The organism is Streptomyces sulfonofaciens, assembly GCF_014656295.1.
GTDB classification, from domain to species: Bacteria; Actinomycetota; Actinomycetes; order Streptomycetales; family Streptomycetaceae; genus Streptomyces; species Streptomyces sulfonofaciens.
Genome location: NZ_BNCD01000007.1, coordinates 288,358 through 346,028 on the forward strand (window position 1 = coordinate 288,358; position 57,671 = coordinate 346,028).

37 protein-coding genes and 2 pseudogenes (2 of these 39 only partly in view) are annotated in these 57,671 nt (G+C 74.7%); 20 read left to right on the forward strand and 19 right to left on the reverse strand.

Features of this window, described 5'->3' with window-relative positions:
* From guaA to IE313_RS14585, 3 genes are all read left to right on the forward strand, one after another.
* Nucleotides 1-914, forward strand: the 3' portion of a protein-coding gene (gene guaA, locus IE313_RS14575; protein WP_189932051.1) for a glutamine-hydrolyzing GMP synthase. Its footprint begins 667 nt before the window's first position; 914 of the gene's 1,581 nt are visible here — the last part of the coding sequence; its start codon lies off the left edge, out of view; its stop codon occupies nt 912-914.
* 350 nt (nt 915-1,264) lie between these two features.
* Nucleotides 1,265-2,560 carry a helix-turn-helix domain-containing protein gene (locus IE313_RS14580; RefSeq protein WP_189932054.1) on the forward strand — a complete coding sequence of 432 codons (1,296 nt, stop codon included), beginning with the start codon at nt 1,265-1,267 and terminating at the stop codon, nt 2,558-2,560.
* A 625-nt stretch (nt 2,561-3,185) separates the two neighbouring features.
* Nucleotides 3,186-4,454: a hypothetical protein gene (locus IE313_RS14585; RefSeq protein WP_189932056.1), complete on the forward strand. Its 1,269-nt coding sequence runs from the start codon at nt 3,186-3,188 to the stop codon at nt 4,452-4,454.
* Nucleotides 4,455-4,610: 156 nt separating this feature from the next.
* Here IE313_RS14585 and IE313_RS14590 read toward each other — a convergent pair whose 3' ends face one another.
* The 3 genes from IE313_RS14590 to IE313_RS14600 form a co-directional block, all read right to left on the reverse strand.
* A complete protein-coding gene (locus IE313_RS14590) occupies nt 4,611-5,204 on the reverse strand; it encodes a TQO small subunit DoxD (protein WP_189932058.1) in 594 nt (197 codons plus the stop codon).
* A gap of 409 nt (nt 5,205-5,613) precedes the next feature.
* Complete coding sequence (locus IE313_RS14595) at nt 5,614-5,886, reverse strand: CD34/podocalyxin family protein (protein WP_229924631.1); 273 nt, start codon at nt 5,884-5,886, stop codon at nt 5,614-5,616.
* Nucleotides 5,873-7,273 (reverse strand): PspC domain-containing protein, encoded by a 1,401-nt coding sequence (locus IE313_RS14600; RefSeq protein WP_189932060.1) that lies wholly within the window; start codon nt 7,271-7,273, stop codon nt 5,873-5,875. The genes IE313_RS14595 and IE313_RS14600 overlap by 14 nt, the downstream gene beginning before the upstream one ends.
* A gap of 181 nt (nt 7,274-7,454) precedes the next feature.
* On the opposite strand from IE313_RS14600, the gene IE313_RS14605 reads away from it, so the two are divergent.
* Both IE313_RS14605 and IE313_RS14610 read left to right on the forward strand, forming a co-directional pair.
* Nucleotides 7,455-8,747, forward strand: a complete 1,293-nt coding sequence (locus tag IE313_RS14605; RefSeq protein WP_189932061.1) for an ATP-binding protein — start codon at nt 7,455-7,457, stop codon at nt 8,745-8,747.
* Nucleotides 8,744-9,574: a LuxR C-terminal-related transcriptional regulator gene (locus IE313_RS14610; protein ID WP_268256706.1), complete on the forward strand. Its 831-nt coding sequence runs from the start codon at nt 8,744-8,746 to the stop codon at nt 9,572-9,574. The genes IE313_RS14605 and IE313_RS14610 overlap by 4 nt, the downstream gene beginning before the upstream one ends.
* 103 nt (nt 9,575-9,677) lie before the next feature.
* On the opposite strand, the gene IE313_RS14615 is transcribed toward IE313_RS14610, so the two are convergent.
* Nucleotides 9,678-10,277, reverse strand: coding sequence for a GNAT family N-acetyltransferase (locus IE313_RS14615; RefSeq protein ID WP_189932063.1), 600 nt, complete (start codon nt 10,275-10,277; stop codon nt 9,678-9,680).
* 248 nt (nt 10,278-10,525) lie between these two features.
* Between IE313_RS14615 and IE313_RS14620 the strand changes: the two genes are divergently transcribed.
* On the forward strand, nt 10,526-11,026 hold the full coding sequence (locus IE313_RS14620; protein ID WP_189932065.1) for a VOC family protein: 501 nt from the start codon (nt 10,526-10,528) through the stop codon (nt 11,024-11,026).
* Here IE313_RS14620 and IE313_RS14625 read toward each other — a convergent pair.
* Nucleotides 11,004-12,053, reverse strand: coding sequence for a helix-turn-helix domain-containing protein (locus IE313_RS14625; protein ID WP_189932067.1), 1,050 nt, complete (start codon nt 12,051-12,053; stop codon nt 11,004-11,006). The two genes, IE313_RS14620 and IE313_RS14625, sit on opposite strands and share 23 nt — an antisense overlap.
* Before the next feature lie 446 nt (nt 12,054-12,499).
* On the opposite strand from IE313_RS14625, the gene IE313_RS14630 reads away from it, so the two are divergent.
* The 4 genes from IE313_RS14630 to IE313_RS14645 all read left to right on the forward strand — a co-directional run bounded on the left by IE313_RS14630 (nt 12,500) and on the right by IE313_RS14645 (nt 15,671).
* Nucleotides 12,500-13,447: an SDR family NAD(P)-dependent oxidoreductase gene (locus IE313_RS14630; protein WP_189932069.1), complete on the forward strand. Its 948-nt coding sequence runs from the start codon at nt 12,500-12,502 to the stop codon at nt 13,445-13,447.
* 198 nt (nt 13,448-13,645) lie between these two features.
* On the forward strand, nt 13,646-14,641 hold the full coding sequence (locus tag IE313_RS14635; protein WP_189932178.1) for a zinc-binding alcohol dehydrogenase family protein: 996 nt from the start codon (nt 13,646-13,648) through the stop codon (nt 14,639-14,641).
* A gap of 211 nt (nt 14,642-14,852) precedes the next feature.
* Nucleotides 14,853-15,290 (forward strand): Hsp20/alpha crystallin family protein, encoded by a 438-nt coding sequence (locus tag IE313_RS14640; protein WP_229924632.1) that lies wholly within the window; start codon nt 14,853-14,855, stop codon nt 15,288-15,290.
* 12 nt (nt 15,291-15,302) lie between these two features.
* A complete protein-coding gene (locus IE313_RS14645; RefSeq protein ID WP_189932072.1) occupies nt 15,303-15,671 on the forward strand; it encodes a hypothetical protein in 369 nt (122 codons plus the stop codon).
* A 174-nt stretch (nt 15,672-15,845) separates the two neighbouring features.
* Here the strand turns inward: IE313_RS14645 and IE313_RS14650 are convergent, their stop codons facing one another.
* The gene (locus IE313_RS14650) at nt 15,846-15,983 is read right to left on the reverse strand and encodes a hypothetical protein (protein ID WP_189932073.1); all 138 of its coding nucleotides are present in this window, start codon (nt 15,981-15,983) and stop codon (nt 15,846-15,848) included.
* Between the two features lie 205 nt (nt 15,984-16,188).
* Here IE313_RS14650 and IE313_RS14655 point away from each other — a divergent pair, with 205 nt between their 5' ends.
* Nucleotides 16,189-17,253, forward strand: coding sequence for a LacI family DNA-binding transcriptional regulator (locus tag IE313_RS14655; RefSeq protein ID WP_189932074.1), 1,065 nt, complete (start codon nt 16,189-16,191; stop codon nt 17,251-17,253).
* An 88-nt stretch (nt 17,254-17,341) separates the two neighbouring features.
* Here IE313_RS14655 and IE313_RS14660 read toward each other — a convergent pair whose 3' ends face one another.
* The gene (locus IE313_RS14660) at nt 17,342-18,091 is read right to left on the reverse strand and encodes a polysaccharide deacetylase family protein (RefSeq protein WP_189932076.1); all 750 of its coding nucleotides are present in this window, start codon (nt 18,089-18,091) and stop codon (nt 17,342-17,344) included.
* A gap of 666 nt (nt 18,092-18,757) precedes the next feature.
* Between IE313_RS14660 and IE313_RS14665 the strand changes: the two are divergent.
* The 3 genes and pseudogenes from IE313_RS14665 to IE313_RS14675 all read left to right on the forward strand — a co-directional run.
* Nucleotides 18,758-19,798, forward strand: a pseudogene (locus IE313_RS14665) (glycoside hydrolase family 10 protein); the annotation flags it as partial.
* Between the two features lie 451 nt (nt 19,799-20,249).
* Nucleotides 20,250-20,603, forward strand: a complete 354-nt coding sequence (locus IE313_RS14670) for a hypothetical protein (protein WP_189932079.1) — start codon at nt 20,250-20,252, stop codon at nt 20,601-20,603.
* Nucleotides 20,604-20,717: 114 nt separating this feature from the next.
* Entirely contained in the window at nt 20,718-25,283 is a 4,566-nt protein-coding gene (locus IE313_RS14675) for an NACHT domain-containing protein (protein ID WP_189932081.1), read from the forward strand.
* Nucleotides 25,284-25,577: 294 nt separating this feature from the next.
* Here IE313_RS14675 and IE313_RS14680 read toward each other — a convergent pair whose 3' ends face one another.
* Nucleotides 25,578-26,705, reverse strand: a complete 1,128-nt coding sequence (locus IE313_RS14680) for a C40 family peptidase (protein WP_189932083.1) — start codon at nt 26,703-26,705, stop codon at nt 25,578-25,580.
* A 527-nt stretch (nt 26,706-27,232) separates the two neighbouring features.
* Here IE313_RS14680 and pcrA point away from each other — a divergent pair.
* Nucleotides 27,233-29,761 carry a DNA helicase PcrA gene (gene pcrA / locus IE313_RS14685; protein ID WP_189932085.1) on the forward strand — a complete coding sequence of 843 codons (2,529 nt, stop codon included), beginning with the start codon at nt 27,233-27,235 and terminating at the stop codon, nt 29,759-29,761.
* A 345-nt stretch (nt 29,762-30,106) separates the two neighbouring features.
* On the opposite strand, the gene IE313_RS14690 is transcribed toward pcrA, so the two are convergent.
* Nucleotides 30,107-32,086, reverse strand: coding sequence for a M23 family metallopeptidase (locus tag IE313_RS14690; RefSeq protein WP_189932087.1), 1,980 nt, complete (start codon nt 32,084-32,086; stop codon nt 30,107-30,109).
* A 509-nt stretch (nt 32,087-32,595) separates the two neighbouring features.
* Here IE313_RS14690 and icmB point away from each other — a divergent pair.
* Entirely contained in the window at nt 32,596-33,012 is a 417-nt protein-coding gene (gene icmB, locus IE313_RS14695; RefSeq protein ID WP_189932089.1) for a coenzyme B12-dependent isobutyryl CoA mutase small subunit, read from the forward strand.
* Between the two features lie 166 nt (nt 33,013-33,178).
* Here icmB and IE313_RS14700 read toward each other — a convergent pair whose 3' ends face one another.
* The gene (locus IE313_RS14700; protein WP_189932091.1) at nt 33,179-34,819 is read right to left on the reverse strand and encodes a DUF5691 domain-containing protein; all 1,641 of its coding nucleotides are present in this window, start codon (nt 34,817-34,819) and stop codon (nt 33,179-33,181) included.
* A gap of 315 nt (nt 34,820-35,134) precedes the next feature.
* On the reverse strand, nt 35,135-36,502 hold the full coding sequence (locus IE313_RS14705; RefSeq protein WP_189932093.1) for an SWIM zinc finger family protein: 1,368 nt from the start codon (nt 36,500-36,502) through the stop codon (nt 35,135-35,137).
* 147 nt (nt 36,503-36,649) lie between these two features.
* On the opposite strand from IE313_RS14705, the gene IE313_RS14710 reads away from it, so the two are divergent.
* The 3 genes from IE313_RS14710 to IE313_RS14720 are packed head-to-tail and all read left to right on the forward strand — an operon-like array spanning nt 36,650 to nt 42,110.
* On the forward strand, nt 36,650-37,861 hold the full coding sequence (locus IE313_RS14710; protein ID WP_189932095.1) for an ATP-binding protein: 1,212 nt from the start codon (nt 36,650-36,652) through the stop codon (nt 37,859-37,861).
* Nucleotides 37,858-40,761 (forward strand): DUF5682 family protein, encoded by a 2,904-nt coding sequence (locus IE313_RS14715; protein WP_229924633.1) that lies wholly within the window; start codon nt 37,858-37,860, stop codon nt 40,759-40,761. The genes IE313_RS14710 and IE313_RS14715 overlap by 4 nt, the downstream gene beginning before the upstream one ends.
* A complete protein-coding gene (locus tag IE313_RS14720) occupies nt 40,758-42,110 on the forward strand; it encodes a VWA domain-containing protein (protein ID WP_229924634.1) in 1,353 nt (450 codons plus the stop codon). Before IE313_RS14715 ends, IE313_RS14720 begins: the two co-directional genes overlap by 4 nt.
* A gap of 130 nt (nt 42,111-42,240) precedes the next feature.
* Here IE313_RS14720 and IE313_RS14725 read toward each other — a convergent pair whose 3' ends face one another.
* The 3 genes from IE313_RS14725 to IE313_RS14735 all read right to left on the reverse strand — a co-directional run bounded on the left by IE313_RS14725 (nt 42,241) and on the right by IE313_RS14735 (nt 47,628).
* Entirely contained in the window at nt 42,241-43,347 is a 1,107-nt protein-coding gene (locus IE313_RS14725; protein WP_229924635.1) for a peptidoglycan-binding protein, read from the reverse strand.
* Complete coding sequence (locus IE313_RS14730; protein WP_229924636.1) at nt 43,340-45,133, reverse strand: DUF6519 domain-containing protein; 1,794 nt, start codon at nt 45,131-45,133, stop codon at nt 43,340-43,342. Before IE313_RS14730 ends, IE313_RS14725 begins: the two co-directional genes overlap by 8 nt.
* 227 nt (nt 45,134-45,360) lie before the next feature.
* Complete coding sequence (locus IE313_RS14735) at nt 45,361-47,628, reverse strand: hypothetical protein (RefSeq protein ID WP_189932097.1); 2,268 nt, start codon at nt 47,626-47,628, stop codon at nt 45,361-45,363.
* Nucleotides 47,629-47,780: 152 nt separating this feature from the next.
* Here IE313_RS14735 and IE313_RS14740 point away from each other — a divergent pair.
* Nucleotides 47,781-49,016: pseudogene (locus IE313_RS14740) on the forward strand (RNA-guided endonuclease InsQ/TnpB family protein).
* Here the strand turns inward: IE313_RS14740 and IE313_RS35180 are convergent.
* The 5 genes in view from IE313_RS35180 to IE313_RS14775 are tightly spaced (at most 17 nt apart) and all read right to left on the reverse strand, a layout consistent with a single transcriptional unit that may run on beyond the window.
* Nucleotides 49,009-53,172, reverse strand: coding sequence for a putative baseplate assembly protein (locus IE313_RS35180; RefSeq protein WP_229924637.1), 4,164 nt, complete (start codon nt 53,170-53,172; stop codon nt 49,009-49,011). The pseudogene IE313_RS14740 and the gene IE313_RS35180 overlap by 8 nt on opposite strands.
* Nucleotides 53,169-56,834: a baseplate J/gp47 family protein gene (locus IE313_RS35185; RefSeq protein WP_506005229.1), complete on the reverse strand. Its 3,666-nt coding sequence runs from the start codon at nt 56,832-56,834 to the stop codon at nt 53,169-53,171. The genes IE313_RS35180 and IE313_RS35185 overlap by 4 nt, the downstream gene beginning before the upstream one ends.
* On the reverse strand, nt 56,831-57,217 hold the full coding sequence (locus tag IE313_RS14765; RefSeq protein WP_189932099.1) for a GPW/gp25 family protein: 387 nt from the start codon (nt 57,215-57,217) through the stop codon (nt 56,831-56,833). Before IE313_RS14765 ends, IE313_RS35185 begins: the two co-directional genes overlap by 4 nt.
* Entirely contained in the window at nt 57,214-57,561 is a 348-nt protein-coding gene (locus tag IE313_RS14770) for a hypothetical protein (RefSeq protein ID WP_189932101.1), read from the reverse strand. Before IE313_RS14770 ends, IE313_RS14765 begins: the two co-directional genes overlap by 4 nt.
* Before the next feature lie 17 nt (nt 57,562-57,578).
* A protein-coding gene (locus tag IE313_RS14775) for a phage baseplate assembly protein V (protein ID WP_189932103.1) crosses the window boundary here: on the reverse strand, nt 57,579-57,671 show its final stretch. Its footprint extends 441 nt past the window's final position; only the last 93 of its 534 coding nucleotides appear in the window; the start codon falls outside the window, past its right edge; the stop codon is at nt 57,579-57,581.

Here is a 57,671-nt window from a genome sequence, read left to right on the forward strand (position 1 = left end):
GCCGCGCCATCTGCGGCCTGTCCGGCGGAGTGGATTCGGCGGTCGCCGCCGCTCTGGTCCAGAAGGCCATCGGCTCCCAGTTGACCTGCGTCTACGTGGACCACGGCCTGATGCGCAAGGGCGAGACCGAGCAGGTCGAGAAGGACTTCGTGGCGGCCACCGGCGTCCAGCTCAAGGTGGTGGACGCCCAGGAGCGCTTCCTCGCCGCCCTCGCGGGCGTCTCCGACCCCGAGCAGAAGCGGAAGATCATCGGGCGGGAGTTCATCCGGGTCTTCGAGCAGGCCCAGGCGGAGATCGTCGCCGAGGCGCCCGGTGACCACCCGGTCGAGTTCCTGGTCCAGGGCACCCTGTATCCGGACGTCGTCGAGTCCGGCGGCGGCACCGGTACGGCCAACATCAAGTCCCACCACAATGTCGGCGGCCTCCCGGACGACCTGGAGTTCCAACTGGTCGAGCCCCTGCGCAAGCTCTTCAAGGACGAGGTCCGGATGGTCGGCGCGGAGCTGGGCCTGCCCGACGAGATCGTCCACCGCCAGCCGTTCCCCGGTCCCGGGCTCGGCATCAGGATCGTCGGCGAGGTCACCAGGGAGCGGCTCGACCTGCTCCGCGAGGCCGACGCGATCGCCCGCGAGGAGCTGACGGCAGCCGGTCTCGACCGGGAGATCTGGCAGTGCCCGGTCGTGCTGCTCGCGGACGTCCGCAGCGTGGGCGTTCAGGGCGACGGGCGCACCTACGGCCACCCCATCGTGCTGCGCCCCGTCTCGTCCGAGGACGCCATGACGGCCGACTGGTCCCGCCTGCCCTACGACACCCTGGCCAGGATCTCGACCCGGATCACCAACGAGGTCGCCGAGGTCAACCGCGTGACCCTCGACATCACCAGCAAGCCGCCGGGGACCATCGAGTGGGAGTGAGCGGGGTTCCCCCCGCGCGGTGAGTACCGCCGGGGGCCGTCCGGCGGTGCCGGGGCGCGGGCTCGTGCACCGCCCCGGCCGTCGGGAGGCCGGGTTCGGCGGCGGCGGCCAGCGCCGCCCGTGTGCGCTGCTCCCGGCAGGTCGCGGTCCGTCTCGCCCCGGGGGCCGGGCGGGCCGGGCGGGCCGGCGGCTTCCTGCGGCCGGGGGCGTTCCGATGGCTTTCGGCCGTATGTGATCTGCGGGTGGCCCGGAGGCCAGGACGTGTCTTGTCCGCCGCATACGGCTCTGCCAGCGTGTCCGGTGCCGTACGCCGCCGGGAGGGCCGCGGCGACGTGAAGAGGGGTGGACGCGTGGCTGCTGCGCCGGATCTGAGGGGAGCGGTGACGTCGACCGCGTTCGTCCTGCGCATGCGGGCGCTCAAGGACTGGTCCGGATTGACGTACCGCCAACTGGCCGCGCGCGCCGAGGAGTCGGGCGACATCCTGCCCTCCAGCACCCTGGCCAGTACGCTCGGCCGCCGCTCACTGCCGCGCAGGGACGTCGTCGCGGCGTTCGTACGGGCCTGCGGGGGCGATGCCGCAAGTGTGCGGACCTGGCTGCGCGTCCATGCGGAGATCGCTTCCGGAGCGGTGGGGCCCAGCAGCCCGGATCTGTACGACCCCGACGACCCCGACGGCCCGGACCGTCACGGCGCCGCAGGTCAGGAGGCCGCCGCCGGTGCCGGAGCCGCCGGTGCCGGAGCCCCGGCCGGTGCCGGGCCCGCCGGTGCACCCGAAGCCCCCGGCGGCCCCGCGGTCTCCACGGCCCCCGCCGGGCCCGGGCCCACCGCGCACGACGATGCCGCCGCCCGCGGCGCTGCGACGGCATCCGGCGGGGCCGCGGTGTCCGGCGCTGCCGCCGCATCGCCCGAACCGCGGCGGGGGGAGCACCGCGTCGCGGACGACGGCGCCCCGTTCGGTGCGTCCGACCTCCTGGTCGGAGACGGCGGACGTGCCCGCGGGGGACAGACGCCGCGCCGCATGCCACCCTGGCTGCCCGCACCACTGCGCACCGGCGGCCGGCTGGCCGCGGCCGTTCTCGGCCTGGTGGTGCTGGCCGCCGCCGTGACCTACGCGGTGCTCGCCTTCACGGGTGACGCTCTCACCCGCGACGCTGCGAGCGGCGGCGGACCGAAACCGGGCACGTACCGGATACGTTCGGCCGCCACCTCCTACTGCCTGGCCGAGGTGGACGGCGAGGAGTCGGGCGACGTCCACCAGCTCGACTGCGCGGGCAGCATTCCGGTCTACGAGGTGCAGCCCGCCGAGAGCGGGACCTACTGGATCCACTCCCTGCACCCGGCCATGGGCCTGGGCTGCCTCGGCGTGGCGGGCGGCGCCATGAAGGACGCGGCCCCGATGGGCGACGACTACTGCGGCCACCGCGGCGACGCCGAGAAGTTCCGGATGCAGAAGGTCGCGGCCCCGGTGGAGGGGTACCGCATCCGGCTGCTGCACACCGGCGCCTGTGTGACCGTGCCCGGCGCGACCGAGCGCAAGGGCGTGCAGGTGCTTCAGATGCCGTGCACCGGCGGCGACGCCGGCCAGGTCTTCCGCTTCGATCCGGTCCCGGCTCCCACCCACGTCCCCCCGCCCCCCGGTGGTTGAGGCCGCGGCCCCTCCCGTCGCGACCATCCACCCGCGCCGGGGTCCGCGTGCCGTCGTCGTCCTCCGGCCGAGCAGGGTGCCAGGGCCGAGCAGGGCGCCGCGGCCAAGCGGGCGCCAGGGCCCGGACCCGATCCCCCGTGCCCCGGGCTCTGGCGCCCGTCTCCCCCCGTGCCGACGACCTCGGCCGGGCCGCACGACCGTCGTCCCCCGCGACGTCGTCCCCCGTGACCGGCCCGGCCGGGCGGCACGCACCACTGTTCGCGCCCGGCTCCGGACGGACAAGAGGATTCGGCTGTTCCGAACAGCGGCACGGCGTTGATCAGCGCGTTCTCGCCTGTTCCGAACAACCGCGGCCGCCCGGGGCGGCGCCGCGTCAACACGGGTGCGGCCGCGTCACCCACCGCCCATCCGTACCGGGCGGACCTGTCGGCCGACGCGCCGTGCCGGTACGGCACAATCCCTGGGGTCCGAGGTGTTCACGCGCGGGCTCGCTGCGGGCCCGCGGAGCGCTCGCGCTCGGGCGCGCAGCGGGCGGGCGGCCCGCGCGGTGCCGGCTCGTGGCGAGCCCTCGCAAGACCCGGAGCGGGATCGACAGCGCCTGAGGCGCGGAAGGCGGAAGTGTCGCGTGGCGGTGCAGGAGGCGGAGCAGGGCACGCACGAGGGTGGCTGCACATGCGGCGACTGCCCGCACGGGGCGCGGGAGGGGCACCGGCGTGCGGTGGCCGCGTTCGTCGCCAGACGCGAGGAGTTCGCGCAGGGCAAGGGCCTTCCCGCGGCCGTGGCGCACTCGGCCGGCGCCTCCCGTCAGTGGGTCTCCGACGAGCTGACCCAGTCCGCGGGCGTGGTCGCCGAACGCAGCAGGGCCGAGGGCGATGCCTGGACCGCGTCGCTGTGGCCGCGCACCCTCTGGGCCGTGTGGGCGGGTGCGGTCGTCCTGCTGGTGGTGCAGGCGCTGACCGCGATCGGCGCCGGCTGGAGCAGCGCGCGCACCGCAGGTCTGCTCGCGGCGGTGGTCGTCGGCGGAGGGCTGACCGCCGCCGGCCGTCTGCACCGATCGCGCGGCGGTGTGCTCGCTCCCGTGATCGGCGAGGACAACCGGCTCTCCACCTCGCGCGCCGTCGCCGCCTGCTGGGTCCTCTTCGCCGTCTTCGCGGTGCTGGTGCTCGCCGGTGAGCTGGCAGGCGCCTCGGGACACCGGGAGCGTGACGCCCTGATCGACGGCCTCGACCTGGCGCGGGGCGCCGGAGTGGTCACGGTGGTGGCCGTGGTCTGCGGGGTCGCGGTGCTGGTACGGCGGGTGGTGGCGCTGCGCATCCGCGGCCAGCGGCTTCAGAAGGTGCGCGCCGAGCGGCCGCGTGCCGCCGATCTGCTCACCGATGACGCGGGCCGGGCCGACTTCGCCGACACACAGTACGTCGTGATCACCGCCGTGGCCCTGGTCTTCGCCGCCGTCCGGCTGGCCCGGCGGCCCGAGCAACTGCCCGACGTGCCCTGGGGCCTGGCGCTGCTCGTGCTGGTCTCGGCCGCCACCTACCTCGCCGGGAAGTACGCGGAGGGCGGCCGGGCCGTGATCCTCTCCGTGGTACGGGCCCGGGAGGCGGGCGACCTGGACGGGCCGATCCGCACCGGCGACGACATCGAGATCCGCGGCGCCGGGTTCGTGCCGCCCGGCGCGCAGGGCGCCGACCGGCTGGCCAGGACCGTCGTCCGGATCGGCGCCGTGCACGTGCACGTCCCGCTGGTCCCGGTGCCCGGCGGCTTCAGCAACCCCTCGGACACCGTGCTGACCGTTCCCGTGCCGGTCGACGTCGAACCGGGCAGGGTCGAGGTCCAGGTCGTCACCGCCTCGGGCACGGAGACCAACACCTGCACCATCGACGTCACGACCGACTGACGGGTCCGTCACGACCGGCTCGTCGGTCGGTCGTGCGGGGCACGACGGGGACGGCCGGGAGCCGTGCGGTGCCGGTGCGGTCCGGTGCCGGCGCGGACGGGCGCTGTGCTGACCGGTGCCGGCGCGGACGGTGCCGCCGTCGGACGACGGACACCGTCAGACGACGGACGCCGAGCGGCGGACCCGGGCGCGCCGTATCAGGGTGTCCAGGGAGAGGGCCGGCGCACCGGCGATCACCAGCGGAAGCCACGCCACCAGGTACACCAGGTCGTTGCCGTAGTAGTAGGGCGTGGTCGCCCAGCTCACCGTCAGCCACAGGCTGAGCGAGATCAGCGCGCCGCCGGCCGCGGCGACCCGGGACAGCAGGCCGACCAGCACGCCGAGGCCGACCGCGAGTTCACCGAAGGCGATGGCGTAGCCGAAGCCGACGGGGCTCTTCAGGGCCAGGTCGACCAGCGCGGGAACGGCCGCGGAGGCCCGTACCGCGTGCATCGTCTCGCCGAGCGATCCGGCGCCCGACGCGGCCAGGAAGGAACTGTCCGTGAGCTTGTCGAGGCCGGCGTAGACGAAGGTGACGCCGAGGAAGATCCGCAGCGGCAGGAGGGCGAGGAAGGGGAGGCCGCGTGCCGCGCCGGTGCCGGCACCGAGGGCCGGGCTGAGGGGGCTGTTCAGCGGGTTTCTGTCGGCCGGGCCCCCGGCGCCGCCCTCCGCGTACCCCGTCTGCGCCTCAGCGCGCCATTCGTGAGCCATCGGTCCCTGCCACCTCTCGCGCCGGCCAGTGCCGTCAGGTCGGTTTAGCTGTCAAGAGACAATACGGATGGAACGGCTCGACGGCTCACCGTCTGTCCAAGGGGATCCGCTCACCCTCCGCCCGGGGCGTTCGCTCCGCATCCGTGCAGGGCCGTGCGTTCCTCCCCCGTCCGAGGGCTTCCCGGGTCCTTCGGGGACCCGGGCTCAAGGGCGCGAGGCGCGGGCGCGAGGTCGCAAGGTGCCACGGCTCAAGGCCGCAAGGTGCGAAGGCACAAGGGCGCAGGGGCGCGCGCACGGTCTGCCCCCGCGGTCCGCACCCCGGCCGTCGACCCGCCCGTGTCGGTCGTCGTGCGGCCGCGGTTTCGCGGGCGCCGGTGGAGCGGTGCGTGGGTCTGCCCGGGTGCGGCGCTCAGAGGACCTTCCCGCCGTGGCCGTGCGGCTCCGCGTCGCTGGAGGGGGCCGCCGTCCGTGAGCCGGCGCCGCGCTGCCGGCGGCGGTGGCGCACCGCGTACGAGAGCGCGCCGGTGACGGCGGCGAGGCAGAGACCGCCCACGACGATCGGCGGCATGGCGAACCACGGAACGCTCCACAGGCCGCGCGCGTCGCCGCCGAAGACGATCGCCGCGCCGGTCAGGAACACGCCCGCGACCAGCTTGCCGGGCTGGAAGTCATGCCGCAGCACGGCTCACCTCCGCCTGGCCGAGGCCCACTTCGAGGTGCAGATCGAGGGTGCCTGCGCGCGCGTGGGCGCCCCGTGCGGGCAACGTCAGCCTCCTCTCCTTGCCGGGGGCCACGTCCACGTCCTGGCGGCCGTGGTTCGGCACCTGGATGTCGCCGAGGCCCACCGTGATGTACAGGCGAACCGCGGTGTCCCGGGGGACGACGACCCTGAGGCGGCCCATGCCGACCTCGGCACGGGTCTTCAGGGTGCTGCCGCCGGCGACGGCCACATGGCTGAGGTCGAGTGTGCCGTCCCCGGTGCCCAGTTCGTACTGCGGGCTGAGCTGCGCGGCGGTGGCGGGGGCCCAGGTGGTGCGTATCCAGTCGGTGGTGATGTTCTTCGGCACGGCGGAGGAGGCGGCGAGCAGTCCGGCCGTGACCACCGCCAGCACGATGGAGCCGGCGCCCGTCCTGCCCAGCAGGGCGCTGACGGCGATGCCCGCGCCGAACACCGCGAGCGCACAGGCGAGGCCGGTCTGCAGGCTGGTGCCCAGCGCGTCGGTGCGCCAGGTCAGGGCGGTGCCCGCAGCACCGGCGGCCAGCGCGAGGAGGAACACCCAGCCGGCTATCCAGCGCGGGCCGCGCCCCGCCGGCACCCGCGGCACACGGCCGCCGACCTCCCAGCGGGAGGTGCGGGCGACGTTCCGCAGGGTGCTGGTGTCGTCCAGGTCCGTGGGGCCCCACAGGTATCCCGTGCCTCCGTCGTGGGTGCCGTCCTTGACGATCGGGTCACGCCACCAGGAGGGGAAGGACGAGGGCGCGGGCGGCGCCTTGGCCTCGGGCGGGGCGTCGGCCGCGGCCTGTGCGGCCAGCGGGTCGGGATCAGCCGCGCCGCGCTGGCGCGACCAGTAACCGGCACCGGCCAGCAGGAGCGTGACCGTGGCACCGAAGGTGAGCACGTCGCCGTTGCCCAGCATGGAGAGGAAGAGGCCGCAGCCGACCAGGGCGCAGAGCACCGCGGTCAGCGCCGGGCCGTCCACCCGGCCGGAGAGCAGCCTGCGCGCCTCGTTCTCCTCGTCGTCCTCGAAGGGCACGAAGAGCCAGACGAAGCCGTAGAAGATCAGGCCGACGCCGCCGGTGACCGACAGCACCGCGAGCACGATCCGGAAGATGACCGGGTCCAGGTCGCAGTGCCGCCCCAGGCCCGCGCAGACGCCGCCGAGCACTTTCTGCCTGCGGTCGCGGCGCAGGGCACCGGGCAACCCCGCGGCCCCCGGTGCCGGCTCGCCGGCACCCTGCCGCGGCCCGGCGGAGCGCGCCCCGGGCCCGGCGGCAGCCGCACCCGGGCCCTGCCCGCCGGTGCCCGGCCGGGGCTCCGGGCCCGGCGCGGCGTGGTGCTGATCCGTCATGGGTCCATGGTGACGGCAACCGGTCGCGGTACGGCAGTCGGGACGACCCTGGCCGATCCCTGATATCCGCCCCTGACCTTCCCTGACCGGGCCGCGGGGGGCCCGCGGCCCCGATGATCGGGGACGTCTAGGGGTTCCACCCTGATGCGAGGGCCCGTCTGGGCATGTGACCATCTCTGCCATGCCGGAAGCCGCCGCCCCCGTCGAGGAGCCGCGGCCCCCGCGCAAGCTCTACCGCAGCAGTGACGGACGCTGGCTCGGGGGCGTGGCGCGAGGGCTCGCGGGGCACCTCGGCCTGCCCGTGATCTGGGTGCGGATCGTGTTCGCGGGCCTGTTCATGGCGGACGGCCTCGGCGCGCTGCTGTACGCGGCCTTCTGGTTCTTCGTGCCCCTCGGCGTCGGCGGGGTGGCCGCCGACCGGCCCCTGGTCTCCGCCGAGACCACCCGTGACGGCCACCGCAGGCTCGTCGCACGCAAGCCGGACCGCGGCCAGATCGTCGCCCTGCTCGCGATGGTCGTGGTCGCCGGCGTCTTCGTCGGCAATGTCGACCTCGGCGGTCCCGCCAAGGCCTATCTCTGGCCGACCCTGCTGGTCGGCGCCGGTGTCGCCCTGGTCTGGCGGCAGGCGGACAACGCCCGCCGGGCCCGCTGGATGGAGGCGGGCCGCCGCCGCAGGACCCTGACGCTGGCCCGCTCCGCGGCGGGCGTGCTGCTGGTCGGCACCGGCGTCACCGGCATCTTCGTGCTGCACGGCTCGGCCGAGCACCTCGGCTCCGTGCTCCAGGCCGCGCTCGCCGTGATCGTCGGCATAGCCCTGCTGGCGGGCCCCTACCTCATCCGCATGATGCAGGACCTCTCCGAGGAGCGGCTGATGCGCATCAGGGCACAGGAGCGTGCCGAGGTCGCGGCCCACGTCCACGACTCCGTGCTGCACACCCTCACCCTCATCCAGCGGAATGCGGAGAACCCCGGGGAGGTGCGCCGTCTCGCCCGCGCCCAGGAGCGCGACCTGCGCACCTGGCTCTACGAACCCGCGGGGCCGGGCGCCTCGGGCGAGTCCGCCGAGGCCGCGCCCGACACCCTGGCGGAGGCCGTGCGGCGCAGCGCCGCCGAGGTCGAGGACAAGCACGGCGTGCCCATAGAGGTCGTCATAGTCGGCGACTGCCCGCTCGACGAGCCGCTGTCCGCGCAGATGCAGGCCGCGCGGGAGGCCATGGTGAACGCCGCCAAGTACGGTGGCCGGGGCGGTGCGGTGCAGGTCTTCGCGGAGGTCGAGGGAGCGTCCGTCTTCGTCTCCGTGCGCGACCGGGGCCCCGGGTTCGACCTCGATTCCGTACCCGCCGACCGGATGGGCGTACGAGAATCGATCATCGGCCGTATGCAGCGCCACGGCGGCACCGCCCGGCTCCGCGCGGTGCCGGACGGCGGCACGGAGGTCGAGTTGACGATGGAGAGGGCGGAGGCGACGTCATGAGTGAGGCGAGCGAGCGGGGTGCGACCGGCGGGCCCGCCGAACCCGGGCGGCGGACGGGCCGGGGACCCGCGGACGCGGGACGGCCCACGGCGCAGGGGCCGGGCCGGTCGGCGATCCCGGGCCAGGCGTCCGGCGGCGAGCAGGAGCAGCCGCGCGACCCGGCCGGGCGCCGGGCGCGTGTCGTGCTCGTCGACGACCACCGGATGTTCCGTACCGGTGTGCGGGCCGAGATCGGCCGGACGGACCTCACGGGCGTGGAGGTCGTCGGCGAGGCCGCGGACGTCGACCAGGCGGTGGACGTCATCAGGTCCACACGCCCCGAGGTCGTCCTGCTCGACGTGCACCTGCCAGGCGGCGGCGGTGTGGAGGTCCTGCGCCGCTGCGCGCCCCTGATGGCCGACGCCGATCGGCCGGTGCGCTTCCTCGCGCTCTCCGTCTCGGACGCCGCGGAGGACGTCATCGGCGTCATCCGCGGCGGTGCCCGCGGGTACGTCACCAAGACGATCACCGGTGCGGACCTGATCGACTCGGTCTTCCGCGTCCAGGAGGGGGACGCGGTGTTCTCCCCGCGCCTCGCGGGTTTCGTCCTGGACGCCTTCGCCTCCACCGACGCCCCGCCCGTCGACGAGGACCTGGACCGCCTGACGCAGCGCGAGCGCGAGGTGCTCCGGCTGATCGCCCGCGGCTATGCGTACAAGGAGATAGCCAAGCAGCTCTTCATCTCCGTCAAGACGGTCGAGTCCCATGTCTCGGCGGTGCTGCGCAAGCTCCAGTTGTCCAACCGCCATGAGCTGACCCGCTGGGCCACGGCACGCAGGCTGGTGTGAGCCCGGGGCGGCCGCCCGCCGCCCGGCGCCCGCGGCCGGAAGTGCCCGACCGCCGAAGGGGCGGGGAGCGTGCCGCCCGCCGGAGACCGGCGGTGGGGGGTGCTCAACCGCCGGGGACGGGATCGGCGCGGGGTGCGCACCCTGCGGAATCGGCGGGAGGCGCGCATCCACCCGAGAGGTCCCCGGCCGTGACGTCCCTGGCGGTGCGGTCCTCCGCCGTGAGGTACTTGACCATGATGATCTCCCGCTCGCCGCTCGCCATCTCGTCACCCGGCTCGTCGGTGGCCGCGAAGCCGTGACGGCGGTAGAGCGCGCCCGCATGCGTGTTCCCGGGGGCCACGGCGAGCCGTAGGACGCCGACGCCGCAGCGCAGGGCCCAGCGCTCCACCTCCTGGATCAGATGGTCGCCCACGCCCCGCCCTCGCGCCTCGGGGCCGACCCACAGGGAGATCAGTTCGGCGGTGTCCCCCCGCGGCCCCGGGACACCGCTGACCATGCCGGCCGGCCGGCCGTCCAGCACGGCGGTGATGTTGTGCGAACCGGGGATGGCCAGCCGGGCCCGCCAGCGCTCCTCCCGGTCGCCGTCCCCCTGCCAGTCGGCGAGCCGGGCACCGAAGGCGTCCGGTGCCTCGGTGAGCGCGGCCAGCCGCAGCTCACGCCATGTGCGCCAGTCGTCGGCCGTGAGTATCCGTGTCTCGATCACCTCACGAGGCTGCCCCGCGACCGGCCCGGTCGGCAAGGCGTTTCCCCGGCACGTCGACGGAGTACCGGGCACCGTCCGACGGGGTGACGGCCATCGCCCGACGAAAGCACGGGCCACCGCCGACGGGGCGGAGGGGCCACGCGGAGCAGGCAGGGAGGCCACGCAGGGCAGGGAGGGCCACGCTTGACAGCGCGGGGCCCCGGCACCGTAAGGTGAAGACCGCTCACCAGGTGAATGATATTAACCTCATGGTGCAAGGCAAGGGCGCCGCCCGTGGCACCGCCGCGGCGGCGCCGAGGAACCACTCCCGGAGGCCCGCCGTGACCACCACGCTCGTCCCCGTCTTCCACCACATCAGCGTCTCCGTGGCCGACCTGGCCGCGCAGGAGCGCTGGTACGGGACCGCCTTCGGGCTCACGGACGTCGAGGAGCGGCTCGACCTGCCAGAAGCGGGGGTGCGCACCGTCGTGCTGCGCAACGCGGCCGGGCTCCGGGTGGAGTTCACCGAGCGGGCGGGTTCCGCACCGCTCCGGCACGCCGACCCCTACGCGGCGACCGCCCTGCAGACCTTCGCCCACCTCGCCCTGCGGGTTGCGGACCTGGACGCGGCGTTCGCCCACCTGACAGGGGAGTGCGGCGCAGCCCAGGTCTCGCCGCCCGCGCCCGGTGCCACCGGGGGCATGCGGTACGCCTATGTGCACGACCCCGAGGGCAACCTCATCGAACTCATCGAGACGCCGGCCGGCTGACCCCTCCCGTAGCGCGGACCCGCTCCGGCACCTGATCCGGCCCGGTCCCGGTCCCGGTCCCGCCGGTCCTGCTCCCGCCGGTCCCGGCCCGGGCCGCCGTCCTGTCTGATCCGGCCCGGTCAGGCTGCGTCTGGTCCCGCGGCGTCTGCGCGGCCCGTCCGGCGGCCGACTCGCCGGCCCAGTCCGAGAGCAGCCGCAGCGCGTGGTCCGAGGGCGAGCCCGGTTCGGCGGTGTAGACGCCGAGGGTCTGGTCGGGGTCGCCGCTCGGGGTCAGGGCCTCGTACTCCAGGGTGAGGTCGCCGACCACCGGGTGGTGGAAGCGCTTGGTGCCGTGCGTGCGGCGCGCGACGTCGTGGGAGGCCCACCAGCGGCGGAAGTCCTTGTCGTGCAGCGAGAGCTCGCCGATCAGCTCGGCCAGCCTGGGGTCGTGCGGGTGCCGTCCCGCGTACAGGTGCAGCGCGGCCACCGAGCCCCGCGCGGCGTCCGCCCAGTCCACGTACAGTTCGCGGCTGCTCTCGTCCAGGAAGATGTAGCGGGCCAGGTTCCGCTCGCGCGCCGGCAGCGCGTCGAAGTCGGTGTACAGGGCGCGGGCCGCGGCGTTGGCGGCCAGCACGTCGCTGCGCCGGCCGACGATGAGCGCGGGGGTGTACGCCAGCGTGTCCAGCACCCGGCGCAGGCCCGGCCGCACCCGCTGCGGCGGCAGCGGCCGGCCGGGCCGCCTGGCCGGCCTGGCCAGGGCGTAGAGATGACCGCGCTCGGTGGCGTTCAGGCCGAGTGCACGGGCGACGGCGTCCAGGACCGCCTCGGAGGCGTTCATCGTGCGGCCGCGCTCCAGGCGTACGTAGTAGTCCACGCTCACCCCGGCCAGCCGTGCGACCTCCTCGCGGCGCAGCCCCGGCACCCGCCGGGTGCCCGGCTCCGGCACGAGGCCCGCCTCCTCGGGGCTGATCCGGGCTCGGCGGGACCGCAGGAACTCCCTGAGCTCCGCGTTGCCGCGGCCGCGGTCACCGCTGGAGTGCTCGCTCATGACTCCAGGCTAGGGTCGCGCCCGGTCCGCGCGGCGCTCCCAGGGGGGTACTGCCGAACCCCCGGTCGGACCGGCCCCGGGCTGCCGCCGACCGGGTCCCGGCAGGGCCTCCGCCCCGGCACCGGACGCACCCCCGACGGTGCTTCGCTGGAGGAAGAGCCATCCGGGAGGAGCGCGTTGCGGCGCCGCGAGGCGAGCGACGAGCGCCCCCGTCCGTGGCCCGTACCCGACCATCCGGCAACGGCACCCGTCCGGCGCGGCACACCGTGACGTGCGCGGCACACAAGAAGCTCGCGCGGCACACGGGAACACGTGCGGCACACCCCGTACACGCGCGGTACGCCGAGGCGCGCACCGCGCCGGCAGGAGACGCGCACGCCCGTACACGTCCCGCACACCGGGACGCGGTGGCGCACCGGACACGCCAGGAAAGCAGGCACGTACCCATGACTGGAACGACCCCTCCGACCGACCGCCTCACCACCCCCTTCGGCGCCGGGTCCACCGCCGCCGACGTCATCTCGGGCATCGACCTCAGCGGCCGCCGCGCCCTCGTGACCGGCGCGTCGTCGGGCATCGGCATCGAGACGGCCCGCGCGCTCGCCGGTGCGGGCGCGGAGGTGACGCTGGCGGTGCGCGACACGGAGGCGGGCGAGGCGGCCGCCGCGGACATCACCGGCACCACCGGCAACAAGCAGCTCCACGTGGCCGCCCTCGACCTCGCCGACCTGGCGTCGGTGACGGCCTTCACCTCCGCCTGGGAGGGGCCGCTGCACATCCTCGTCAACAACGCGGGGGTGATGAGGACGCCGGAGACGCGCACCCCGCGGGGCTGGGAGCTGCAGTTCGCCACCAACCACCTCGGGCACTTCACCCTCACCACCGGCCTGTACCCGTCGCTCGCGGCGGCCGGCGGCGCGCGGGTCGTGTCGCTCAGCTCCCGGGCGCACCTGCGCAGCCCCGTCGTCTTCGACGACATCCACTTCCGGCAGCGCCCGTACGACCCGGCGGACGCCTACGCCCAGTCCAAGACCGCCAACGTCCTCTTCGCGGTGGAGGCCGACCGGCGCTGGGCCGACGACGGGATCACCGTCAACGCCGTCCACCCCGGCGGGATCCTGGACACCAACCTCGTACGGCACCTGAGCAAGGAGGCCCTGGACGCGGCCGTCTCCGCGGCCGGCCACGCGTTCAAGACGAGGGAACAGGGCGCCGCCACCTCCGTCCTGGCCGCGACCTGGCCGGCACTCGACGGAGTCGGCGGCCGGTACTTCGAGGACTGCAACCAGGCGGTGCCGCACGAGCCCGGCATGGACAACGGCGTCGCCGGCCACGCACTGGACCCGCGGGCGGCGGAGCGGCTGTGGCGGGTGTCGGTGGAGATGATCGGCTGAGGCCCGCGCCGCCCCCGCGCCATGGGGCCGGGGCGCGCGGCCGGGCGCCCCGGCCGGGCGACCGCGCCCGCGTGCGGCCGTACCCCGTCGCGCGGGCGCCGGCTTCGGCTCGCGTCGCGCCGTGCGTGCCAGGACGCGCGCCTGCACGATGAAGTGGAGAGGGAGGTGGCGCACGTGGCTACGGAGATCCCCACGACCATGCGGGCCTGGGTGGCCCCGGCGGCCCGCAGGGGCACGATCGAGCGCGTGGAACTCACGGTGCCCGCCCCCGCGGTGGACGAACTGCTCGTCAAGGTGCGTGCGTGCGGGGTGTGCCGCACCGACCTGCACGTTCGCGACGGCGACCTGCCGGCGCACCTGGAGCAGGTGGTCCCGGGGCATGAGGCGGTCGGCGAGGTCGTGGCGGCGGGGGCCCGGGTGACCGGGCCCCCGGCCGGCACCCGGGTCGGCGTGCCGTGGCTGCGCAGGACCGACGGCACGTGCCGGTACTGCACCCGGGGCCAGGAGAACCTGTGTCCCGCATCCGTCTACACCGGCTGGGACGTGCACGGCGGCTACGCCGAGTACGTCACCGTGCCCGCCGCGTACGCCTACGAACTGCCCGCCGGGTACACCGACGAGGAGCTGACGCCGCAGCTCTGCGCCGGAATCATCGGCTACCGCGCGCTGCGCCGCGCCGACCTGCCGGAAGGCGGCCGGCTCGGGATCTACGGCTTCGGCGCGTCCGCGCACCTCACCGCGCAGGTCGCGCTCGCCGAGGGTGCCACGGTGCACGTGCTCACCCGGTCCCCGGCCGCCAGGTCGCTCGCCCTGGAGCTGGGGGCCGCGTCGGCGGGCGACGCGGCCGCCGGACCGCCCGAGCCCCTGGACGCGGCGATCCTCTTCGCGCCGGTCGGCAGCCTCGTGCCGGTGGCCCTCCAGGCGCTGGACCGGGGCGGCACGCTGAGCATCGCCGGAATCCACCTCACCGGCGTCCCGCCGCTGGACCACGAGCGCCACCTCTTCCAGGAGCGGACCCTGCGCAGCGTCACCGCCAACACCCGGCGGGACGGCCGCGGCTTCCTCGCCACCGCCGCCGGGCACCATCTGAGGGCCACGCTGGCCCCCTACGACTTCGACGACGCCGACCGCGCGCTCGACGACCTCGCGGCGGGCCGGGTGAACGGCGCCGCGGTGCTGCGGATGCCGCACTGACCAGCGGTGACGCGCGAACGAAGCGGTTGGCGCCCGGGGTGCGCGGCCGGGGGGCGGCACGTTTAGCGGGTGCGCCGCCGGTTACCCGCGCGCCGCAAGGCTTCGACACCGGGCTTCGACCCCGCACTTCGACCCGGGCACACGAGGGGAGATCGCCATGACCATGCCGATGCGCCGTGCACGTGGAATGTCCGCTCCGATGGAGCGCCGCATGCCGCCGTACGCAGGCTGGGACCCGTTCGGCGACATCCAGAGCATGTGGAGCGACATGGGGCGGCTCATGGCCGCGGCGCCCACCACGGGGGCGGGCGCGTGGATGCCGATCGCCGAGGAGGCGGAGACGGAGGACGCGTACATGGTGCGGGCGGAACTGCCCGGCATCCCCGCGGAGAGCGTCGACATCTCCATCGAGGGCAACGAGCTGTCCATCTCCGGCGAGCTGAGCGAGGCGGAGCACGGGAAGGTGCTGAACCACCGGACCGGGAAGTTCTCCTACCGCACCACGCTGCCCATGGACGCCGACACGGACAACATCGACGCCGACCTCACCGACGGCATCCTGACCGTACGCGTTCCGAAGTCCGCGGAGGGCAGGCGCCGCAAGATCGAGATCGGCAGGGGCCACCAGATCAGGGGCGAGACCGCCTGACGGGAGGGGTCGGTGGCCCGGATCGCGGTCGCGGGCGCGGACGTCGTCGTCCGGCTGCACCGGTGGGAACGGGTGGCGGCGCGCCGTGCCCGGGTACGGGTGCCGGTGTCCGCACTGCGCGAGGTGTACGTGGAGCCCGACTGGTGGCGGGCCCTGCGGGGCGGGCACGGCAGCGGGCTCTGCGTTCCGGACCTGCTCTGCATGGGCACCCGGCGGCTCGTGGACGGCGAGGACTTCGTCGTGGTGCGCGCGGGCCGCCCGGTGCTCTGCCTGGACCTCCGCCGCACCGCCCGGTACGGCAGGATCGCCGTCTGCGACCCGGATCCGGACCGGGCTTGCCGCACCCTGCGGGATCGCCTGCCACGGGACCGCCCGGCGTGAGACGGCCGGTCCGCCGCCCCGGGCGGCCCCGGGTGGGGGTCCCGTCAGGCCGCGGGCGCCGGGCACGGGCGCCGGGACCGTCCGGCACCGGGAGGACCGCCGATAGCGGCGGGCCGGTGGGCCGGTGGACAGGCGGGCCGGTGGACCGGTGGCCCGAGGGGCAACTCGCCGGGGCTACTCCTGTTCCGGACTCCCCGCCTCGTACGTCCTCGTCCAGGTGGCCCCGCACCGGCACCGGGACTCCTCGACCAGCAGCCCGTCGTCACTCACGCCCAGGCCCTGGACCTGGCGGACGTGAACATGCTCGGTCATGGAGGGCCTCGCTCCGTTCCTCGGGTCGCTCGACGGGACAGTCCTCCATCCTCCCCCAAGCGGGGCCAAAGGCGTCAATGAGACGGATCACATCATCTTCGAGCCGGGGACCGGGCTGTCGGGAATCCGCTTGAGAAGCCGGTTGACCTGCGCGGACACCTTCCGGACCGGGCCAGGCCCTCGAAAACTTTCGGGCCGGTGGCCTATGCTGCACGTCGTGCGTGAAGACGAGGAGACGGCGCGCGTCACCCTGGCGCAGGTGGCCGAGCAGGCAGGTGTCTCCATCTCGACGGTGTCGAAGGTGCTGAACGGCCGCCAGGACGTCTCCCGGCCGACCAGACTCAAGGTGGAGCGGCTGCTGGAGGCGCACGCCTATCGCCGTACGCCGCGCTCCGCGTGGGAGGCGCCCCTCATCGAGATCGTCTTCCACGAGCTGGACAGCATCTGGGGCATGGAGCTGATCCGCGGCGTGGAGGACGTGGCCAAGGCCAACCACGCCAGTGTGGTGCTGACGGAGAGCGGAACCCGGCACCTGCCGGGCCCCGACTGGGTCGGAGGCGTGGTGCAGCGCCGGCCGGTCGGTGTGGTGCTCGTCTTCTCCTCGCTGCCGCCCGCGGTGAAGAAACAGTTGAAGTCCCGCGCCATCCCTTTCGTGATCATCGATCCGGCCGGCGACCCGGAGCCCGACGTGCCGTCGGTCGGCTCGGCCAACTGGTCCGGGGGCCTCGCGGCCACCCGGCACCTCGTCCAGTGCGGGCACCGGCGGATCGCGATCATCACGGGCCCTCGGGACATGCTCTGCTCGATGGCGAGGCTCGACGGCTACCGCTCGGCCATGAGCATGGCGGGACTGACTCCGGACCCCGACCTGGTCACCTTCGGCGACTTCCATGTGGAGGGCGGCTACGCGCGCGCGATGGAGCTGCTTGACCGTCCCGACCGGCCCACCGCCCTGTTCGCCGGCAGCGACCTCCAGGCCCTCGGCGTCCTGGAGGCGGCCCGGGTGCTCGGCCTGCGCGTCCCGCAGGACCTGTCGGTGGTCGGCTACGACGACGTACCGCTGGCCCAGTGGTCGAGCCCGGCGCTGACCACCGTGCACCAACCGCTGCGGCAGATGGCGCAGGAGGCCGCGCAGATGCTGCTGCGGCTGCGGGCCGGCGAGGACACCGCGACCCGTCTCGAACTGAACACCCGCCTGGTCGTACGGCACAGCACCGCCGCACCCACGGGCACCGCCGCAACCGCGGACACCGCCCCGCCGGACGCCTGACCGTCCGGCGGGGCGGGGCTTGATTCCGGGTGGTGCTCCCGGTGCGGGGCGCCCCGTGGAGGGCGCGCCCCCGAAAGGGGTGGAAGGGCTACGGGGCGGTCACCACCGGCTGGCCGTTCGCACCGCTGATGATCTTGCCCGGGCACAGGCCGCGGGACGAGAGGCCGCTGAGTATCTGCGGCACGGCGGCGATGGTCGTCTGGTAGCCGCCGTCGTGCATGAGGATGATGCTGCCGCCCGTCATCCGGGACGCGGCCTGCACGATCTGGGCCGTGCTCGCGCCGTTCCAGTCCTGGGAGTCCACGTTCCACAGCACCTCGGCGGTCAGGCCGAGGCGGGTCTCGTCGTTCCTGATCTGGGAGTTGGTCTCCCCGTAGGGCGGACGGAAGAGGGTCGGGGTCTGGCCGATGGTCTGCTGGATGATCTGCTGGGTCTGGGCGATCTCGTTGTACGCCGCGGGCTCGCCGATCTGGGGCAGGTGTGGGTGTGTCCAGGTGTGGTTGCCGATCCACATGCCCGCCGCCTGCTCCTGCCGCAGCAGGCTCGGGTACTGCTGGGCGTGCTGGCCCCAGATGAAGAACGTCGCCCTGGCGCCGCCCGCCTTCAGGGCGTTGAGCAGTGCGGTGGTCGACGAGGGGTTGGGGCCGTCGTCGTAGGTCAGGCCGACGTAGCCGTTCGGGCAGGCGGCCCAGACGCCGGCGGCCTTGTCCGGCGCCGCGGAGGCGGCCGGGGAGGGGGCGGCCGACAACACCGTGGCCGCCGCGGTCAGGGCGACGGCGAGGAGCGCGGACCGTAGGGCGCCCAGGTGCCTCGCACTCCGGGACAGTGCTCTGTGCATGCTTCCTCCTCGGTTGAGGCGCGCACCGCGTTGCCGCTCCAGGCGTGAAACATTACGGAGTGTGCACCGGTTGTTTTCGGGACGCAAGACTTCCGGCACGCTTGGCATGCACTGGGCAGGCCCTCCAAAACGCTGAAAACCACCATGTAGACCTGAAGGCGATGTCCTTCTCTGGCTGACAGGGTGTCCGAAACCTTTCGCAATCCTCGAAGGGTGCGGTGGGTCCAGGGTGGTCTGAGGAACGGGAAGCGTGCGTGACCCGGGCCGGCCGCGCGGAATGGGAGCGGTTCACTCGCTCCGTCGTCCCGATGATCTCGGCAAGGGAAGCGAAATTTTCGGTGGGGTAACCGCCCGGATGTGGCTCTCCGCCCGTCCGTCTGCTCGAACGGCTTGTTGTTCGTGCAGCTCAGAGCGGTAGACCGAGGGATCTCGACGCGATGAATGATCGAAAGATTTCCGGCACGTAACGTTGACGTTGCCGTGGGGGCCGTGCATACTCCGGTGCAATCGTCACTCAGCGCCACAGCGCTGTCGCTCCGCTCCGTTCTCTCCCGGCGATCTGCACGGCCCGGGCGCTCGCGACCTCCAGCGCTGCGACCGGTCACGGCACGACCCCCGGACGGTGCGCCCGCCGACCGTCCGGCCCCCACGGACGAAGGGAAAGCAATGACCGAGCAATCCCGCACGACCGGACGGACCGTGCGGTCCGGCTTCCGCCGCACGCTGGTCATCGGCATGGCCGGCGCCCTCGCCTCCGCCGGCCTGGTCGCCCTCACCGGCGGCTCCGCGCACGCCGCCGGCTCCACCCTGGGCGCCGCGGCGGCCGCGAAGGGCAAGTACTTCGGCACCGCGCTGAGCAACGGCCACCTGGGCGAGGCGCAGTACGCGCAGACGGCGGACCGCGAGTTCAACATGGCCACGCCCGAGAACGAGATGAAGTGGGACGCCACCGAGCCCAACAGGGGCCAGTTCACCTACGGCGGCGGCGACGCGATCCTCAACCACGCACAGTCCCACGGCATGCGCACCCGCGGACACACGCTGGTGTGGCACTCCCAACTGCCCGGCTGGGTGAACAACATCGGCACCGGCAGCGAGCTGACCCAGGTGATGGACAACCACATCCGGAACCTGATGACGCACTACAAGGGCAAGATCTACGCCTGGGACGTCGTCAACGAGGCGTTCCAGGACGGCAGCAGCGGTGCCCGGCGCTCCTCGCCCTTCCAGAACAAGATCGGCAACTCCTTCATCGAGCACGCGTTCCAGACGGCCCGCTCCGCGGACCCGGCCGCCAAGCTCTGCTACAACGACTACAACATCGACGGCGTCAACGCGAAGAGCAACGCCGTCTACAACATGGTCAAGGACTTCAAGTCCCGCAACATCCCGATCGACTGCGTCGGCTTCCAGGGCCACTTCAACAGCCAGTCCCCGGTCCCCTCCGACTTCCAGCAGAACCTCCAGCGGTTCGTCGACCTCGGTGTCTCCGTGCAGATCACCGAGCTGGACATCGCCGGATCCGGCCAGGCGCAGGCGGACAACTACACCAAGGTCACCCGGGCCTGCCTCGCCATCTCCAGGTGCGACGGCATCACCGTCTGGGGCGTCACGGACAAGTACTCCTGGCGCAGCGGTGACACCCCGCTGCTCTTCGACGGCAACTACCAGAAGAAGCAGGCGTACAACTCCGTCCTGGCGGCACTGCAGTGAGCGCCGCCCCGCCCCGCCCGCCGGTACTGAACGGCTGACGGTCCCGGCGCCGGGAGCGGCCGGCCGCCCATGGCGGCGGCGCGGCGCGGCGGCCGCCTCCCGGCAGCCGCGCCGGCCCCGAGGGCACGGGCCCGCCCCTGACCGGCCCGTACCCGCCGTGCTGCCTCGGCCCGGCACCGCCCGCCGTCCGCCGCGGCGCCCCCCGCCCCGGACGCGACGGGCCGCCCCGCCCGGGACGCCGCGGTTGTCCCGGCCCGGGACCCGGACGCCGCCCCACGGACCTGGGGCCGGCCCTCCACGGACCTGGGGCCGGCCCTCTACGGACCTGGGGCCGGGCCTCCACGACCCCGGGACCGGGCCTCCACGACCCCGGGACCGGGCCCCACGACCCCGGGACCGGGCCCCGCGCCAGAGCGCCGAGCGCCCGCCGTTAGGCTCCGAAGCCATGGACGTACTCATCCATCTCTTCGTCGGCCTGCACATCATCGGCATCGCCTCGCTGCTGGGCGGCTTCCTCACCCAGATGAAGGCGATGGGCGAGGGCCGGGCCCGCTTCGGCGCCCCCATGCTGCACGGCGCGCTCACCATGCTCGTGACCGGAGCCGTCCTGGTCGGCCTCAACGAAGCCGACGACCAGCACGTCGACACGGTCAAGATAGGCATCAAGCTGGCCCTGCTGATCGTGATCCTCGCGCTGGTCTACGTGCAGCGGGACGAGGAGACCGTGGACAAGCGCGCCTTCGCCGCCGTAGGGGCGCTCACCATGGTGAACATCTTCATCGCCGTCCTGTGGACCTGACCCCCTGACCGCCGCGCCCGTCCTTGGGCCGGTACCGCTCTTCGGCTGAGAAGCCACGGCCCCGCGCCGTACCATGCGGCTCTGGTGCGGGCGAGCGGGTGAGTGGGGGCGGACGTGCGCAGGTACCTCATGGCCGTGGCGGGGGCCGGGCTGCTGCTGGCGGTGGCATCGGCCGCGGTGGCCCTGCGGGGCGTCGCCGTCGACGCCGACCTGACCGCGTTCGGCGCCGCGGTCCTGGCGGCCTCCCTGACGACGGCGCTCGCGACGGCCGGCCTCCTGGCGACAAGACGGCAGGCCGTGCCGAGACCGCGCCCCGGGGAGCCGCGGGCCGGGACCTTCGCACTGCTGGAGCGGCTGGCCCGGCACGTCGCGCTGGAGCTGCGCGAGGCGGACCGCCGCTCGGACGGTGCGTCGACGCTGCCGCTCACCTGGACGTACGCCCCCTCCGCGGTCGAGGGCCGGGACGGCGGCCGGAGCCGGCCGCCGGTGGGCGCCTCCCTGTGGGACGCCTACGAGACGCTGTCCGACCGGCGCCTCGTCGTCCTCGGCGACGCCGGCTCGGGCAAGACCACCATGGCCCGGCGGTTCGTGCTGGACGGCCTGGACCGGCGGCGGGCCGGCGACCCGGTGCCGGTGATGTTCGCACTGCACTCCTGGCACCCGTCCAACGGAAGCCTGAGCCGGTGGATGGCCGACGAGCTGGAGTCGGAGTACGGCCTGCGCCGTTCGGAGGCCCTCGCGCTGGCGGACGGCCCGCTGATCACCCCCGTCCTCGACGGCCTCGACGAACTGCCGCCGCACGCCCGCTCCGCCGTGGCCGAGCAATTGGCGCGGGGCCTGTCCACCTCGGGCGGGTACGTGCTGACCTGCCGGACCAGCGCCTTCCACCGCCTTGAGGCCGACCAGCGCAGAGGACTCGGTCCGGTGCTGACGCTCCTGCCGCTGTCGGCCGCCGACGCCGCAGCGCAACTGGAGCGCGGCCACCCGGAGCAGGCCGGCTCCTGGGACGCGGTGGCACGGGCCATCGAACGGCGTCCGGAGGGACCGCTGGCCCAGGCGTTCTCCTCGCCCTGGCTGGTGGTCCTCGCGCAGGAGGCCTACGCCTCGGACCACGAGAGCAGGAGCCCGGCCGAACTCACCGACGCGGAGCGCTTCCCGACCGCCGACGACATCAGGCGCCGGATCCTGGAGACGGCCGACCCGACGGCCCGTTCCGAGCGGCTGCCCGGGGAGAGCGGGCGGCGCTGGCTGGGCCTGCTCACCCAGGCCATGGGCCGCGACTCCGACCCGTACCTGCTGTGGTGGCGGATGGCGGCGCACCGGCCGCGGGCGGTGGCCGGGCGGCTGCGCTGGCCCCTGCTGGTGCCGCCCCTGCTGATGTGGACGGCGCGGTCCGGGCGGCTCGGCGTGGCGGCGGCCGTGCTGCTGGGCGCCGCGGCCCTGCTGACGGGGGTGGGACGGCAGGCGCCACCGCCGCGCCGGCTCAGCCCCTCCGCCGTCCTGGCCTCCGTCCTCCCCGCGGCCCCCGAAGGCCCGGTCGGCCGCCGCTCCGTACGGCACCTGCGCAGGGTGCTGGCCACCCTCGTCCGGCTGGAACTGGGCGCCGTGGCGCCCGTGGTGGTCGTCCTCACCACCGTCATGGGCGTGTCGCAGGCGTTCACCGCGCCCGTCCCCGAGGCGCTGGCGATCTCGCTGGTGTGGCCGTGCGCGGCCGGGCTGGCCGCGGTCTGCCTGCTGGGCCTGGGGGTGCCGGACGACCGGCCGGTGCCCGGGGCGCAGGTGGCCCACCTGGGCCGCGACCTGGTGACCGCACTGGTCAGAGCGACCGCCGTCGTACTGCTCACCTGCACCCCGCTCGCCGTCGTGCTCCGGGCGGGGGCCGGCCCTTCGGGGCACGACACGGGACTGCTCCTGTGGACGGCGGCGGCGGTCTTCGCCGCAGCCCTGCTGGACGGCAGTGCCTGGGGCCGCTTCCGCGTCGCCCACCTCTGGCACTGGACCCGGGGCCGGCTCCCCTGGTCCCTGCTGGCGTTCCTCGGCGAGGCGGGCCGCCAGGGCCTGCTGGCTCCGGCACCGGGGTACGGCAGGGGCAGCTACGCCTTCAGGCACGACCTGGTGCGGGCGGCGTTCGGCGCGCAGAGCGCGGGCCGCAGCCCCGCCGTGCGCGCGGCGCGGCGGGCCAGGGCGGACATCCTCGACCAGGTGCTGGCGCTGCCCGAGGCCATCGCCCACGTCGCCGCCGCGCCGGAGGGGACGCGCCGGGCCCGGGCCCGCGAACGGGTGCTGTCCATGGCGGTGAACGCCTTCGAGGCGGACCTGCCGTCCGTCGCCGAGGCCGCCGAGGGATCCTACGAGCGCTTCAGGCAGGCGCACCGGCGGTTGCAGGACGCGGCGGCGCAGCGGTGGTGGACACGCTCCGGGCTCGTGCGCACCTACCGCTTCGCGGCCTGGCCGGCGGCGGCCGTCGCCGCGGCCGCGGCCGGGCTGATGGTGTTCCCGGCGGGAACGCTGGTCACGGTCGCCACGGTGGTCGCGGTCTTCTGTGTGCTGGTCCTCGCCTGGCAGTGGGGCGAGGCCGCCGGCTCCGTCGGGCGGAGCGGCGGCGGGCCTGGAACCCCCGGGGCCCGCCGTCCCGCCGCGCCCGTGTGGTGGTCCGAGGAGCGCTCGCTGATCCGCTCACGCGGCAGCGTCGCGTTCCGCATCGGCGCCTTCTGCGAGCTGTACGCCGCCGCCGTGTGGGGCGCGCGGGTCGCGACCGCCCCCCGCGGGCTCGGGTCAGGCGCGCTGCCCACCATCGCGCTCGCCGCCGCCGCGACCTGGGTCGTCACACTGCTGGGCTGGCTGAACGCGCGCCCGTACGCCGAGCAGTGGACCGCCCTGCGCTCGGACGACCCCGCCGACTGGCCGGAGCTGCCCGGCGGCCGGGGCCGCTACCGCGACGCCGCCGTCCAGGCGCGCCGCGACTGGCTGGTGGCGCTCGCTCGGGACGGCGTCATGCCGCTGCTCCGCCGCCGGCTCGGGGCGACCCACGACGAACGGTCCCTCACCCTGCCTCCGATCGACGCGTCCCGGCTCACCGGATCCCGCGGCGCCGACCAGTTCGTCAGTACCGCCGCCGTCCAGCAGACCGCCCTGCACCTGAGGGAGCTGGAGAGTGCGAGCATCGGCGTCAGCGGGCCGCGCGGCGGCGGCAAGAGCACGCTGATGCAGCGGTTCTGCGCGCCGGAGTCCGCCGGCTACGAGGACCTGCTGGTACTGGTGCCGGCCCCGACGTCGTACGACCCCAGGGAGTTCCTCGTCCACCTCTTCGCCGAGGTCTGCCGGGCGATCACCGGCGAGTCGGCCGCCGAGGGCACCGAGCGGCCGCGGCGGGCCGGCCGGCTCCAGCGGGCGCTCGCCGGGCTCGTCGCGCTCACGGGCATGCTCGCCGTGCTGGCCGCGGTCTCCTGGCAGGACCTCTCCCACGCCGGCCGCCGGCTCGCCGGCGAGCCGCGGCTGCTGGTCCTGGTCGGCGGCGGGCTGCTGGCCCTCGTGGGCATCGCGTGGACGCTGGCGCTCTCGGGCGGCGCGGGGCGTGCGCGGGCGGGCGCCGCACGGCAGGGCCGGGCCCCGAAGCGGCGGGCCTCCGGAGCGCAGGCCGCGGCCGTGCACCACCTGAGAACCCTCCAGTACCAGTCGACCGTCCAGCGCACCCGCAGCACGCAGTTCACCCTGCCCGGCGGCCTCGGCCTGCAGTTCACCGGCGGCGAGCAGGTGCAGCACACCGAGCACCTGCTCAGCTACCCCGAACTCGTCGCGCGCTTCAGGGCGCTGCTCGACCTCGTCGCCCTGGAGCGCAGGCCGCTCGGAGGGCGGGTGATCATAGGCATCGACGAACTGGACAAGGTCGGCACGGCCGAGGAGGCGGAGCGCTTCCTCAACGACCTCAAGGTCGTCTTCGGCATCCAGGGCTGCCACTTCCTCGTCGCCGTCTCCGAGGACGCGCTGACCGCGTTCGGCCGCCGGGTCCTCGATGTGCGCACCACCTTCGACAGCGCCTTCGACCGGGTCGTCACCGTGCCGCCGCTCGGCCTCGGCCAGGCCAGGGAACTGCTGGAACTGCGCGGCGTGCGGCTGCCCGAGCCGTTCCTGTGGCTGTGCCACGCGCTCTCCGGCGGGCTGCCGCGCGACCTGCTGCGCTGCGTCATGGCCCTGACCACGACCAGGACCCTGCGGGGCACGGACGACCTGGTGCCGCTCGCCCGCGCCCTGCTCGCCGAGGACGCCGACACGGTGCTCTCCGCGCAGACCCGCTACGCCGCCGCGCTGTCCGGCGCCCAGGCGCCCCGGGCGCTGCGCTGGATCGCCGACGCCTCCCAGGCGCCCACCGCGGCGGACGCCTGGGAGCAACTGGTGCGCGAGGCGCCGCCGGTGCTGCCCGACGACTACCCGACCGGCCGCGCGGTGACCCAGGTGCGGGCGTACCTGGCCCTGGGGGCGACGCTGATGCGCACCTTCACCGAGGGCACGCCCACGGAGATCCGGGACCGCTTCGAGGTGTTCCGGTCCGCGGGGGGCGACATGGCGGACCGTTTCGCGACCGCACGCGCCCTGCTCGCCGCCGAACCGGACGCGGCCTGGTCCGCGGTCGCCCGGGCCCGCGGCGGGATACCGGGCCTGCGCGCGCTGCCCGAGCCCTGAGCGACGGTCCTGGCTCCGAGCGGCGGTCCTGGCCCCGAGCGGCGGCCAGGGTCGAGCCGTGGCCCGTGGCCCGTGGCTGGTGGCCCATGGCCGTCGCCCGGGCCGTTGACCTGAGCCGTCGCCCGGGCCTGAGCCGTCGCCCGGGCCTGAGCCGTCGCCCGGGCCTGAGCCGCGGTCCGGGCCCGAGCGGCGGTCATCCGGGCCGTGCGCCGCCGCGGGGCCGTCGCCCCCGCCGCGCCCATCGCCTGCGCACGCCGGCGCGGGCGGGCCCGCGCCGGCGTACGGCGACCATTCCTACGCCGGCCGCACCACGCTGTAGATCGGCATGTACGTCATCGGTATCGTCTCCACGTTCTTGCCCGGCCGGGGTGCGTCGATGACCTGTCCGTCGCCGATGTAGAGACCGACGTGGCTGATGTCGGAGAAGTAGAAGACCAGGTCGCCCGGCCGGGCCTGGTCGACGGGCACCGTCGTGCCGACCTTGACCTGGTCCCAGGTGGTGCGCGGGAGCGAGACGCCGGCGGCCTTCCAGGCGGCCTGCGTCAGGCCCGAGCAGTCGAACGAGTCGGGCCCCGTCGCGCCCCACACGTAGGGCTTGCCCAACTGGGCCTTGGCGAAGTCGATGGCCTTGGTGGCCATCGCCGCGTAGTTGTGGTCGGTGGCGGTGCCGCTGCTTCCCGACTGCTCCTGCTCGCGCTGTGCGGCGGCCTGCCTGGCGGCCAGCTCCTGCGCCCGGCGGGCGGCCGCCTCCTCCTTCTGCTTCTCGATCGCCGCGAGGCGCGCCTTCTCCTTCGCGGTCAGCTTCGAAAGGAGCGTCCGCGCGGAGGCGAGCTTCTTCTGCACGTCCTCCTTGGTCTCGCGGAGCGTGGCCTGCGAGTCGGTCAGCCGCGTCAGGCTCTTCGCGGCCTCCGCGCGCTTCTTCGCCGTCGCGGCCTGCTCCTTCTCGAAGCCGTCGACGGCCGCCTTCTGCCGGTCGGTGAGCCGGTTCATCAGGTGGCTGTCGTCGAAGTACTGCTGGGGATCGTCGGCGAGCAGCAGTGTGGCCGTGCCGGAGATGCCGCCGGTGCGGTACTGGGCGGCCGCGAAGGACCCCAGTTCCTGCCGGGCGGCGTTCAGACTCTCCGTGCGCTTGGCCACGTCGTCCAGCAGGCGGTCCACGCGCTTGCGCTGGGCGGCGGTGTGCTCCTTGGCGGCGTTGTACTTCTGCGTGGCGACGCCGGCCTGGTGGTACAGGCCGTCGACCTGCTTCTGCACCTCTTCGAGGTTCGGCGCCGGGTCGGACGGCGCGGCCCCCGCGCTCGGCGCCAGGAGGACGACCGAGGTCAGCGCGGCCGTCGTGATGCCGACGGCGGGCCCGAGGGCGGCCGGGGTGCGCACCCCCGTGAGGGTGCTGGTGTTCCGCGGTTTGCGGTGCGACGCCACAGCGGGCGACTCCTTCCGTGCGCCGCCTACCGGGTTAGCTGTCGGGTTCGGGCGGGTGGACCGGAAGGCTGCCCTACGGCTCCGTGCGGCACGGCGTCCGGCACGCGGGTGCGCGGGCGCTGGGCCGTGCGGGGCCGATTCACCCCAGGAGCCGTCTGGTGCCCGGCTCCGGTGGGTCCCCGGCTCCGGCTGCCCGCGAAGGCGCGCCGGACTCGGCGGGGGCCGCCCGTCCCGGCGCCGTTCGCCGGTGGGGGTACGGGTTGCCCGTGCGGCACGTTAGCCAACGCGTGTGACGGCTGTGAAGGTTGATGTGTGATACGTCCTATACATTCTTGTGACTTTGGCGCTGCGTGAGCAGGCGGCCACGGCTCGTGGCGTTTTCCGTGCGGTTCGGTGAGGGTTCCGTGTCCGGCGGGCCTCCGGGCGGTGGTCGGAGCGCTCCACGCGCCGTGCCCGGCGGTTCGTTCGGGACCGGGTTACCCGTCCGTGGGCCGGGTGTCAGTGCCGCGGCCTAGACTCGGTAAGCGATGAGCAGCCTCTTTGACGATCACTTCCTGGCCGGTCTCCAGGCCCCCCGCGGCGCCGAGGAAGAGCCCCCGCCGCCGCCCGAGGACGCGGGCCCGGAGGAGATCCCGGCCGACCTCTTCGGCGGCAGGTACGACGCCCCGCCGCCCCGCGAGCCCTACTACCGAGACGGCGCCGCCCGTCCCGTCACCGACCCGGCGGCCCTCCTCCAGGGGCTGAACGAGAACCAGCGCGCGGCCGTCGTGCACAGCGGCTCCCCCCTGCTCATCGTGGCCGGAGCCGGCTCGGGCAAGACCCGGGTGCTCACCCACCGCATCGCCCACCTGCTGGCCCAGCGCCACGCGCACCCCGGCCAGATCCTCGCCATCACCTTCACCAACAAGGCCGCGGGCGAGATGAAGGAGCGCGTCGAGCAACTGGTCGGCCCGCGGGCCGCGGCGATGTGGGTGATGACGTTCCACAGCGCCTGCGTGCGCATCCTGCGCCGTGAGTCCAAGAAGCTCGGCTTCACCTCGTCCTTCTCGATCTACGACGCCGCCGACTCCAAGCGCCTGATGGCCCTGGTCTGCCGCGACCTGGACCTCGACCCCAAGCGCTACCCGCCCAAGTCCTTCAGCGCCAAGATCTCCAACCTGAAGAACGAGCTGATCGACGAGGAGGACTTCGCAGCGCAGACCCTCGGGGGCGCCTCCCGGTCGGAGTCCGGGGAAGGCTTCGAGAAGACCCTGGCGCAGGCCTACGCGCTCTACCAGTCCCGCCTCCGCGAGGCCAACGCGCTCGACTTCGACGACCTGATCATGACGACGGTCAACCTGCTGCGCGCCTTCCCGGACGTCGCCGAGCACTACCGCCGCCGCTTCCGGCACGTCCTCGTCGACGAGTACCAGGACACCAACCACGCCCAGTACGCGCTGGTGCGCGAGCTGGTCGGTACCGCGCCCGGACCGGACGCACCCGGCGCCACGGAGGACGGCGAGCCCGCCGTGGAGCCCGCGGAGCTGTGCGTCGTCGGCGACGCCGACCAGTCCATCTACGCCTTCCGCGGTGCCACCATCCGCAACATCCTCCAGTTCGAGGAGGACTACCCGGACGCCACCACCATCCTCCTGGAACAGAACTACCGCTCCACCCAGACCATCCTCAGCGCCGCCAACGCCGTCATCGAGCGCAACGAGAGCCGCCGCCCCAAGAACCTGTGGACCAACGCCGGCGCCGGCGCCCGGATCACCGGCTACGTCGCCGACACCGAGCACGACGAGGCGCAGTTCGTCGCCGAGGAGATCGACCGCCTCACCGACGCGGGCGACGCGAAGGCCGGCGACGTCGCCGTCTTCTACCGCACCAACGCCCAGTCCCGCGTCTTCGAGGAGATCTTCATCCGCGTCGGCCTGCCCTACAAGGTCGTCGGCGGTGTCCGCTTCTACGAGCGGCGGGAGGTCCGGGACGTCCTCGCGTACCTGCGCGTCCTCGCCAACCCGGAGGACTCCGTCCCGCTGCGCCGCATCCTGAACGTCCCCAAGCGCGGCATCGGCGAGCGCGCCGAGGCCATGGTCGACGCCCTCTCCCAGCGCGAGCGGATCAGCTTCTCGCAGGCGCTGCGCCGCGTCGACGAGGCCTACGGCATGGCGGCCCGCTCGACCAACGCGATCAAGCGGTTCAACACCCTGATGGAGGACCTGGGCACCATCGTCGAGTCCGGCGCGGGCCCCGCCACGGTCCTCGAAGCCGTCCTGGAGCGCACCGGCTACCTGGCCGAGCTCCAGTCCTCCACCGACCCGCAGGACGAGACCCGGATCGAGAACCTCCAGGAGCTCGCCGCCGTTGCCCTGGAGTTCGAGCAGGAGCGCGGCGAAGGCGAGGCCGGCACGCTGGCCGACTTCCTGGAGCAGGTCGCCCTGGTCGCGGACTCCGACCAGATCCCCGAGGAGGACGAGGAGGGCAGCGGCGTCATCACCCTCATGACGCTGCACACGGCCAAGGGCCTGGAGTTCCCGGTGGTCTTCCTGACCGGCATGGAGGACGGCGTCTTCCCGCACATGCGGGCCCTCGGGCAGACCAAGGAGCTGGAGGAGGAGAGGCGGCTCGCCTACGTGGGCATCACCCGCGCGCGTGAGCGGCTGTACCTGACCCGTGCCGCGCTGCGCAGCGCCTGGGGCCAGCCCGCGTACAACCCGCCGTCCCGCTTCCTGGAGGAGATCCCGGACCAGCACGTGGAATGGAAGCGGACGGCACCGGCCGCGCCCTCCGTGTCCGGCGCGGCGAGCGGGGCCGCCGCGTCGTTCGCCGCCTCCTCGCGGTCCCGCTCGCGCAGTGCGGCCGCGGGTGCCTCGGGCTTCGCCACCCGCCGGGCCACGGAGAAGCCGGTGGTCCCCCTGGCCATCGGCGACCGAGTCACCCACGACCAGTTCGGCCTGGGCACGGTCGTCGCGGTCAAGGGCTCCGGCGACAACGCCGAGGCGACCGTCGACTTCGGCGACGGCGGCAAGCCGAAGCGGCTGCTGCTGCGGTATGCGCCGGTGGAGAAGCTGTAGGAGGCGGGTCGTAGGGGGCGGCTGTAGGGGGCGAGCCGGTAGGAGGCGCGGTCGGGCGCTCGCTCGGGCAGAGCGGGCGCATGCCTGTCCGGTGGGGCGTGCGGTGCGTGTGTGGTGAGTGGTGGGTGGTGCGCGTCGTGCGGCGCGCATCGTGTGGTGAACGTCGTGTGTGCCGGTCGCCCGGCGCGCGGTGCCGTTCGCCCGGAGTGCGTGCCCGGCGTGAGCCGACCGGGCCTGAGCCGACCGGCGGGCCAGGCGCCGTCCCCAACAGTCAGGACGGCCAGCCGGGGTGCAGGTCAGCCGGCGTGCAGGTCGGACTGGGTCGGTCGGTCGGACCGGGTCGGGTCAGGTCGGGTCGAGGCCGTGGCTGCGGAGCCAGGGGAGGGGGTCTATCGCCGCGCCGCCGTTGGGCCTGACCTCGAAGTGCAGGTGGGGACCGGTCGAATTGCCGGAGTTCCCGGAGAAGGCGATGACGTCGCCCGCCTTGACGGTGGTCCCCGAGCTGACCTTGTAGCTGGAGAGGTGGCAGTACCAGGTCTCCGTGCCGTCCTTGGAGGTGACGATCGCCATGTTTCCGTAGGCGGTGTTGTACTGCGTGCGCACCGTGCCGTCGGTCGCCGACATCACCTGGGTGCCGTAGGCGACGGGGAAGTCGATGCCGGTGTGGACGGACATCCAGTTGACGCCCGCCTGGCCGAAATAGGCGCTGAGGCCCTTCTGGGTGACGGGGAGGAGGAACTTCGGCCGCAGCCGCTCCTTGCGCGCCGCTTCCTCCGCGGCCTTCTTGCGCTCTTCCTCCTGCTTGGCCCTGAGGTCGATGCGCTCCTGCGTACGGCTCGCCCGGTCGGCGAAGTCGCCCGCGTCCGCGGAGAGGCTCTCCAACTGGGTGTCGAGCTTGTTGTTGGCCACGGAGGGCTTGACGGAGGTCGCGTCGGACGCCGTGGTGTTCTTGTCGTCGTCACCGCCGCCCACCGACGCGGCGGCCACACCCGCCACACCGATCACACAGGCCGAGGGCACGGCCACGGTCAGCAACGCGGAACGCTTCGCGGGCCTGCGGCGGGAGCGGCCGCGCGAGGCGGCCGCGGCTGTGCGGGAGGTCGTGCGGGAAGCGGTACGGGGCCGCGGCACGGCAATGCCGGGAGCGTTCTGCGGGTCATGCCCGGCATCGGGCGTGTCGTCAGGGCCGTCGAGGGCGTCGGCGCCGTCGTCGGCATACGTGTCGTCGTGGGCGCCGTGGGGGTCCTCGCCGCCGTCCTCGTAGGAGTACGCGTCGTACGGGGCGTCCGCTCCGCCCTCGTAAGGGGCCTCGGCGGCCTCCGCGCCCTCGGCGTACGGGGCCGTCTCCTCGGCGTGACCGGGTTGGACGCCGGTATCGGGGCCGACGGCGTCGACGCCCCGGATGGCATGCTCGGACGTGGCCGGCTCGGGCGCGAACTCGCCGAACGCGGTGGTGTCGAAGACCTGCGTCTCCTGGGGACCGCCGGGAGCGTGCGCGTACCCGGCCTCGTCCTGGTAGCCGGGGCCGCCCTGGTACGGGTCGGTTTCGTAGCCGTGGGCCGCGTAGCCCTGCTGCGCCGGGTCCGGGTCCTGGTAGCCGTGCCCGCCGTAGCCCTGGGTGTCGTAACCCCGGGTGTCGTAGCCCTGCGCGTCGTACTGGTGCGATCCGGTGAACTCCGCGTCGGACAGCGGGTCGTGGCCGTCCTGGGCGCCGGGGGCCTGCTGGGCGTAGGAGTGGGTCTCCCATTCGCCCGTGGTGTTCCACGCGGTGGCGTCCCACTGGCCGCTCGTGTCGTACTGGCCGCTCGTGTCGTACCCGGTGCCGTCGTAGCCGTTGCCTGCGTAGCCGGTTGCCGCGGCCCCGAAGTCGGCCGGCCGTGACCCTGGCGGCTGCGCGGCGTACGGGTCGGCGGACGCCGGGCCCTGGGCGGCAGCGGTGGGCCAGTGGCCCGTTTCGTACGGGGCGTAGGTGCCGGTGGTGTCCGGGGCTTCCGGGGCGCCGGGGAGGTTGCCGAAGAGGGGGTCGCTCTCGAAGCTGTCCGAGGCGAAGGCGCCGGGTGCGAAGCTGCCGGTGGCGAAGGCGTCCGCGGGGAGGCCGTCGGAGCTGACGCCGTCCGCGGTGTAGTGGCCGGTGGCGTGGTCGTCCGTGCCGTAGGTCGCGGTCGCCGTGGCGACTCCGCCTTCCGTGTGACCGCCGTAACCGTCGTACCCGGTCTGGCCGCCGTACTGGACGCGCTGCTGTTCGTACGACGCGTACGGCGCATGTGCGGCGTCGGGTGCCGGGGCCGGGGGGTAGGGATCCCCAGACGGATGACGGTCGTTCACCTACTTCTCTTTCGCCTCGACAGCAGGGGCTGGGGGGCTGCCGACCGCGGGGGGAACCTCCCCCACAGCCTCAAGGGCGTGTAAGGCGCCCCCGAGTCACCGCCCCCCAGAGGCAGAGCAGTGCGGCGACTGTACCCGGCAGTACGCGGACCCGACAATCTTCGGCCTTCATCAGACGGACGGTAACCGGGCATTCGGCCGTCTTTCGCCACTCCCCGAGCGCATCCTTGTCGCTCTGTTCGGTCCGCGTTCGAAGGGTTCGGGGAGCTCTCCTCCTCGGAGGGTGTGCGTTCGGCGGGCCACCGGCGCGGTCGGGACGGGCGGCTGACGTGGTCGGGACGGGTGGGCTGACGTGGTCGGGGCGTACCGTCGGTGCGGTCGGGACGGACGGCTGACGTGTCCCCACCGCTCCCGCCGTTGTGATTTCTCCCTCGCCCTGCGGCGCGAAACGAGCGGTTGCGGGATGCTGGGGGCAATGTTCGACCGGTATTCGGTATATGGAGGCAGTGATGGGTGTGGCAGCCGGGCCGATCCGCGTGGTGGTGGCCAAGCCGGGACTCGACGGCCACGATCGCGGGGCCAAGGTCATCGCGCGTGCCCTGCGCGACGCGGGAATGGAGGTCATCTACACGGGCCTCCACCAGACGCCCGAGCAGGTCGTCGACACCGCCATCCAGGAGGACGCCGACGCGATCGGCCTCTCCATCCTCTCCGGCGCGCACAACACCCTCTTCGCCCGCGTCATCGAACTGCTTGAGCAGCGGGACGCCGCGGACATCATCGTCTTCGGCGGCGGCATCATCCCGGAGGCGGACATCCCGCTGCTCAAGGAGAAGGGTGTCGCGGAGATCTTCACCCCGGGCGCCACGACCGCCTCGATCGTCGAGTGGGTCCGCGCCAACGTGCGGCAGCCCGCGGGGACCTGAGGGCAGGCCCGCCGACTCGGGCCGCCGACTCGGGCCGCTGACCAGGTCCGCCGCGGGCCGGCAGGCGGCGGCCCGATGCCGGCCCGATGGCCGCTCGGTGGTGCACGGCGGCGGCTGCCTGGCGGCGGCCTGCGGTGCTTTCCGGGGCGGCGGCCTCCGGCGAGCGTCAGGGCAGCGGCTCAGGGGCCGCCGGGGCGGTGAGTTCCGTGTGCATGGTGGCGCGCAGGTGGAGGGTCCCGACGAGCCGCTGGAAGGCCTCCGACCAGTAGCCGCCCGCCCCGGGGGAGGAGTTCTCCGGTTCGTCGGGTATCGCCGTGAGCGCCTCCAGACGGGTGACCTCCGCAGGGTCGAGGCAGCGCTCGGCGAGGCCCATCACCCCGCTGAAGCTCCACGGGTAACTACCGGCGTCCCGGGCGATGTTCAGCGCGTCGACCACGGCGCGGCCGAGCTGCTCCTCCCAGGGGGCCGCGCAGCCGCCGAGCAGTTGGAACGCCTCCGACAGGCCGTGCGCGGCGATGAACCCGGCCACCCATCCGGCCCGCTCAGCGGCCGGCAGCGCGGCCAGCAGCTTCGCCCGCTCGGCCAGCGACACGGCACCGGGCCCGCCCGCGCCCGGAGCCGACGGTGCGCCGAGCAGCGCCCGTGACCAGGCGATGTCCCGCTGCCGCACCGCCGCCCTGCACCAGGCCGCGTGCAGTTCGCCGTGCCACTCGTCGGCCACGGGCAGCGCCACGATCTCCTCGGGGCCCCGACCGCCGAACCGGGCGGACCACGCGCCCAGCGGTGTCGCCTCCACCAGTTGGCCCAGCCACCAGGAGCGCTCCCCGCGCCCGGCAGGCGGCTTCGGCATGACCCCGTCCCGTTCCATGTCCGCGTCACATGCCGGGGGAGGGGCCACGGCGATGGCGGGCGCCTGCTGCGATCGGTCCAGGGTCACGCAGAGCGCGGAGCGTGCCGCCATGCGGGTGGCCAGGGCGGACGAGGGCAGTGCGGACAGCAGCTCCGCCGCGATCGCGCGGACATTGCGGCTGCGGTCGGTGAGCGCCTGTTCAAGGAACGGCTCGTCGTCTGCGCGCAGGCCCATGTGCAGCGAGTCCAGGAACATCAGGCGGTCCTCGGCCCGCTCCGTCGACCAGGTGGAGGCGAGCAGCTCCCGCGCGGCCACCGGGTCGTGGGCCCGTACGGCGGCGAGCAGGGCCACCCGCTCGGCGAACAGGCCCTCCTCCCAGAGCCGCCGCACGCCCTCCGCGTCCTCGGGTGCCGGCAGCAGCGCACCGCCGCCCGGCGTCGCGCGGAGCGCGAACTTCCAGTCCGGGTTGAGCCGGGCCAGCCACAGCGCACGGGGGCCGGCGAAGGCGAGGACCTGCGGTCGCAGGTCGGTACGCGCGCGTGCCGCGTCCAGCAGGGCCGGCAGCAGGTGCGGCGGGGCGGCATACCCCCGGGCGTTGGCCGTCTGGAGCCACTGCGGCAGCAGCTCCATCAGGTCCGGCGCCGAACCCCGGCGGCCGCCCGAGCCGGTGCCGGGCCTGTCGGTGAGCAGCACCGCCAGTCGGCGGGCCGCGGCGGGCGGCAGCGCGGGCCTGGGATCGGGTGCGGCGCGGTCCGGCAGCGGTGCCGCGGGAGCGGGCCGCAGCCCGGCCCGGCGGCGGAGCGTCTGCACGGCCGCCGCGTCCAGCAGCGCCGCGGCCGGGTCCCCGTGCCCGGTCGGCACGGGCGGCCTGCGGCGGTCGGTGCCGAGCAGGGCCGCGGTGACCAGGTCCTCCCACGCGGCCGAGGCCGCAGCAGTCATCACCGAGGTCATGGGCATGGGTGCTTCACCGCTCCTGTGGTCGTCGGACGGGTGCTTGTGGGGTCCGCGGGGGTTGCGCGGGTGGTGCCGGTGCCCGCGGGGGTTGGGCGGGCGCTTGCGGTGCCTGCGAGGGTTGCGGTGCCTGCGAGGGTTGCGGTGCCTGCGAGGGTCGCGGTGCTTGCGGGAATTGCGGTGCTTGCGGGAGTTGCGGTGCCTGCGGGGGCTGTGCGGGTGGTGTTGGTCCCGCGGGGGCCGGGCCGCTGGTGCCGCGGGCCGTGCCGGGCTCCCGCGCCCGCGCCGGTGCAGCGGACGCTCCGGGGGCGGCGGGGGCGGTCAGCACAGCGGCACCGCCTCGCCGGGCTCCTGCGGCCAGGCCACGAGCGGAGTGAAGCCGCGGTGGCCGCATTCGCCGAAGACCGTGACCGGCGCGCCGCCCGAGAGGGCCACCAGGCGCCAGAGCCCGGGCGCCGCGGCGGCGGCCGGGGCCAGGGGCAGGGCCGCCGCGCCGTCCGCGTCGGCCAACTGCCAACCCGTGCCGCCGGGCGCCGGGACGGGGATGACGGGGCCGAGGGTCACCGGCCAGCTCTCCAGCCAGGGATCGGCCCGCAGCGCCGAGCCGTACCGCGCGGCCGCCTGCCCGGTGCCGGTCCCCTCGGGCCGGGCCGCGCTGGGGGCCGGGGCGCCGAACCGCTCGCCCAGCTCCGCCCGGAGCTGCCCGGCACCCGGACGGCCGGACAGCTCCGCGTCGAACGCGAGCCCCACCGGCAGCGCCAACTGCGGCGGACGGCCCGCCGCGCCGTACGAGAGCAGCAGCGCCGTACGCCCTGAGCCGGTGCCGTGCAGCCATATGCGGCGGGTGGTGAGGCGGCTGTCCGCCGTGTCGTACTGGGCGAGGACCAGCCAGTCGTCGCGCTCGGGCCGGGTCGGTGAGGTGTCGGGCAGGCCGACACGGGAGTGGACGGTGGCCGCCAGGCCGGGCGGTAGCGCCGCCCTGTGCAGCCAGCCCTGGTCCAGCAGGTGGAGCAGGGCGCACTCCTCCAGCAGCCGCACGGGCCAGCCGGGGCCCGACACGGCGACGGCCCCCAGCTCCCGCACCCGCGCGGCCAGCCCGGGCGCCTGCGCGTCGACCATGCGGGCAGCGGTCTCCTCCCACGGTCCGTACCCCGCGTGCTCCAGGCCGGCGAGGCCGGTGCGCAGCAGATCGGACAGCCGCTGCTCCAACTCGCCGGCTCCGGCGGTGATCCGCTCGGCCCGCTTCTGGGCCCTGCCCTCCGCACGCCGCCGGGCCGCCGGATCGGCCGCGGCGGTCCCCGCCTCCGCCTGCCGGGGCGCCTGCTGCTCCACCGCCCGCCTCCTGCGCCCGGCCAGCCACTCCTCGGCCCACGCCGGGGCCTCGGCCGGTGGTACCGAGCCCTCCTCACCGGCCCAGAGCAGCAGCAGCCCGAGGGCGTGCTTGCACGGGAACTTCCGGCTCGGGCAACTGCATCTGTACGCCGGGCCCGTGCTGCCCGCGATGTCGACGACCGTCTGGTACGGCCTGCTGCCGCTGCCTCTGCACAGGCCCCACACCGATCCCCCGGCGCTGCCCGCCTCGGACCACGGCCCGGCCGTGCCGAGCTTGCTTCCCGCTTTGCGCGACGCGGCGTCAGGAGCCAGTGCAAGCACCTGGTCCGCCGTCCAGCGCACCCCCTGCTCAGTCATGTCACCGACCGTAGGCCCCGGCACTGACAATCGACTCCCGATCATGCATCGGTGCAGGTCAGAGTGGATTGTCAGTGGCGTGGTGCAAGGTGTTGGACAGATCGCAGCCGGTCTTGCGGGGCCGGCCGAAGCATGAGGGGGAGAGCCATGTCCGTGTCCGCAGAACCGACGCCCGCGCAGCCGACCGAACGGCCGGTGGGGAATCCGGCCGAGCAGGGTTCCGGTTCCGCCTCCGTGTCCGCGCCCGCACCAGGTCCCGCGTCCGCACCCGCCGGGAGCGCCGAGGCACTGCGGCCGCACGCCGAGGACGCCTTCGCCGCCGAGCTCGCGGCCCTCGCCGCGCAGGACGACCGGCCGAGGCCGCCCCGCTGGCGGCTCTCGCCGTGGGCGGTCGCCACCTACCTGATGGGCGGCACGCTCCCCGACGGCACCGTGATCACACCCAAGTACGTCGGCCCGCGCCGCATCGTCGAGGTCGCCGTCACCACGCTCGCCACCGACCGCGCCCTGCTGCTCCTGGGCGTGCCCGGCACGGCCAAGACCTGGGTCTCGGAGCACCTCGCGGCCGCGGTCAGCGGCGATTCCACCCTTCTGGTGCAGGGCACCGCGGGCACCCCGGAAGAGGCGATCCGCTACGGCTGGAACTACGCCCAGTTGCTCGCGCACGGCCCCAGCCGCGACGCCCTCGTCCCCAGCCCCGTGATGCGCGCCATGGCGGCCGGCATGACGGCCCGCATCGAGGAGCTGACCCGCATCCCCGCGGACGTACAGGACACTCTGATCACCATCCTCTCGGAGAAGACCCTGCCGATACCCGAGCTGGGCCAGGAGGTGCAGGCCGTCCGCGGGTTCAGTGTGATCGCCACCGCCAATGACCGCGACCGCGGTGTCAACGACCTCTCCAGCGCGCTGCGCCGCCGTTTCAACACGGTGGTCCTGCCCCTGCCGGAGAGCGCCGACGCGGAGGTGGAGATCGTGTCCCGGCGCGTCGACCAGATCGGGCGCTCGCTCGACCTGCCCGCCGCACCGGAGGGCATGGACGAGATCCGCAGGGTGGTGACCGTCTTCCGCGAGCTGCGCGAGGGCATCACCTCCGACGGGCGTACGAAGGTCAAGTCCCCGAGCGGGACACTCTCCACGGCCGAGGCGATCTCCGTCGTCACCCACGGTCTCGCCCTCGCGGCGCACTTCGGGGACGGCGTGCTGCGCGCCGGTGACGTCGCCGCCGGCATCCTCGGCGCCGTGGTCCGCGATCCGGCCGCCGACCGGGTCGTCTGGCAGGAGTATCTGGAAGCCGTGGTCCGCGAGCGGGACGGCTGGAAGGACTTCTACCGCGCCTGCCGGGAGGTGAGCGCATGAGGGGAGTCGTCTCCGGCGCCGCCGCGTCCGGCGTGGCACCTGCTGCGGGGGCGGGCCGGGAGCGCGGCGGGCCGCTGCTGCTGGGGGTGCGCCACCACGGGCCGGGCTCGGCACGCGCGGTGCGTGCCGCGCTGGACGCGGCGGCGCCGCGGGTGGTGCTCATCGAGGGTCCGCCGGAGGCGGACGCCCTGGTACCGCTGGCCGCCGACCCAGGGATGCGCCCGCCGGTGGCACTGCTCGCCCATGTGGTGGACGAGCCGGGCCGCTCCGCCTTCTGGCCGCTCGCCGAGTTCTCGCCCGAGTGGGTGGCGCTCCGGTGGGCGCTGGCCCATGGCGTCCCGGCCCGCTTCGTCGACCTGCCCGCCGCACATTCGCTGGCCTGGCCCGACCCGGAGGACGGCAGCGGGCCCGAGGGCACGGACCCCGGTGCCCACCGGCCGGTGGAGCCCGCCGCCGGCCCGGTGAAGGGGGACGAGCACGCGGGGTTCGACGGCGGCCGTGCCACACCGGCGGGGCACACCGAGGATCCTTCCGGTGCCTCCGGTGCCTCCGGTGCCTCCGGTGCCTCGGACCGGGCGGGCATCGGGACGCCCGACCCGGCGGCGGGGCTGCCCCGGACGCCCGCCGGGTGCTCGGCTCGGGAGGACGAGAACGCCGGGTTCGACGGGGGGCAGGGCCCGCGGGCGGGCGGTGACGGGCCGACCGATGGCACTGGCGCCGCCGATGCCGCCGGCGCCTCGGGCGGGGTGGGCACCGCCGATGGCCCGACCCCGGCGGATCCGGCAGGGGGCTCGGGCGCACCGGGCCCGGCCGGTGCCGGGGAGGCCGCCGGGCCGGCCGGGGACGCGCGCCGGGCGGTGCGGATAGATCCGCTCGCCGCGCTGGCGGAGGCCGCCGGGTACGACGACCCGGAGCGCTGGTGGGAGGACGCGGTCGAGCACCGGGGCGCCGCTGAAGACGTCTTCGCCCCTTTCGAGGCACTGGCCGACGCGATGGCGGCGCTCCGGGAGGCGTACGGACCGGGGTCCCGGCGCGACCTGGTGCGCGAGGCCCATATGCGCCTCCAGGTGCGCAGCGCCGTGAAGGAGGCCGGCGGCGCGGTGGCCGTGGTGTGCGGCGCCTGGCACGTACCGGCGTTGCGGCAGCGCAGCACCGTCGGCGCCGACCGTGCGCTGCTCAAGGGGCTCCCCAAGGTCAAGGCCGAGATGACCTGGGTGCCGTGGACGCACCGCAGGCTCTCCAAGGACAGCGGATACGGCGCGGGCATCGACTCGCCCGGCTGGTACGGCCACTTGTTCCGATCCCCGGACCGCCCCGTGGAGCGCTGGATGACCAAGGTCGCCGGGCTGCTGAGGGAGGAGGACCGGATCGTGTCCTCCGCGCACGTCATCGAGGCGGTGCGGTTGGCCGGCGCGCTGGCGGTGCTGCGCGGCCGGCCGCTGCCCGGTCTGTCGGAGACCACCGACGCCGTGAAGTCCGTGATGTGCGAGGGCTCCGAGGTGCCGCTCGCCCTGGTCCGGGACCGCCTGGTGGTCGGCGACGCCCTGGGCGAGGTGCCCGAGTCGGCGCCCGCAGTCCCGTTGCAACGCGACCTCGCCAGGCGGCAGAAGGCGCTGCGGCTGAAGCCGGAGGCGCTGGAGCGCGAGCTCGACCTCGACCTGCGGCGGGAGACCGACGCCGGGCGCAGCAGGCTCCTGCACCGCCTGCGGCTGCTCGGTGTCGCCTGGGGCGAGCCCGCGCTCTCCGCGCGCGGCAGTACCGGCACCTTCCGGGAGACCTGGCGGCTGCGCTGGGAGCCCGAGCTCGCGGTGCGGGTCGCCGAGGCCGGCGTCTGGGGCACCACGGTCGCCGCCGCGGCGACCGCCAGGGCATGCGCCGAGGCCGCCGACGCCCGGACGCTGGCCGAGGTCACCGCCCTCGCCGAACACTGCCTGCTCGCCGAACTCCCCGACGCCCTGCCTGACGTGATGCGGAGCCTGGCCGACCGCGCCGCGCTGGACACGGACGTCGGCCACCTCGCCCAGGCGCTGCCGGCCCTGGTCCGCTCACTGCGCTACGGGGACGTCCGCGGCACCGACACCCGTGCCCTCGGCGAGGTCGCCGCGGGCCTGGCCGAGCGCATCTTCGTCGCCCTGCCGCCCGCCTGCGCCTCCCTCGACGCGGATGCCGCGGCCGAGATGCGCCGCCATGTCGACGCGGTGCACGGCGCGGTGGGACTGCTCGCGGGCACCGGGGAGCCAACAGGGCCGGAGGCCGGGACCGAGGGCGTCCGTGGGCGGTCCGGCGCCGAGGGGATGCGCGGGCGCTGGCACAGCGTGCTGCGCGGTCTCGCCGGGCGGGAGTCCGTCCCCGGGGTGCTGCGCGGCCGCACCGCCCGGCTGCTGCTCGACGAGGGGGCCTCTACGCAGGACGAGGCGGCACGGCGGATGAGCCTCGCCCTGTCACCGGGCACCGAACCCGTCGACGCGGCCGGTTGGATCGACGGGTTCGTCGGCGGAGGGTCCGGGTCGGGCCTGCTCCTCGTGCACGACGAGCGGCTGCTCGGGCTCGTCGACGGCTGGCTCACCACCGTGCCCGACAGCGCCTTCACGGACGTCCTGCCGCTGCTGCGCCGCACCTTCTCGGCCTACGAGGCGGGCGTACGCCGCACCCTGGGCGAACTGGTGCGCCGCGGCCCGGCGGGCGGCGCGGCCGCACCCACCGCCACAGGGGCCGCGCTGCCCGGCTTCGGCCCCGAACTGGACCCGGCGCGCGCCGACGCCGTGCTCCCCGTGCTGTCCCTGCTGCTCGGCTTCGCCGGGGACGCGAGCGGAGCCGCGGCCCCCTGCGAGCAGGCGGTGGGGACAGCGGTGGACCCAGGAGAGACGATGTCCGACGACACAGCGGAGGCGGCGCGATGACGAGGGCGACGAAGCGGGCGGCACCCGCCGCACCGGATGGTCCCACCGCTGTCCCGGACGGCGTCCCGCGGGCCGGGAGCGCGGCAGCACGCACAGGAGAGAACGCGGGAGAGCCCATAGGCGACCGGACGGGAGAGCGCACGGAGGAGCCGGCGGGGGAGCGCAGTGAGGAGCAGGCGGAGGAGCCGGCGGGGGAGCGCGCTGACGAGCGGTTGCGGCGCTGGCGGCTGGTGCTCGGCGGCGACACGGCCGACGGTACGGGGCACACCCTCTCCGGACGGGACGCCGCCATGGACGGCGCGCTCGCGGCGCTCTACGGAAAAGGGGACAAGCCGGGGCGCGGCAGGGACCGTTCGGCGGGACTCGGGGCGTCCGCGCCGTCCGTCGCGCGCTGGCTGGGCGACATCCGGACGTACTTCCCGTCCTCCGTGGTCCAGGTGATGCAGCGGGACGCCATCGACCGGCTCGGCCTCTCCACGCTGCTGCTGGAGCCGGAGATGCTCCAGGCCGTGGAGGCCGACGTGCACCTCGTCGGGACCCTGCTCTCGTTGAACAAGGCGATGCCGGAGACCACCAAGGAGACGGCGCGCGCCGTGGTCCGCAAGGTCGTCGACGACCTGGAGAAGCGACTCGCGACGCGTACCCGGGCCACGCTCACCGGCGCGCTCGACCGCAGCGCGCGCACCAGCAGACCGCGCCACCACGACATCGACTGGAACCGCACCATCGCGGCCAACCTCAAGCACTACCTGCCCGAGTACCGCACCATCGTCCCCGAGCGGCTGATCGGCTACGGCCGGGCGTCCCAGGCCGTGAAGAAGGAGGTCGTCCTCTGCATCGACCAGTCAGGATCGATGGCTGCCTCCGTCGTGTACGCGTCGGTGTTCGGCGCGGTGCTCGCGTCGATGCGCTCCATCGCGACCAGGCTCGTCGTCTTCGACACCGCTGTCGTCGACCTCACGGACCAGTTGGACGATCCGGTCGACGTCCTCTTCGGCACCCAGCTCGGCGGCGGTACGGACATCAACAGGGCCCTGGCCTACTGCCAGTCGCAGATCACCCGCCCCGCGGAGAGCGTCGTCGTCCTCATCTCCGACCTCTACGAAGGGGGGATACGCAACGAGATGCTGAAGCGGGTGGCGGCGATGAAGGCGTCCGGGGTGCAGTTCGTGACGCTGCTCGCGCTCTCCGACGAAGGGGCGCCGGCTTACGACCGCGAGCACGCGGCGGCGCTCGCGGCCCTGGACGCACCGGCCTTCGCCTGTACGCCCGACCTCTTCCCGGAGGTGATGGCGGCGGCCCTGGAGAAGCGACCGCTCCCCATACCGGACATGAGCACCCAGCGATAACGCGGTCCTTGGACGACATCGCGGGTCTCGTGCACGGCACGGTCCCGCGAGGGTGGAGGGTTGGGCCGCCTCCGTCGTGCCCGGCGCCGCCGTCCGGGCCGCGCACCGGTCTGCGTCCCGCGCAGTCCCCTCACCGCCGGGTCCGGGGCACCTTCAGCAGGTCCCAGCTAACCTTGCCCGGAATGCCGTCCGCGTCCCTGCCCCTGAAGCCCAACTTCTTCTGCCAGGCGGCGTAGGAGAGGCGGTCGGCCTCGGTCCAGTCGGGGGAGGGGCCGCGGGTGTAGCGGCCGCAGCCCTCCGCATTGAGGCGGTGCCCCATGACGGTGATCATGGGATGGCTCCGGCCAGAGTGGAAGAACGCGGCTCCCGGAAAGGGCTCGTACGCGGGCTTCGGCGGCCGGGGCGGCTCGGCGGGCGGCCTGCCGGGCACCGGGCGGCCCCCGCCCCCGGCCGTGCCACCGCCACCGGCTTCCACACCGGTGCCGGTGCCGCTGCCACTCCCGTCCCCGCTGCCACTGCCGTCTCCGCCCCCGTCCCCGCTCCCGTCCCCGTCCCCGCTCCCCTCACCGGAGCCGGAGCCGGAGCCGGAGCCGGAGCCGGGCCCCGGCCCCGGTCCCGAACCGCCGCCGGTGCCGTCCCCGGGCCCTCCGCTCAGCCGTGCGGCGATGCGCGCCCGCATGCCCTCCATCGTGAAGCCGCGCGGATCGATCTTGCCGGGCTGCCACTCCTTGTGGCCGATGACCGAGCGCTCGCTCCAGCCGTGCGCGCGGCAGACCGCCGCCGCGGCCCGGGCGACGGCGTCCAGTTGCGCCTCGGGCCAGGGGTCCTCGCCGTCGCCCAGGTTGATGCACTCGAAGCCGTAGAAACGGCTGTTGCCGTCGGCGTTGGCCTGGTCGTCCTCGGGGAGCGCGGTCTCGGCGACCACCGCACGCAGCACGTCGGCGTCGCCGAGACCGGCGTGGTTGGCGCGGCCCCAGCCGACCAGGTGCACCTCGCCCGCCTTGTCGATCACCCCGTGGCAGAGCGGCCCGGGCAGATCGCTGCGGCCGTCGTAGCACAGGTCGACCGAAGCACTGACGCCCTCGGTGACGGTGTGGTGGATCATCACGCCGTTCAACGGGCCCCACGGGCCCTTGGTGTTCCGGTTGTGCGTGCGCCACTCGCGTACCTCGTGAACCGTCAGGCCCTCGTCCCGCAGGGCGCTCAGCACCTGCGCCGCGGTCAGCGGGTCAGCCATGGCGCCGCCCTCCTCGGCCCGGTGCCCGCCGGCCCGCGCCCGGGGCTCCGCCCGTCGACGCGGAGGGGGACGTGGACGCGGACCCCGATGCGGACGCACCGTCGTCCGCCACCTCGTCCGCTGCCTTCCCTGCTACCTTCCCTGCTCCCTCCCCCGTCCACTCTCCCGTCCACTCCCCCGTCTCCTCCTCCGCTTCCGCCTCCGCGGCGGTGGAGGTCTGGGAGCGCGGGTTGGGGGCGCCCGACTCGGCCGCGGCCTCCTCGTCCCTCGCCTGCCGTTCCGCGGCCAGCTCGGCCTCACTGGCGGCCGGGATGGCGCCGGCCAGCGGTCCGAACGCCAGCCGCAGGTCCACCGAGCCGCCCTCGCCGCGGATCAGCGCGAGCGGCGCGTGGTGCAGCGCGATGCCCGCGGGGGCCTGGAGCAGCGGGCGGCGCGCCGCGTCCAGCGGCCACTCGACGCTGCCGGTGGCGGTTCGGGCGGCGGCGACCCAGAAGTCACCGGTGCGGTAGGTGCCGCCCTTGGCGAAGTACACCTCGACGCCGTCCTCCAGCGGCAGCCAGCGGCCCTCCTCGATCGGGACCGCGCCGCTGCGCGGCCGCGCGGCCGCCGCGGTCCCGCGGCCCGCCCCGCTCGAAGGGCGCCGGTGCCCGTCCCGGTGGTCCCAGCGGCGCAGGTACGGGTGGAGTTCCGGGCGGCGCCCGACGCCGCCTCGCTGCGTGCCTGGCTCTCCCGACAGCCGCACCCGCCGGCCCGGCAGGTCGATCTCCTCCACCCGCAGCAGCGGCAGCGGCTCCAGGCGGCTCGCGTAGGCGCTGTCGACGAACTCGACGCGGTCGCCCACGTTCAGGTCCAGCTTGTCGTCGCCGCCGAGGCTCGCCAGTTCCACCCAGGTGCCGTCGAGCCCGTCGACCGGGAAGAGCACGGAGCCGTTCTCGCGGGACCACTTGAAGGTGGCGTCCTTGGCGGTGCCGCCGTCGTGGACCTCCACCCGGTACAACTGGTTCTCCGGGCCCCGGTACCGGGCGTCGGGGCCGACCAGGCACGGGTCCTCGTCGGCGCGCTCGGGCCGCTCGCCGCGCAGCGCGGCCCGGCCGCCGGGTGCCTCCTGCCGGTCGGCCCACGCCCGGAAGGCCCCGCGCACCTCGTCCGGGGACGGTTCCGTGCCCAACAGGCCGATCTCGGACAGCGTCAGCGGCAGCACCTGCCAGACGACCTTGACGCGGGCCGCGGTGTCCGGCATCGCCGAGCCGAGCGCCACCTCGCGCAGCGCCGGGTCCTCCGCCGCCGTCACCGAGCGCTCCCACACCTTCAGGTACACCACGAACGGGAACTGCGTCGGCAGCCGGTCGCCGGGCACCTCGGGATCGCGGTGGGCGTCGGGCTGGTCCCAGTACGTCCAGGTGGCGTCCGCCGCGGCGGCCCCGCCCGCCCCGCCGTCGGCGTCGTCGGTGCCGGCGTCGCCGGGGGCGTCCTCGTCGGGGACCGCTGTGCCCGGTGCGGGTCGGTCCGCGTCGAGCTGGATGCCGTCGACGTAGTACCGGCCGCCGCCGATCGTCAGGTCGTCGATGTCCCGCCGGCCGCCCACGAAGGTGATCGCGAAACCGGTGGCGCCGCGCGGCCCGCCGTGCTGCCCGATCAGATCCGCGGTCAGCGCCCGAGCCCTGCCCAGGTCGATCGCGGTCTGTTCGTTGGCGTCGGCGTCCAGTTGGACGCGACCCTGCTGGGCGAGGACGGCGGAGTAGTGCAGCTCGGGGCGGAAGGTGAGACGGGAGAGGTCGGCGTGCATCGGAGGGTCCCCCAGGTTCGGTGGTCGGTCGGTGGTCGCGGAGTGGCGGACGGTGGATGCGCGGTGGGCGCGAGGTCGGGCGCGAGGCGGGCGCGGGGGGCGGTGGCGGGTCGGCTGTGGCGGGCCGGGGGCTGAGGGCCGGGCGCTTCGGGGCGGGCGGGTGCCTGGTTCCGGCGGCCGGGCAGGCCGGGCGCACCGGTCGCCGCTCCCGCACCGGCACGGCGGCGTCAGGTCACGTAGAAGATCCCCGCGTCCGCACCCGCCGGCGTGTACTCGGCGAGCCTGGCCCGCAGGCTGTCCTCCCGCTGCGGCAGGTACAGGTCGTGGAAGACGCCCATCTCCGCCCCGTCCTCGGCACCGCGCCGCAGTTCGGCGGCGCCCTGGTCGGCGAGCCGGCCGTACGACGGCGTGCCGTAGCGCTCGGAGGTGAACACCGGGCGCACCTCGCCGGCCCGCCCGGGCCCCGCGCCGTCCGGCTGGCACCGGTAGCGGGGCGGGGTGCGCGAACCCGGCGGCACGTAGCAGAACCGCAGCCGGCCCACGCCCCGCCGCGCCACCCGCAGACGCCCCGTGAACAGGGAGTCCTCGGCGATCCGCACGGCCTGCGTGTGCACCTCGCCGATGACGGTGGTGCGGTGTGCGTGCAGGACGGCGTGCGCGAGCAGGCGGTCGGGCGCGGCGAGTGCCTCGCGGTCGTGACCGGTGGCGTCCAGGATGCTGTCGCGGATGTGGATCGCCAGCGGATCCGTGGACACCTCGTCGCCGATGACCTGGATGGTGCCGAGGATGCTGTCCTCGATCTGCAGGCAGGCGGTGGTGCGGTCCAGCACGATGCTGGGCTCCTGCGGCGCGTGCGGCGTGCAGTCGGGCTCCAGCGACCAGCCGGGCACGAGCGTGCAGTGCCGCAGCACGACGGCGCCCACCGGGCCGGTCACATTGAGGCCGCGGCCGGTGACCAGGAGGCCGTCCAGCACGATCCGCGGCGCATCGCCGCCGTGGTCGTGGTCGTGCGGGCCGCTGCCGTGCCCGTGCCCGCCGCCGTGCCCGTGCCTGCCTCTGCGCTCGTGGCCATGCCCGTGTCCGTCCCGGTGGCCGCCGCCGACCGCCCGGATGTTGAGCGCGTCGGGCCGGTTGCTGTACCAGTCGAGCAGCCGGACGACCGGCCGGCAGCCCTCGGCGGCGCGTACCTCCAGGCGGTCGCCGGGGGCGAGGTCGAAGTCGAGCTGCTCCTGGTGGGCGCCGCTGTGCGTGATCTCGATGATGCCGTCGGGGCCCACCCTGCGGGCCTGCCTGTCGTGCCGCCAGTCCCGGTAGGCGTCCATGATCCGCTGGTACGGCTGGTGCGGCCCGACCCGGTACACCACCGCCTCCGGCCGCGCCCCCCGCTGCCGTGCGTAGGAGCCGCCGCCGAGGTCGGCCGGGCAGGCGTAGTGGTAGTCCACCCACACGCCCTGCCGCGGCGCCGAGCGTGCGCCGAAGGCGATCCGGCCCAGCTCCGGGTCGACGGCCACCTGCCCGCGCCGCGGCCGGTAGCGCCACCGAGACAGGTCGGCCACCACGATGTCGGCCGGCGGCACCGGCCGGTCCTCGCCGTCCCGCCGGATGACGAAGCTCCTGCCCGGCCCGTAGTAGTCGGCGAGCCGGTCGTGCAGCAGGCGGCGGCCGATGAACGCCGGGACGTTGTCGACGGTCGCCGCGTGCACGGTCGACGGCTCGGGCACCGGCCTGGTCACCAGCGGGCTGTCGTTGCCGAGGATCGAGAACGTGTAGAGGTTGCGGGCCCGGTCGACGCAGTACGCGGGCGACGACGTCAGCGGGTACGCCCTCAGCCGCCAGACGAACAGGGCCACCCCCGCGGGTGTCGCGCCGCCCTGCCGGCGGGCCGAGCCGGCCCGCCGCACGTCCGCGGAACGGGCCACCGTACCGAAGGGGCCGCCGGCCAGGTCGAGCGCCGAGCCGTCCCGCAGGTCCGCGGTCCTGCCCCGGGAGCGCCGCACCGCGTCGGTCGCGGCGGCGCCCGTCCCGTACAGCTTCACCGGTTGTCGGTGCGCCACCTGCCGGGACAGCTCCACCGCCCGGGCCGGCCAGCCCGCGACCTGCGCGGACAGCTCCTCCAGCAGGGCGAGGGAGCCCTTGCGGCGGCGGTTGGCGACGGTGGCGGCCACGTCGCGGCGCGGCGCCAGCGCCTGCGCGAGGCGCTCCCGCGAGGCGTCGGGGCGGCCCCCGTCCCGCAGGCCGCCGGCCGGCATCCGCTCGTAGCCGGGCAGCGGCCGGTAGCCGACCAGGTCGCCCAGGTACGGCAGCACCCATGGCGCCGCGGTCTCCACGAACAGGTCGTCGTAGCCCTGCGCCACGCCGTCGCGCACCAGGTCCAGTTGCTCGGCGATGACGGCGAGCAGGGCGCGCAGCGGCTCGGCGGCCGCTCCCGGGCCACCGTCGCGCAACCGGTACCACTGCGGAAGCAGCTCCGCGAGCCCGTCCGGCTCCCTGGACATCACTTGACACCTCCGAAGGAAGGCCCTGCCTTCGGGCTGAATCGGATTTTGGACTCCGCTCGGAGCAGCCCGGCGTGTCCGGGCGTGTCCGAGAACGGATTTCGCCGGCACGCAACACCGGTCCTACGGAAGCACGGTGGTACCTCGTAAACATGACGCAGCAGGTCAAGCGGGCTTTCAAGTACCGCTTCCACCCTGCCGACGAGCAGGCGGCCGAGCTGTCCCGCACGCTCGGCTGCGTCCGGTACCTGTACAACTGGGCGCTGCACATGCGGACTGAGGCGTACACGCTGCACAGCAAGAAGGTCGGGTACGCAGAGAGCGACCGTGCACTGACCGTGTTGAAGAAGCAGCCAGCAACGGCGTTCCTTGCCGAGGTGTCCTCGGTCCCACTCCAGCAGGCAGTGCGTCATCTTCAGACTGCGTTCGCGGCGTTCTTCGACAGGCGCGCGAAGCACCCGCGGTTCAAGTCGAAGAAGAAGTCGCGGGCATCGGCGACCTACACCAGGTCGGCGTTTCGTTGGAGGGGCGGTCAGCTCTTCCTCGCCAAGATGAGCCAGCCGCTCGACATCCGCTGGTCGCGTCCGCTGCCCGCGGGTGCGCAGCCGCCCACGGTGAGCGTGTCCCGCGATGCGGCGGGCCGGTGGTTCGTGTCGATCCTGTGCGATGACGTGGTTTCCCCGGCTGTGGCCGCGAAGAACGCTGTCGGTGTCGACGCGGGCGTCACGTCCCTCGTGACGCTGTCCATTGGTGAGAAGGTGACCGATCCGCGTCACGAGCGCCGCGACCGTCGAAGGTTGGCCAAGGCGCAACGGGCGCTTTCCCGTAAGACGAAGGGCTCGGCGAACCGGGAGAAGGCGCGCCGGAAAGTCGCCCGCATCCACGCCCGCGTCGCGGATCGGCGACGCGACTTCATGCACAAGCTGACCTCGCGCATCATCCACGAGAACCAAGTGGTCGTGAGCGAGGACGTCACCGTCCGCACCATGCTGAAGAACCACAGCCCGGCGCGGGCTGTCAGCGATGCGTCGTGGGCGCAACTGCGCCTCATGCTGGAGTACAAGTGCCGTTGGTACGGGCGAGATCCCGTGCTCGTTGACCGCTGGTCTCCCAGCTCGAAGCTGTGCGGGACTTGCGGCACCGTGCGGGAGAGACTGCCGCTGAGCGTGCGCACTTGGACGTGCGACTGCGGCACCACGCATGACCGCGACGTGAACGCGGCACGGAACGTGCTCGCTGCCGGGCCGGCAGAGAGCTGAAACGCCTGTGGAGCTGGTGTAGGACCTCAACGGGAGTCCTCCCGGACGGGGCAGTCGGCGACGAAACAGGAAGCCCTCGGTGCGAGCCGTGGGAATCCCCCGCCTTCAGACGGGGATGAAGTCAATTGACCTCCGTCAGAATCAGCGTGTCCGCGACCTTCGGCGTGAGCAGCGCGAGCTGCGCGGGCCTGATGCCGCGGAAGACGAACACCGAGCGGCCCCGCGCCAGACGGCGGGTGTCGGTGATGTCGGGGTTGAGGCGGAGCAGTTCGGCGAGCGTGATGCCGGCCCTGCCCGCGACCGAGGTGAGCGTCTCGCCGGCCGGGTCGGTCACCCGGTAGGCCTGCTCGTCGTAGGTGGCGGTCCTGGCCGGCACGTGGGTCCGCGGTCCCTGTGACCCGTGCGCGCCGAGCAGGTCCGCGAGCTGCTGCGGGGTGGCGGACGCGGGCACGCCGGTGAACGCGTCCACGTCCACGTAGTCGACGCCCGGCACCGACTGGGCCGCCGCCAGCACCTCCGACAGGTGCGCCGGGCGCCCCAGCTCGCGGCCCTCGAAGCCGAGCCTGCGCAGGAGCGCCGCGCGCAGCCGCGGTTCCACCCGCACCCACTCGTGGTCGGGGGCCACCTTGACGCGGGCCGCGAGGAGCAGCAGCACCAGTTCGCGGGCGTCCACCCGCACCGGCAGCCGGGGGTCGCCGTACTCGGTGAGCGATGCCCGCAGGGTGCCCAGCACCTGCGAGTCCTCGGAGATGACGACGTCGTCGGCGCCGGCCACGGTGACGTGCAGCACGCGCCGCCGGCCGTCGAAGAGTTCACGCGCCTGGGCCCGGCCGATGCCGGCCCGGGAGCGGGCGAAGTCCTCGTAGTCCCGCTCGGAGACCAGCCGGTCCAGCGCGGCCACCGCCAGCGGGACGGTGCGGCGGGTCAGCGCGGGCCCGTCGGCGTCCGCGCCGCCCGCGGCCGGGCGGGGGTTGGTGACCGCGGTGACGCCGAGCGGGCGGGTGATGGCCTGGGTGACGCGGTCCGCGCCGACGTTCGCCGCCCGCCCCGTGCCGAACCGGTAGCGCGCCCGGACGTTCTCCTGCCCGGTGGGCAGCCGCGCGCCGTGCACGCCGTCGCCGAAGGTCACCGTGGTGCCGCCGTCGCCGGTGGTGCCCGTGATGTAGACCCGCTCGTAGGGGCCGCGCCCGGCGAGCGAGTCGACCTGGTGCCAGAGCAGCCCGTCCACCCGGACCTCCAGCGTGGGCGTGGCGCCCAGCGGGGTGTCCGACGGCAGCCAGGTGAGCGGGGACTGCCAGAGCCGGAAGGTCTGGTTGATCCGGTCCGCGTCGCCGCTGCCGATCGGCTCGTCGCGGCTCTCGCCGTGCGTCGCCGCGACGACGTTGCCGAGGACCTTCACCGTCTCGCGGCGGTAGCGGTAGGCGAGTTCGGTGGTGAGCGTCAGCACCGTGTGCACGTGGTCGCCGGGCAGGTGCGGGTCGATGCGCTGCGCGGCGTCGTGCAGCACCACGACCTCGGTGGCCCGCACGCCCGCGGTGCCGGGGATGTCGCTGCGCTCGCCGGACACCACGAGGGTGCGGCCCGGCGCGAGCCCGTCGTACAGTTCGGCGAGCTCGATCTCGTTGCCGTGCACGTCTTCGCCGAGCGGCTCGTCCGCCGGCCGCAGCGGCTCCCCGCCGGCGTGGACCTCGGTGTCCCTGATGTGCGACAGCAGCACGTCGTGGTCGTCCAGCCAGTCGTCGGCGAGGACGAGTTCGGTGCCTCGGCCCGTGATCCCGTAGTTGGTGTACGCGGCGGTGCGCGCCGCCACGACCTGGGTGGTGACGAAGGCGAGCTTCGGGTCGCCCGGGATGCCGGGGAGCGCCCCGGGATCGGCGGGCGTGCCGCTTCCGGTGCCGCTTCCGGTGCCTGATCCCGGGTCCGTGCCCGATCCCGGGTCCGTGCCGGAACCCGGGTCGGGGTCCGAACCGGAGCCGGTGCTCGCCGCGCCGCTGGTGCCGGTGCTCGCCCCCGCGCCCGCCGCCGAGCCGCCGCCCCCGTCCGCGCCGCCGTCCGCCGGGACCGCCCCCTTGCGTGGCCGCAGGATGGCCACCCAACTGCCGACCGTGATGCTGTCCTGCACGGAGTCGAGCTGGAGCAGCCGCCGGTTGGCGGGGGCGGGCTTGGTCGCCAGGGTGATCTCCACCGACGGCGGGCCGCCCGCCAGGCCGTACTCCATGCCCACCTCGAAGTCGCCGTGCGTGAACTGCACGGGGACCCCGGGCGACAGGTGGCCCTCCTTCGCCTCGCCGTTGTTGACGGCCGCGAGCACCTTGCCCTCGTCGTCGGGCCGGCCCACGAACAGCGTCCGCTCCGGCAGGCCCGCGAAGAGCTGGGCGGTGATGCCGGCGTCCTGCGAGTCGGCGGGGCGGCGGCTCAGCCAGTGCAGGTCGTTGTCCTGGCCGGTCCTGGTGCTCAGCACCACGCTGCCGGTGGCGAACGGGAACGTCCCGTCGAACGGCAGGTTCTGCACGTACTGGAACGACTGGCCCGACTCGGTGTACTGGAACTCCGCCCGGATCGGCACCTTGCCCGCGGTGTCGAAGACGATCCGCATCATCGTCAGGGTGCCGCCGGTCAGCGGCCAGTCGGTCTGCCGCACCACCCGGCCCTTGTCGTCCTGCACCGGCTTGAGCGGTGCCGTCGAGCCGAACACGGCGGCGGTCACCCGCATCGCCAGCAGCTCCCGCAGCGTCTCGTCGGTGCCGGCCGCGGTGGCCTGCCGCCACGCCGGGTAGAGGCCGGGCGCCACCCGCGGGTCCAGCGCGGACAGCAGTTGCGGGGTCAGGCCCGAGCCCATCCGGAACGGGCGCCCGCCGCCGGTGGCGGGGAGCGGGGCGACACTGGTGCGCAGCGCGGGCAGGACGTTGCCCAGGGCGGTCAGCGCGGCGGACCCGGGGCCGTGCGCGCCGTCGCCGGCCGCGTCCGCCGCCCGCGCCCCGGCACCGGGCCGGCCCGCGGTGAGCCCCGGTCCGGCCCACCCCGCGGTGAACCCGGCACCGGGCCATCCCGCCGTGAGCCCCGGTCCGGCCCAGCCCCCCGCCAGCCCGGGGCCGGTGCTGCCCGCCGCGGGCTCCGGCACCGACGGGGCGAGGCGCACCGCACGGGCCCGCATCTCCCCGAGCACCGCCTCCAGTTCCTCGAACCAGGCCGCCACGTCCGCATGGGGCTCGGCCAGCACCTGGGCCTCGGCCAGCCGGTCGTGCGGCTCGGCGAGGCGGGCCGCGAAGGCCTGCGGAGTGGTCAGGTTCGGCAGGTCGGTGCGGAGCGGCGCGAGGACCTGGATGTCGAAGTCCTCGATGAGACGGCTCACCGGCCGCGGGTTGGGCACCTCGGGCGTGGGGGGTTCGTCGCCGGGCTCGCCCGGCGCCTCGGGCAGCACGATCCACCGCCCGGTCTCCTCGATCAGCTCCTTCAGCGTGGGCGGCGCCGACTGCGGCAGCCGCACCGCCGTGACCGCCGCGTCGCGGTCCACCCGGAGCCCGGCCACGGGCAGCAGCAGCCGCTGCCCGCCGGCTCCGGCGCCGAAGACGAACAGCAGCTTGGTGCCGGTGCTCAGCCCCGTGGCCGTGCCCGCGACGTACAGCTCGGGGCGCGTCGCGAGGTCCTGCGGCGTGAGCGGGACGGGCCGGCGACGGCGCACCGCAAGCTCGTTGAACCTCCAGCGCGCCACCAGATCCTGGCTGGTCTCGAACGTCTGCGTGTCCTCGCCCGAGGACGCCGGCACGCTGTGGCTGCGCGCCCCGCGCGGCACGGTCACGGCGATGTCCGGGGCGCGCGGGTCCCGTTCGAGGGTGTACGCGAGGTGGGTGCCCGCGGCGACGCCGGGCCGCGGCCGGTGCCCGACGAGGCGGCCCAGCAGCACCAGCGAGCGCTGCTCGTCCGCGGTGCGCAGGTACGCCTCGTCCGCGATCCGCTCCGAGTGGAACGTCAGCAGGTCGCCGAGGACCGCCGCCGCGTCCAGCAGCCCGAGCGCCGGGTCGTCCGGGGTGCGCACGGTCAGGTCGCGCAGCGCCGGATACGCCGACGAGGCCAGCCGGTCGCGCAGCGCGGCGAGGAAGCCGCCGTACTCGCCGACCCGGTAGTCCAGCGCGTCGCGGCCGGGCGGGTTGTGCGGCGGGGCGGGCGCGGTGCGCTCGTCGTGGCCGCCGCATGCGCCACCGCAGCCGCTGGGGGCACCTCCCACGCCCTTGAGGCAGTGGGGGACTCCCCGGCCGGGCCCCGTGGACAGGTCCGTGGCACTCATCGCACACCCCCGAGAGTGATCTCCAGACGGCCCGCCTCGGGCCGTTGCGGATCGTTGTCGCATGTGGCGATCTCCAGCGGGCCGAGCCGCAGCACGCCGTCCCCGATCGCCGAGTCGTCCTCCCCCACTGCCTCAAGGGCGTGGGAGGTACCCCCAGGCCCGCTGTGCCCGCCGCCGCTGTCGGAGCCGCGGAACAGCCGCCCCAGCCGCGTCACCTCGACGCTGACCACGCCCGGCACCGCGGCCGCGACCGCCACCAGACGGCTCAGCCGCACCGGTTCGCCGAACGTGAGGGCGTCCGGGTGGAAGAAGCCGAGGCGCCCCTTGCCGAGCCGCCGGCTGCCCAGCACCCGGTACAGTTCGGCGAGGATCTGCCCGTGCTGGTGGCCGGGCGCCGCGCACACCGTCAGCGCGATGTCGAGAGGCACCAGGCGGGCCGGGCCCACCACCAGGTCGTGGCCGATGAGCCGGTACGGCTCCAGGGCCTGCGCCACCGCCGCCAGCATCCGCGGCGAGGGATCCGCGTCCCCTTCGGAGTCCACGGCGACGTGCGCCTCCTGCCCGCTGCCGGTCCAGCGCAGCTCGGCCGCGGCGCGCTGCACGCCGGGCAGTTCCGAGGCGAGTGCCGCGTAGTCCTCGGCGGTCACCGCCCTCAGCCGGGTGCGCCGCAGGTCGAGCGGGGCGAGCTGGCGCACCTGGTCGACCGGTTCGGGTTCGGTGCCGCCGAGGGCGGGCAGCGGGTTGCGCACTCCCGCCACCGGTGCCTCGTCCGTCCGGGCTGGCCGGTTCTCGTCCTCCGCTTCACGCACCAGGACGAGGTGGTTGATGGCCTCGGCGCCGACGTTGCCGGCCCGGCCGCCGCCCAGCCGGTAGTGCAGGGCGAGCCGCGCGCCGGGCGCGGGCCGCGCCCCGTGCCACCCGTCGCCGAACCGCAGCGCCAGCCGCTCGTCGTCCTCCAGCTCGCCGACGAAGTGGCGGTCGCGGGGGCCGCTTTCGAGCAGGTCGCGGCGGGGCGACCAGACGGCGCCGTGGCCCGCGCCCGTGCCCCGCTCGCCGCCGGCCGCATGGTCCTCGGCGCCGGCGTGGCCGTCGTCCGTGACGTGGTCGTCCTCGCCCACCCGGCCGTCGCCGCCGGGGGCACCGTCCAGCTCGTGCAGCCGGACCGCGGGCAGCGCCGCGCGCGGGTCCTGGGCGAGGGCCGCGCTCGCCGGGCCGCGCAGCTCCGGCTCGTCCGGGTGCAGCCCGACGGTGTAGCCGGGTCCCCAGCTCTGCTCGATCTCCCAGGCCAGGTGCCCGTCGAGCACCGTGCCCGCGCGGGCACGGGCGGTGAGCACCTCCAGCCTGCGCTGCTTGCCGGCCAGCAGCTCGTCGCTGCGGTGCAGCAGGTCCCGCAGCGCGCGCACGGGGTGCCGGCGCAGGTCGAACCGCTCGATCACGTCCAGTCCGAACACGACGGCCAGTTCGCCGATCTCGCCGTCCGCGAGCCCGTCGCGGTCGCGGGCGCTGCGCCACAGCTCCACCAGCCGCTGCCGCAGGCGCCCGGGGATCGCGGCGAGCCGGTCGGCCTGCCCGGCCGCCACCCGCTCGGACAGCGGGAACGGCACGGCCTGGGCGATGGGGGAGCGGTCGAGCCGGGGCCGGAAGCGGGGCGGGATGCCTGGGTAGATGCTCTGCGCCAGCAGCGTCCTGAGCGCCGCCGCCTGCTCGTGCGCGGTACTGGGCACGACCCTTCCGGAGCCGTCGCCGGACGGTGGTCCCGTGCGCCTCAGGCCCGCGAGCTCCAGGCCGATGCCCGCGCGCAGCGCCGCCGCCTCGCCGACCACCGTGAACAGCTCGCGCACGTCGTCCGAGGTCAGCAGCCGCCCGCTGTCGGCCTTCCGGGTGAGGGCGCCCACGAGGCGGCCGGGCGCGTTGCCCTCCTCGCGGTCCCCGCAGCCGAAGTCCGGCGGGCAGCACGGGGCGACGACGGCCGGGTCGGGCGGCACCGTGACGGTCGCCGGCAGCTCGCCGCGGCCGAAGGCGCCCGGTACGCCCGCGCCCGGCGGGCCGCCGACGGAGCGCCCGTGGTCGACCAGCACGACGTTGCCGCGCGCCACGCTCACGTCCGCGGCCGGCCCGCAGTCGGGGCCGCCGAGCGTGGCGAGGCAGAGCGGGAAGCGCAGCGCGTCCTCGGGCGCCCAGGTGACCTCCAGGACCGGCTGGTCCTCGACCGCGTCGTAGGCCGGGGTGACCGACGTCAGCCGCACCGGCTGGCGGTGCGCCGGGTCGGCGTCGCCGGGGGTGCTGGAGCGGGGGCCCTTGACCTCCTCCAGGATCAGCACGTCGCCGGCGCGCAGGCTCAGCGCCCGGCGGCGCCCGTGGTGGTGGTCGTGCCCCTGATCATGCCCGTGCCCGTGCCCGTGCCCGTGCCCGTGCCCGTGCCCCTGGCCGTGGTCGTGCTCGTGACCGTGGCCGCCGTGCTCGTGGCCGCCGTGTCCGCGGCCGCCCTCGCCGCGCCCCGGACCGTGCCGCCCGTCGCCGTGCCCGTTCCCGTCCCGTTCGCCGCCCTCGTCGGCCCAGCCGTCCACGAGGGTGGCGGCGGTGGCGCCGCGCGGCAGGGAGCGCACCTCGCCGCCCCAGGTCCACAGCCGGATGGTGTTGTGCACCTCGCGCAGCACCAGCGGTTCGGCCGTCACCGGCTCGAAGACCTCCACCGAGCCGTGCTCGTCGAGCACCGCGAGGTCGCCGTCGTCGATGACGGTGCCCGGCTCGGGCCGGTCCTGCGGGTCGCCGGAGTGCACGTCCACCGCCGCGAACCGGAACGTGCCCGGCAGCAGCATGTGCTCCCCGGCCGTCTCGACGGTCACGAACGCGCGCGCGTTGCAGCCGTCGTGCATGGCGTAGTCGATCAGCCGCACGTGCCGCCGCACCGAGACCCTGCGCCGCGCCGTGTCGAGGTACGCCTCCGTGGCGACCGCGTCCTGCTGGTAGCTGATCCGGTCCCCGGTGTACGCCAGCAGCTCCACCAGCGTCATGCCGAGGTCCGCGGGGTTGCGCTCGACCCAGCCGGGGGTGGTCAGCGCGAGGCGGTCCAGCAGCAGCCGGCGGATCGAGTCGTAGTCGCGCGCCGTGTAGTCGATCACGGGCGCCGTGGGGAAGTCGGCCGCATCGCCGTCCCGTTCGCCGTCGCCGTCGCCGCAGTCGAACGGTGAGGGGCGGTCAGGACGGAAGGTGAAGTCGGCGCCGAAGTAGCGCTGCTCGAAGCCCGGGTACGGCTCGCTGCCGGGCCGCCCGTACGGGTCGGCCTCGACCAGGGAGAGCCGGTAGCGGGAGGTGTCGCCCGCCCTGTCCACGGTCACCACGAGCCGGTCGTCCAGCTCCGGGTCCTCCTCGCGCTCGACGGAGGTGTGGATCGCCTGGATGCCCGTGATCCTGCGGCCGCCGTCGATGCGGACGTTTTCGGGGCCGAGCCCGTGCGGGGCCTTGCCGAGGAACGTCACCGTGAGCGTCAGCCCGTCGTCGTCCGCCTCGACGGCGTCGATGCCGTTCAGCCGCTCCGCCCTGATCCTCGCCCGCCGGCCGGGCGGCCAGCCGCTCTCGCCGCCACCGTCACCGCCGTTGCCGCCGTTCCCGTTGCCCCTGTTGCCTCTGGTGTCGCTGCCGTGCCCGAGCCCGCCGCTCACGCCCCGGCCCTCCCCTCGAAGATCTCGTCGCGGCGGTGCCCGGTGGCCCGCACCACATAGCGCAGGAACACCCGCACCGCGTTCTCGTCGCTGACCACGTCGAGCCCCTCCACCTCGATCAGGTCGCCCACCCACCGCTGCAGGGCCGCCTGCACGGACAGTTCCAGGGCCGACGCCAGCTCCGGGCTGTTCGGCGTGAAGACCAGGTCGAGCAGGCCGCAGCCGAAGTCCGGGCGCATCACCCGCTCGCCCGGCGAGGTGAACAGCACCTGCTCGACCAGGTCGTGCACGTGCGCGTCACGGTCCGCGTCGGCCGTGCGGCCCCGCCGGTCCACCCGGAACGGGAACGCGATGTCGGTGCGCCGCCTCGGGTAGCCGCTCATCCCGCCGCCACCTCCCTGTGCGCCGGCGCCACCACGGGCCGGCCCGCCGGCACCAGGTGCGCGGTGAAGCACTGCGCGTGCGTGACGTCGAGCAGCACCGGCACCCCGTCCACCACGACCCCGTCCCGCTCCGCGTCCCACCGGACGCTGGTGCAGGGCGCGGGCGCGCCGTCCACGGTGCGGGTGCAGCCGATCACGGTCCAGGCGCCGGCGGCCGTCGCGACGGGCACCCCGTCGATGCGCACCGCGTCCGACGCCGCCGCGAACGCGGCGACCGCGCGCCCGCCGTGCGGGCAACTGATCACGGTGTCCGTGCCGAACAGATGGCCATGGGTCCCGAACATGGCGCCCTCCCCCCGTCCTACCGCTTCTTGGGCACGATCAGGCGGCCCTCGTTGATGTTCACTTCGTTGCCGATCAGCGTGATCACGGCGCCCTGGTTGTTGCCGATCGT

Bases quoted from the DNA above. Each gene is read 5' to 3' on its own strand.
- IE313_RS14730 (WP_229924636.1), bottom strand. From the start codon at position 45,133: ATGCACGCCGACCTCTCCCGTCTCACCTTCCGCCCCGAGCTGCACTAC.
- IE313_RS14670 (WP_189932079.1), top strand. From the start codon at position 20,250: ATGGACGTACTCATCCATCTCTTCGTCGGCCTGCACATCATCGGCATC.
- IE313_RS14605 (WP_189932061.1), top strand. From the start codon at position 7,455: ATGCCGGAAGCCGCCGCCCCCGTCGAGGAGCCGCGGCCCCCGCGCAAG.
- IE313_RS14765 (WP_189932099.1), bottom strand. From the start codon at position 57,217: ATGAGCGGCTACCCGAGGCGGCGCACCGACATCGCGTTCCCGTTCCGG.
- IE313_RS14635 (WP_189932178.1), top strand. From the start codon at position 13,646: ATGCGGGCCTGGGTGGCCCCGGCGGCCCGCAGGGGCACGATCGAGCGC.
- IE313_RS14720 (WP_229924634.1), top strand. From the start codon at position 40,758: ATGACGAGGGCGACGAAGCGGGCGGCACCCGCCGCACCGGATGGTCCC.
- IE313_RS14625 (WP_189932067.1), bottom strand. From the start codon at position 12,053: ATGAGCGAGCACTCCAGCGGTGACCGCGGCCGCGGCAACGCGGAGCTC.
- IE313_RS14710 (WP_189932095.1), top strand. From the start codon at position 36,650: ATGTCCGTGTCCGCAGAACCGACGCCCGCGCAGCCGACCGAACGGCCG.
- IE313_RS14590 (WP_189932058.1), bottom strand. From the start codon at position 5,204: ATGGCTCACGAATGGCGCGCTGAGGCGCAGACGGGGTACGCGGAGGGC.
- icmB (WP_189932089.1), top strand. From the start codon at position 32,596: ATGGGTGTGGCAGCCGGGCCGATCCGCGTGGTGGTGGCCAAGCCGGGA.
- IE313_RS14715 (WP_229924633.1), top strand. From the start codon at position 37,858: ATGAGGGGAGTCGTCTCCGGCGCCGCCGCGTCCGGCGTGGCACCTGCT.
- IE313_RS35180 (WP_229924637.1), bottom strand. From the start codon at position 53,172: ATGAGTGCCACGGACCTGTCCACGGGGCCCGGCCGGGGAGTCCCCCAC.
- IE313_RS14630 (WP_189932069.1), top strand. From the start codon at position 12,500: ATGACTGGAACGACCCCTCCGACCGACCGCCTCACCACCCCCTTCGGC.
- IE313_RS14650 (WP_189932073.1), bottom strand. From the start codon at position 15,983: ATGACCGAGCATGTTCACGTCCGCCAGGTCCAGGGCCTGGGCGTGAGT.
- IE313_RS14735 (WP_189932097.1), bottom strand. From the start codon at position 47,628: ATGTCCAGGGAGCCGGACGGGCTCGCGGAGCTGCTTCCGCAGTGGTAC.
- IE313_RS14705 (WP_189932093.1), bottom strand. From the start codon at position 36,502: ATGACTGAGCAGGGGGTGCGCTGGACGGCGGACCAGGTGCTTGCACTG.
- IE313_RS14620 (WP_189932065.1), top strand. From the start codon at position 10,526: ATGGTGCAAGGCAAGGGCGCCGCCCGTGGCACCGCCGCGGCGGCGCCG.
- IE313_RS14700 (WP_189932091.1), bottom strand. From the start codon at position 34,819: ATGCCCATGACCTCGGTGATGACTGCTGCGGCCTCGGCCGCGTGGGAG.
- IE313_RS14655 (WP_189932074.1), top strand. From the start codon at position 16,189: ATGCTGCACGTCGTGCGTGAAGACGAGGAGACGGCGCGCGTCACCCTG.
- IE313_RS14600 (WP_189932060.1), bottom strand. From the start codon at position 7,273: ATGACGGATCAGCACCACGCCGCGCCGGGCCCGGAGCCCCGGCCGGGC.
- IE313_RS14725 (WP_229924635.1), bottom strand. From the start codon at position 43,347: ATGGCTGACCCGCTGACCGCGGCGCAGGTGCTGAGCGCCCTGCGGGAC.
- pcrA (WP_189932085.1), top strand. From the start codon at position 27,233: ATGAGCAGCCTCTTTGACGATCACTTCCTGGCCGGTCTCCAGGCCCCC.
- IE313_RS14660 (WP_189932076.1), bottom strand. From the start codon at position 18,091: ATGCACAGAGCACTGTCCCGGAGTGCGAGGCACCTGGGCGCCCTACGG.
- IE313_RS14770 (WP_189932101.1), bottom strand. From the start codon at position 57,561: ATGTTCGGGACCCATGGCCATCTGTTCGGCACGGACACCGTGATCAGT.
- IE313_RS14640 (WP_229924632.1), top strand. From the start codon at position 14,853: ATGCCGCCGTACGCAGGCTGGGACCCGTTCGGCGACATCCAGAGCATG.
- IE313_RS14610 (WP_268256706.1), top strand. From the start codon at position 8,744: ATGAGTGAGGCGAGCGAGCGGGGTGCGACCGGCGGGCCCGCCGAACCC.